The sequence below is a fragment of the Pantoea sp. DY-15 genome (assembly GCF_019795935.1).
Lineage (GTDB): Bacteria > Pseudomonadota > Gammaproteobacteria > Enterobacterales > Enterobacteriaceae > Pantoea > Pantoea leporis.
Map to the genome: position 1 here is coordinate 459,792 of NZ_JAIMIF010000003.1, position 57,671 is coordinate 517,462.

The 57,671-nt window shown below is 51.1% G+C and carries 41 protein-coding genes (2 of these 41 cut by a window edge); 30 read left to right on the forward strand and 11 right to left on the reverse strand.

The window, feature by feature from the left end:
• From baeS to K5Y32_RS14740, 7 genes are all read right to left on the reverse strand, one after another.
• A protein-coding gene (gene baeS, locus K5Y32_RS14710) for a two-component system sensor histidine kinase BaeS (RefSeq protein WP_222184746.1) crosses the window boundary here: on the reverse strand, positions 1–809 show its 5' portion. Its footprint begins 577 nt before the window's first position; the window shows 809 of its 1,386 coding nt (coding positions 1–809); the start codon lies at positions 807–809; the stop codon falls past the left edge of the window.
• Positions 806–2,212, reverse strand: coding sequence for a multidrug transporter subunit MdtD (mdtD, locus tag K5Y32_RS14715; RefSeq protein ID WP_222184748.1), 1,407 nt, complete (start codon positions 2,210–2,212; stop codon positions 806–808). Before mdtD ends, baeS begins: the two co-directional genes overlap by 4 nt.
• 16 nt (positions 2,213–2,228) lie before the next feature.
• Positions 2,229–2,627: a type II toxin-antitoxin system VapC family toxin gene (locus K5Y32_RS14720; protein WP_061717750.1), complete on the reverse strand. Its 399-nt coding sequence runs from the start codon at positions 2,625–2,627 to the stop codon at positions 2,229–2,231.
• Positions 2,627–2,860: a type II toxin-antitoxin system VapB family antitoxin gene (gene vapB, locus K5Y32_RS14725; protein WP_101763423.1), complete on the reverse strand. Its 234-nt coding sequence runs from the start codon at positions 2,858–2,860 to the stop codon at positions 2,627–2,629. Before vapB ends, K5Y32_RS14720 begins: the two co-directional genes overlap by 1 nt.
• A gap of 71 nt (positions 2,861–2,931) precedes the next feature.
• Positions 2,932–6,003 (reverse strand): multidrug efflux RND transporter permease subunit MdtC, encoded by a 3,072-nt coding sequence (gene mdtC, locus K5Y32_RS14730; protein WP_222184750.1) that lies wholly within the window; start codon positions 6,001–6,003, stop codon positions 2,932–2,934.
• Positions 6,000–9,122 (reverse strand): MdtB/MuxB family multidrug efflux RND transporter permease subunit, encoded by a 3,123-nt coding sequence (locus K5Y32_RS14735; protein WP_222184752.1) that lies wholly within the window; start codon positions 9,120–9,122, stop codon positions 6,000–6,002. The genes mdtC and K5Y32_RS14735 overlap by 4 nt, the downstream gene beginning before the upstream one ends.
• Positions 9,122–10,342, reverse strand: a complete 1,221-nt coding sequence (locus tag K5Y32_RS14740; protein ID WP_222184754.1) for an MdtA/MuxA family multidrug efflux RND transporter periplasmic adaptor subunit — start codon at positions 10,340–10,342, stop codon at positions 9,122–9,124. Before K5Y32_RS14740 ends, K5Y32_RS14735 begins: the two co-directional genes overlap by 1 nt.
• 240 nt (positions 10,343–10,582) lie before the next feature.
• Here K5Y32_RS14740 and K5Y32_RS14745 point away from each other — a divergent pair, with 240 nt between their 5' ends.
• Both K5Y32_RS14745 and K5Y32_RS14750 read left to right on the forward strand, forming a co-directional pair.
• On the forward strand, positions 10,583–11,545 hold the full coding sequence (locus tag K5Y32_RS14745) for an aldo/keto reductase (protein WP_110866641.1): 963 nt from the start codon (positions 10,583–10,585) through the stop codon (positions 11,543–11,545).
• Positions 11,546–11,763: 218 nt separating this feature from the next.
• Complete coding sequence (locus K5Y32_RS14750; RefSeq protein ID WP_167391199.1) at positions 11,764–13,098, forward strand: carbohydrate porin; 1,335 nt, start codon at positions 11,764–11,766, stop codon at positions 13,096–13,098.
• Positions 13,099–13,170: 72 nt separating this feature from the next.
• On the opposite strand, the gene yegD is transcribed toward K5Y32_RS14750, so the two are convergent.
• From yegD to K5Y32_RS14765, 3 genes are all read right to left on the reverse strand, one after another.
• Positions 13,171–14,523 (reverse strand): molecular chaperone, encoded by a 1,353-nt coding sequence (gene yegD, locus K5Y32_RS14755; protein WP_222184756.1) that lies wholly within the window; start codon positions 14,521–14,523, stop codon positions 13,171–13,173.
• Positions 14,524–14,600: 77 nt separating this feature from the next.
• Positions 14,601–17,165, reverse strand: coding sequence for a diguanylate cyclase (locus K5Y32_RS14760; protein WP_222184757.1), 2,565 nt, complete (start codon positions 17,163–17,165; stop codon positions 14,601–14,603).
• 161 nt (positions 17,166–17,326) lie between these two features.
• Positions 17,327–17,938, reverse strand: coding sequence for a phosphatase PAP2 family protein (locus K5Y32_RS14765; protein ID WP_101763357.1), 612 nt, complete (start codon positions 17,936–17,938; stop codon positions 17,327–17,329).
• 230 nt (positions 17,939–18,168) lie between these two features.
• Here K5Y32_RS14765 and udk point away from each other — a divergent pair, with 230 nt between their 5' ends.
• The 3 genes from udk (at position 18,169) to asmA (ending at position 21,405) form a co-directional block, all read left to right on the forward strand.
• Positions 18,169–18,807, forward strand: a complete 639-nt coding sequence (udk, locus tag K5Y32_RS14770) for a uridine kinase (RefSeq protein ID WP_008104883.1) — start codon at positions 18,169–18,171, stop codon at positions 18,805–18,807.
• A 72-nt stretch (positions 18,808–18,879) separates the two neighbouring features.
• Positions 18,880–19,461 (forward strand): dCTP deaminase, encoded by a 582-nt coding sequence (dcd, locus tag K5Y32_RS14775; RefSeq protein ID WP_007888946.1) that lies wholly within the window; start codon positions 18,880–18,882, stop codon positions 19,459–19,461.
• 144 nt (positions 19,462–19,605) lie between these two features.
• Positions 19,606–21,405 (forward strand): outer membrane assembly protein AsmA, encoded by a 1,800-nt coding sequence (asmA, locus tag K5Y32_RS14780; RefSeq protein ID WP_222184759.1) that lies wholly within the window; start codon positions 19,606–19,608, stop codon positions 21,403–21,405.
• 56 nt (positions 21,406–21,461) lie between these two features.
• Here asmA and K5Y32_RS14785 read toward each other — a convergent pair whose 3' ends face one another.
• Positions 21,462–23,018 carry a TerC family protein gene (locus tag K5Y32_RS14785; protein WP_222184761.1) on the reverse strand — a complete coding sequence of 519 codons (1,557 nt, stop codon included), beginning with the start codon at positions 23,016–23,018 and terminating at the stop codon, positions 21,462–21,464.
• A 789-nt stretch (positions 23,019–23,807) separates the two neighbouring features.
• On the opposite strand from K5Y32_RS14785, the gene wbaP reads away from it, so the two are divergent.
• From wbaP to K5Y32_RS14910, 25 genes are all read left to right on the forward strand, one after another.
• Entirely contained in the window at positions 23,808–25,241 is a 1,434-nt protein-coding gene (wbaP, locus tag K5Y32_RS14790) for an undecaprenyl-phosphate galactose phosphotransferase WbaP (protein WP_222184763.1), read from the forward strand.
• A gap of 273 nt (positions 25,242–25,514) precedes the next feature.
• A complete protein-coding gene (locus K5Y32_RS14795) occupies positions 25,515–26,645 on the forward strand; it encodes a polysaccharide export protein (RefSeq protein WP_101763361.1) in 1,131 nt (376 codons plus the stop codon).
• Positions 26,646–26,654: 9 nt separating this feature from the next.
• The gene (locus K5Y32_RS14800) at positions 26,655–27,089 is read left to right on the forward strand and encodes a protein tyrosine phosphatase (RefSeq protein ID WP_101763362.1); all 435 of its coding nucleotides are present in this window, start codon (positions 26,655–26,657) and stop codon (positions 27,087–27,089) included.
• 12 nt (positions 27,090–27,101) lie between these two features.
• Positions 27,102–29,279 carry a tyrosine-protein kinase Wzc gene (gene wzc / locus K5Y32_RS14805; RefSeq protein ID WP_192411528.1) on the forward strand — a complete coding sequence of 726 codons (2,178 nt, stop codon included), beginning with the start codon at positions 27,102–27,104 and terminating at the stop codon, positions 29,277–29,279.
• Between the two features lie 181 nt (positions 29,280–29,460).
• Positions 29,461–30,597 (forward strand): EpsG family protein, encoded by a 1,137-nt coding sequence (locus K5Y32_RS14810; RefSeq protein WP_137386120.1) that lies wholly within the window; start codon positions 29,461–29,463, stop codon positions 30,595–30,597.
• A 15-nt stretch (positions 30,598–30,612) separates the two neighbouring features.
• Complete coding sequence (locus K5Y32_RS14815) at positions 30,613–31,335, forward strand: SGNH/GDSL hydrolase family protein (RefSeq protein WP_222184765.1); 723 nt, start codon at positions 30,613–30,615, stop codon at positions 31,333–31,335.
• Positions 31,336–31,359: 24 nt separating this feature from the next.
• Entirely contained in the window at positions 31,360–32,538 is a 1,179-nt protein-coding gene (locus K5Y32_RS14820; protein WP_222184767.1) for an acyltransferase, read from the forward strand.
• 74 nt (positions 32,539–32,612) lie between these two features.
• Entirely contained in the window at positions 32,613–33,530 is a 918-nt protein-coding gene (locus K5Y32_RS14825) for a glycosyltransferase family 2 protein (RefSeq protein ID WP_101763367.1), read from the forward strand.
• A gap of 73 nt (positions 33,531–33,603) precedes the next feature.
• On the forward strand, positions 33,604–34,356 hold the full coding sequence (locus tag K5Y32_RS14830) for a glycosyltransferase family 2 protein (protein WP_008104866.1): 753 nt from the start codon (positions 33,604–33,606) through the stop codon (positions 34,354–34,356).
• 50 nt (positions 34,357–34,406) lie between these two features.
• A complete protein-coding gene (locus K5Y32_RS14835) occupies positions 34,407–35,441 on the forward strand; it encodes a glycosyltransferase family 4 protein (RefSeq protein ID WP_222184769.1) in 1,035 nt (344 codons plus the stop codon).
• A gap of 57 nt (positions 35,442–35,498) precedes the next feature.
• The gene (locus tag K5Y32_RS14840; protein ID WP_222184770.1) at positions 35,499–37,709 is read left to right on the forward strand and encodes a phage tailspike protein; all 2,211 of its coding nucleotides are present in this window, start codon (positions 35,499–35,501) and stop codon (positions 37,707–37,709) included.
• A gap of 285 nt (positions 37,710–37,994) precedes the next feature.
• Positions 37,995–39,257, forward strand: a complete 1,263-nt coding sequence (wcaK, locus tag K5Y32_RS14845) for a colanic acid biosynthesis pyruvyl transferase WcaK (RefSeq protein ID WP_222184772.1) — start codon at positions 37,995–37,997, stop codon at positions 39,255–39,257.
• Positions 39,258–39,261: 4 nt separating this feature from the next.
• A complete protein-coding gene (locus tag K5Y32_RS14850; RefSeq protein ID WP_192411955.1) occupies positions 39,262–40,485 on the forward strand; it encodes a glycosyltransferase in 1,224 nt (407 codons plus the stop codon).
• Positions 40,482–41,822 (forward strand): MOP flippase family protein, encoded by a 1,341-nt coding sequence (locus K5Y32_RS14855; protein WP_222184774.1) that lies wholly within the window; start codon positions 40,482–40,484, stop codon positions 41,820–41,822. Before K5Y32_RS14850 ends, K5Y32_RS14855 begins: the two co-directional genes overlap by 4 nt.
• 326 nt (positions 41,823–42,148) lie before the next feature.
• Positions 42,149–43,042, forward strand: a complete 894-nt coding sequence (galF, locus tag K5Y32_RS14860) for a UTP--glucose-1-phosphate uridylyltransferase GalF (RefSeq protein WP_101763372.1) — start codon at positions 42,149–42,151, stop codon at positions 43,040–43,042.
• 48 nt (positions 43,043–43,090) lie between these two features.
• Complete coding sequence (galE, locus tag K5Y32_RS14865; RefSeq protein WP_222184776.1) at positions 43,091–44,104, forward strand: UDP-glucose 4-epimerase GalE; 1,014 nt, start codon at positions 43,091–43,093, stop codon at positions 44,102–44,104.
• A gap of 526 nt (positions 44,105–44,630) precedes the next feature.
• Positions 44,631–46,055, forward strand: a complete 1,425-nt coding sequence (locus tag K5Y32_RS14870) for a mannose-1-phosphate guanylyltransferase/mannose-6-phosphate isomerase (RefSeq protein WP_222184778.1) — start codon at positions 44,631–44,633, stop codon at positions 46,053–46,055.
• A 5-nt stretch (positions 46,056–46,060) separates the two neighbouring features.
• Positions 46,061–47,440, forward strand: coding sequence for a phosphomannomutase CpsG (gene cpsG / locus K5Y32_RS14875; protein ID WP_222184780.1), 1,380 nt, complete (start codon positions 46,061–46,063; stop codon positions 47,438–47,440).
• On the forward strand, positions 47,440–48,234 hold the full coding sequence (locus K5Y32_RS14880; protein WP_222184782.1) for an ABC transporter permease: 795 nt from the start codon (positions 47,440–47,442) through the stop codon (positions 48,232–48,234). The genes cpsG and K5Y32_RS14880 overlap by 1 nt, the downstream gene beginning before the upstream one ends.
• Positions 48,234–49,520: an ABC transporter ATP-binding protein gene (locus K5Y32_RS14885; protein WP_222184784.1), complete on the forward strand. Its 1,287-nt coding sequence runs from the start codon at positions 48,234–48,236 to the stop codon at positions 49,518–49,520. The genes K5Y32_RS14880 and K5Y32_RS14885 overlap by 1 nt, the downstream gene beginning before the upstream one ends.
• A 48-nt stretch (positions 49,521–49,568) precedes the next feature.
• Positions 49,569–51,293 (forward strand): hypothetical protein, encoded by a 1,725-nt coding sequence (locus tag K5Y32_RS14890; RefSeq protein WP_222184786.1) that lies wholly within the window; start codon positions 49,569–49,571, stop codon positions 51,291–51,293.
• Complete coding sequence (locus K5Y32_RS14895) at positions 51,293–55,021, forward strand: glycosyltransferase (protein WP_222184788.1); 3,729 nt, start codon at positions 51,293–51,295, stop codon at positions 55,019–55,021. Before K5Y32_RS14890 ends, K5Y32_RS14895 begins: the two co-directional genes overlap by 1 nt.
• A 14-nt stretch (positions 55,022–55,035) precedes the next feature.
• Positions 55,036–56,070: a GDP-mannose 4,6-dehydratase gene (gmd, locus tag K5Y32_RS14900; protein WP_222184797.1), complete on the forward strand. Its 1,035-nt coding sequence runs from the start codon at positions 55,036–55,038 to the stop codon at positions 56,068–56,070.
• 1 nt (position 56,071) lies between these two features.
• Positions 56,072–56,965, forward strand: coding sequence for a GDP-mannose 4,6-dehydratase (locus tag K5Y32_RS14905; RefSeq protein ID WP_222184799.1), 894 nt, complete (start codon positions 56,072–56,074; stop codon positions 56,963–56,965).
• Positions 56,947–57,671: the 5' portion of a glycosyltransferase family 1 protein gene (locus K5Y32_RS14910; protein ID WP_222184801.1), read on the forward strand. It continues 442 nt past the right edge of the window; 725 of the gene's 1,167 nt are visible here — the first part of the coding sequence; it begins with the start codon at positions 56,947–56,949; its stop codon lies off the right edge, out of view. Before K5Y32_RS14905 ends, K5Y32_RS14910 begins: the two co-directional genes overlap by 19 nt.

Genomic DNA, 57,671 nt, shown 5'->3' on the forward strand with positions numbered 1-57,671 from the left:
CGCACGCCATCCTGCATCGCTTCCAGCTCACCGCGCAGAATCGCCAGCGGCGTGCGCAGTTCATGGGAGATGTCGGCCATAAAGGCGCGGCGGTTGCTTTCGTTCTTTTCCAGCGAGCTGGCAAGCTGGTTGAAGTCGCGGCCCAGTTGGCCGAGTTCATCGCTGCTGCCGACTTCCACGCGGGTAGCGAAATTGCCCGCCGCCAAATGGTGCGTGCCATCCACCAGCCGTTTCACCGGTGCCAGTAAACCGCGCGCCAGCAGCCAGGTGACCAGCGCGGCGAGTAACCCGGTCAGCGCCACAATCATCCAGCTGGTGCGTCGCTGCTGCTGATCAAAGTTGATGTCGGTGCTGCGCGTCAGACGTTCAGCCGGTGAGGCAATCACCCAGCCAACAATCTTGCCGTTGCTGGTGGTGATATTGCGCCTTGTGCCTTCCGGCGGCACCGGCTGACGCGGCCCTGACAGCACTTTGTATTGCTGATCGATAATCCAGAATTGTGTGCGCCAGCCGTGCGGCGGTAACTGATTAACGCTGCCCGGATTCTGCTCCAGCGAGCGCAAAATAGAAAAAATCAGCTTGTCATTGCTGCGCAGAAAATCCCAGCTACCGTGCTGTTCATACTGATCGGCCAGCGCATCGCTCAGCAGGGTTAAGCGCTGCTCATTGCCCTTTTTGATGTAATCGACAAAGCCGTGCTCAAAGCTGAGCCGCACGCCCCAATGCATGGTAATGATCACCAGCATGCAGGTGGAAAAAATCGCCGCAAACAGCTTGGCGCCAATGCCCCATTTTACCGGCCGCTTCATCCTTTGCTCCTGCCTCTAAGGTCAACGTTTTTACTGACATCCTTCGGTACGCGCCAGAACACCAGCGCCGGCAGCGCAATCACCAGCGCCATGCACAGATAGGTGTAAATGAAGGTTTGATGCGCCGCCGCGCTGTCGGTTACCACGCCGCGGCCAAATGCGCCCAGCAGCAAACCGGCCACGGTGACGCCAATACTCATCGACAGTTGCATGATCATCGACAACAACGAGTTGCCGCTGGAAGCCAGATCGTCCGGCAGCTCTTTGAGCGTCAGCGTGTTCATCGAAGAGAAGCGGATGGCGTTGACCATGCCCTGCAGCAATAACACCACCGGCAGCAGCCAAATCCATCCCAGCAGCGCCACCAGCGGGAACAGCAGCACCACCAGCGCCAGCGCCAGGGTCGCGCCGACCAGCGCATTGCGATAACCAAACAGGTTAACGATGCGCACCACCACGCGTTTGGTTCCCATGTTGCCGAGCACCATCGGAATCATCATCAAACCAGCGTGGAAAGGGCTGTAGCCGAGGCCGACCTGCAGGAAAATGGGCGTCATAAACGGCAGCATGCCGCTACCGATGCGGCCGGTAAAACTGCCGAACAGGCCAATTGAATAGATGCGGCTATCAAACAGTTTCAGGCTAAACAGCGCGTTATCGTTGTTGCGGCCGTGCATCAGGTAGAACAGCAGCGAAAACACCCCAACCAGAATCAGTAAGCCGAGCAACAGCGGCGATCCGCCGGCGCTGCGCTGACCATCCAGCGCCAGCGTTAAGGTCGCCATGCCGACGGCCAGCAGCACAAAACCGAGGAAATCAAAGCGCCGCGTCTGCATGGTGTAATTCGGCATCAGCGTGAGCGTGGCAATCGCACCAATGATGCCAACCGGAATGTTGATCAGGAAAATCCAGTGCCAGCTGGCGTACTGCACCAGAATCCCGCCCAGCGCCGGGCCGAGCAGCGGACCAATTTGTCCCGGCGTGGTGACGAAGGTCATTGCCGACATATATTGCTCGCGCGGCACAATTTTCATCACCGTTAAGCGGCCAACCGGCACCATCATCGCGCCACCAATGCCTTGCACCACGCGCGCCATAATCAGCTCATCGAGCGTGGCGGAGAAGGCGCACAGTAGCGAGCCGATGCTGAATAGCACAATGGCGCAGAAGAAGATATTGCGCACGCCAAAACGGTCCGCCAGCCAGCCGCTGATCGGCAACGTAATCGCCACGGTCAGCACATAAGAGACGATCACCGAGTGCATATTCAGCGGGCTGACGTTGAGATCGCGCGCCATTGACGGGATCGCGGTATTGACGATGGTGGTATCCAGCGCCTGCATAAAGAAGCCAAACGCGACGATCCACAGCTGCCAGCGCACGGTGGCGTTTTGAGGTGACATGCAGGTACCCGTTATGTCAGATCCAGTTTTCGCAGATCAGCCCATTCACGCGTGAAAATTCACGCAAATTGTTCGATACCAACGTCAGGGCGGCACTGCGTGCATGAGCGGCGATGTGAAGATCGTTCAGGCCGATAGGCGTGCCATTTTTCTCAAGCTCTGCGCGGATAGCGCCATAGTGGAAAGCGGCTTTGGCATCGTAATTCAGCACATCAAGGCGTGAGACAAAATCTTCAACGGTACGTAGGTTCCGCTCAGGAAAGGCGCTCTTTTCTGAGCCGTGAAACAGCTCCGCCAGGGTGATCGTCGAGATAACCATCCGGCCGACATTGGCGTTGAAACGTTCGAGCACTTCAATCGGCCGCCGCTTGATGACGTAGATAACAATATTGGTATCCAGCATGTAGCGATGCATTAAAACGCTTCCCGCTCAGATTGTTCCTGCGAAGCACGCTCATCCATAAAATCATCGCTCACCGTCGGACCGTCGAGGAAAAAACTGTCCCAGGCGTTCTCTATGGGCGTGAGGATGCGCTCCTTGCCAATCGCTCTGACGGTGACGTTTTTTACATCATCAGGAAAACGAACGTCTGCTGGAATGCGAACGTTTTGTGTCCTGTTGCTGGTGAACACGGTACCTTGTGACATATAAACCTCCACAGTAATGAACGGGTTAAAGTTTACGCTCTTCATGCTACATAGCAAGCGTATGTAGCAGGTCATTCAGCGGTTAACTGAACCTTTTTCTTACGCCGCCGCAGCTTATCCATCATCAAATAGACCACCGGCGTGGTGTAGAGCGTCAGCAACTGGCTCATCACCAAACCCCCGGCGATGGTGATGCCGAGCGGTTGACGCAGCTCCGCGCCGTCACCGCTGGTCAACACCAGCGGCAGTGCGCCAAACAGCGCGGCGAGCGTGGTCATCAAAATCGGGCGGAAACGCAGCTGGCACGCCTGGAAAATCGCGTCGCGCGGCGACAGATTGCCGTTGCGCTCGGCATCCAGCGCGAAGTCGACCATCATGATGGCGTTTTTCTTCACGATACCGATCAGCAGCAGAATGCCGATCAGTGCAATCAGGCTGAACGGCGTGTTGAACAGCTCCAGCGCCAGCAGCGCGCCGACGCCCGCCGACGGCAGCGTGGAGAGAATGGTCAGCGGATGCACATAGCTCTCATACAGAATGCCCAGCACGATATACACCGCCGCAATCGCCGCCAGCATCAGGTAGAGTTGATTGGATTGCGACTGCTGAAACACCTGCGCGGTGCCGGCAAAGCTGCCGCGCACGCTGGAAGGCACGCCAAGCGCGGTAATGGTGCGGTCAATAGCTTCAGACGCCTGCGACAGCGATACGCCTTCCGGCAGGTTGAAGGAAACGGTGGACGCCGCCGACAAGCCTTCGTGGTTCACCGATAGCGGCGCGTTGGCCGGTTGCCATTTGGCAAACCAGCTCAGCGGAATTGCTTTGCCGTCGCTGTTGATCACAAACATCTGATCGAGTGAACTGATGTCCTGGGTGTAGCGCGGATCAACTTCCATCACCACTTTGTACTGGTTGAGCGGTTGATAAATGGTGGAGATCTGGCGCTGACCAAAGGCGTTATTCAGCAGGGCATTAGCGGCAGAGACATCAATGCCGAGCCGCGCCATGCTTTCACGGTCGTAAGTCAGATTCATTTCGCTGCCGTTGTCCTGCTGATCCGAGTTGACGTCCGCCAGCTCGGGCAGGGCGGCGAACGCCTGACGGATTTTCGGCTCCCATTCGCGCAAATCATTCAGGTTATCCGACAGCAAACTGTACTGATAGCTGGCGTTGGACTCACGTCCGCCAATACGAATGTCCTGCACCGCGTTGAGATAGAGATTGGCACCGGGCTCTTTCGCCAGCTTGATACGCAGCCGGGCAATCACTTCCTGCGCGCTTTCGCTGCGCTCGGAGAGCGGCTTGAGCGAGACGAACATCGAACCGCTGTTGGTACGTGAACCGCCGGTAAAGCCGGTGACGTTATCCACTGCCGGATCGGCTTTGATGATGTTCATGAAATCCTGCAGCTTGCCGCGCATCGCCTGAAACGAAATGCTCTGATCCGCCGAGATAAATCCTTGTAAGCGGCCGGTATCCTGCTCCGGCATAAAGGTTTTCGGAATCGAGATGAACAGCCAAACGGTGAGCGCCACGGTGCCGAGCAGCAACATCAGCACCCAAATAGCGTGATTCAGCACCCAACCCAATGAGCGCGCGTAGCCGTTTTGCACCTTCATCAGCAGCTTGCCAAAACCGCGGATACGCGGCTGGCTGCGTTTGACCTGCGGTTTCAGCAGATAGGCGCACATCATCGGCGTCAGCGTGACCGAGATAAACAGCGAGATCAGAATCGCCACCGACAGCGTAATAGCGAACTCCGAGAAGAAGCGGCCAATAATGCCGCCAATCATCAGCAGTGGCAGGAACACGGCAATCAGCGACAGGCTCATCGACAGCACGGTAAAACCGACCTCGCGCACGCCGGTCAGCGCCGCCTGCAGCGGCTTCATGCCCGCTTCGACGTGGCGCGCAATGTTCTCCAGCACCACAATGGCGTCATCGACGACAAATCCGGTGGCGATGGTCAACGCCATCAGCGAAAGGTTATTCAGGCTGAAGCCACACAGATACATGGCGGCGAAGGTGCCAATCAATGAAACCGGCACCGCAGCAGCGGGGATCAGCGTGGCGCGCCAGTCGCGCAGGAAGGCAAACACCACCAGAATCACCAGCGCGACGGCGATGATCAGCGACTGCTCCACTTCATGCAGCGAGGCGCGAATCGTTGGCGAGCGGTCCTGCGCAATTTGCAGATCGATGGCAGCGGGGATCACGTCGTGCAGTTCCGGCAATTCGCCACGAATGCGATCGACGGTATCGATGATGTTGGCTTCCGGCGATTTACGCACCACCAGCAGCACCGCCGCTTTACCGTTGGTCATCCCGGCGTTGCGTACATCCTGCACCGAATCCTGCACGTTAGCGACATCGCTGAGGCGCACCGCCGCACCGTTGTTGTAGTGCACCACTAGCGGCTGATATTCGCTGGCGGTTTGCAATTCTCCGTTAGTACGTAACTGCCAGCGCTGCTGCACGTCGTCAATCGCGCCCTGCGGACGGCGCTGGTTGGCGTTGCTGATGGCGGTACGCACCGCATCCAGTGATACGCCCTGGTTGAACAGCGCCTGCGGATTGAGTTCAACGCGCACCGCCGGCAGCGAACTGCCGCCGACCGTCACATCGCCTACGCCCTCGATCTGCGACAGCTTCTGCGCCAGTTGCGTTGAGGCGTAATCATACAGCTGACCGGGATTATAAATGTCCGAGGTCAGCGTCAGGATCATGATCGGCGCATCGGAAGGGTTGGCTTTGCGATAGCTGGGACGGCTCGGCATGCCGGTTGGCAGCAGGCTTTGTGCGGCGTTGATCGCCGCCTGCACATCGCGCGCCGCACCGTTGATGTCGCGATCAAAATCGAACACCAGAATGATACGCGTGCTGCCCAGCGAGCTGGTGGAGGTCATTTCGCTGACGCCCGCGATGCGTCCTAGAGAGCGCTCCAGCGGCGTTGCCACCGATGCCGCCATGGTTTCCGGCGACGCACCGGGCAGCGAAGCCGAAATCAAAATCACCGGGAAATCCAGCTGTGGCAGCGGCGCCACCGGCAGCAGACGGAAGCCGAGAATACCGGCCAGCGCAATCGCCAGCGTCAGCAAGGTGGTGGCGACCGGACGATGGATAAACAGCGCGAAAAACTTCACGACTGCGCCTCCGGGCGCTTAAAGCGACGGCGCGTAGCGTGCGACAGGCGATCAAACAGCAGATAGATCACCGGCGTGGTGAAAAGCGTCAGCACCTGGCTCACCACCAAACCGCCCACCATGGCGATCCCCAGCGGACGACGCAACTCCGCGCCAACGCCGGTGCTCAGCATCAGCGGCAGTGCACCGAGCAGCGCCGCCAATGTGGTCATCAGAATCGGGCGGAAACGCAGCAAGCACGCCTGATAAATCGCCTCGCGCGGCGCCATGCCTTGCTCACGTTCCGCTGCCAGCGCGAAGTCGATCATCATGATGGCGTTTTTCTTCACGATACCGATCAGCAAAATAATGCCGATAATGGCGATGATATCCAGCTCATTACCGCTCAGCATCAGCGCCAGCAGCGCGCCGACACCGGCGGTGGGCAGCGTCGAGAGAATAGTGATGGGATGGATAAAGCTCTCATATAGCACGCCGAGCACGATATACATCGCCACCACCGCCGCCACGATCAGCCACACGGTGCTGGACAGCGCCGCTTCAAAGGCCAGCGTGCTGCCCTGGAACTGCGTCATCATTTCGGCGGGCATGCCGACCTGATCTTCCGCTGCGCTCACCGCCTTCACCGCATCGCCCAGCGAATACCCCTCCGCGACATCAAACGAGAAGGTCGCCGACGGGAACTGGTCGAGATGGTTGATGCTGAGCGCGGCGTGGCGCTCCTCAATCTGCGCGATGGCGCTGAGCGGCACGCTGCCGCCGTCGCTGCTGGTCAGGCGAATGCCGTCAAGGCTCGCCAGTCCCGGCGTGGCATCACTGTTCTGTTCCAGCACCACGCGATACTGATTAGCCTGGGTGTAAATGGTCGAGATCAGGCGCTGGCCAAAGGCGTTATACAGCGCGTTATCCACGTCGGCCATGCTGATGCCGAGGCGGCTGGCGCTGTCACGATCGACACGTACAAAAGCTTCCAGACCTTGATCCTGCCAGTCGCTGCTGACGTCGCGCAGTTGCGGCAGCGTGTTAAGTTGCGCCAGCAGTTTCGGCACCCACAAACTCAGCGACTCCAGCGAACCCGATTGCAGCGTGAACTGGTACGGCGTGCGACTCGCCTGGGTATCAATGGTCAAATCCTGCACCGGCTGCAGCCACAGGGAAATGCCGGGCACTTTGGCTAACGCCTGTTGCAGACGCTGCTGCACGGCCGGAATGCGATCGTCACGCTCATCCAGCGGCTTCAGGTTGATTTGCAGGCGCGCGCTGTTGAGCGCGGCGTTGGTGCCATCGACGCCGACAAACGAGGTCATGCTCTGCACCGCCGGATCTTTCATGATGATCGAGGCGACATCGCGCGTGCGCTCTGCCATGTTGGCGTAAGAGACCGACTGCGGCGCCTGCAAGGTGCCCTGAATAATGCTGTTATCCTGCTGCGGGAAGAAGCCTTTGGGGATCATGATCCACAGCAACACGGTGATCAGCAAGGTGCCGAGCGCTACCGATAAGGTGATCCACGGATGCAGCAGCACGCGCGTTAAGCCGCGTCCGTAACGGGCAATAATGCGGTCAAACATCGCTTCGCTGGCCCGCGAGAAGCGGTTCTGCTTGCGCAGCGATTCAGCGCTTAACATGCGGGCGCACATCATCGGCGTCAGCGTCAGCGACACCACGGCGGAGATCAAAATCGCCACCGCCAGCGTCACGGCGAATTCGCGGAACAAGCGGCCAATCACATCGCCCATAAACAGCAGTGGAATGAGCACCGCAATCAGCGAGAAGGTGAGGGAGATAATGGTGAAGCCAATCTCGCCCGCGCCTTTCAGCGCCGCCGTCAGCGGCTTTTCGCCCTTTTCGATATAGCGCGAGATGTTCTCGATCACCACGATGGCGTCATCAACCACAAAACCGGTGGCGATGGTCAGCGCCATGAGCGTCAGGTTGTTGATCGAGAAGCCCAGGAAATACATCGCGGCAAAGGTGCCGACCAGCGACAACGGCACGGCCACGGCGGGAATGAGGGTCGCCGGAACGTTACGCAGGAACAGGTAGATAATCATCACTACCAAACCCATCGCCAGCATCAGTTCGTGCTGGGTATCGCTGACCGAAGCGCGGATGTTGGTGGTGCGGTCGGTAAGCAGTTTCACCTCCACCGATTTCGGCAGCGTGGCGGTTAATCCGGGCAGCATGGCGCGAATATTATCGGCGGTGGCGATGATGTTAGCGCCGGGCTGGCGCTGCACGTTGAGCACAATCGCCTGCTGACGGTTCGCCCATGCGCCCAGCCAGCTGTTTTCGGCACCTTGTTCGATGGTCGCCACATCGCCCAGTCGCACCGGCGCGCCGTTGTTATAGCTGATGATCAGCTTGCGATAGTCTTCCGCCGAGGTCATCTGGTCGTTGGCCGACAGCGTAATTGAGCGCGTTGGGCCGTCGAGGCTGCCTTTCGCCGAATTGACGTTAGCGTTAGTAATGGCGGTGCGCACCGATTCGCTGGTCAGGCCGAGCGCGGCCAGCGCCTGGGTGTTCATCTTCACACGCACCGCAGGACGTTGCCCGCCCGACAGCGTGACTAAACCCACGCCCGACACCTGAGAAATCTTCTGCGCCACGCGCGTTTCCACCATGTCCTGCACCTGCGTGAGCGGCATGCTGGTGGTGGTGACGGCGAGCGTCATGATCGGCGGGTCGGCCGGATTCACTTTGCTGTAGACCGGGGGATTTGGCAGATCGCTCGGCAGCAGATTGGTGGCGGAGTTGATCGCTGCCTGTACTTCCTGCTCGGCAACATCCAGTGGCAGCGTCAGCTGAAACTGCAATGTGACAACCGACGCGCCGCCCGAACTCTGCGACGCCATCTGCTTCAGGCCGGACATCTGGCCAAACTGGCGTTCCAGCGGCGCGGTAATGGAAGAGGTCACCACATCGGGAGAAGCGCCGGGATAGAGCGTAACCACCTGAATGGTCGGATAATCGACTTCAGGTAACGCGGAGACCGGCAGAAAACGGTAGCCGAGCACGCCGGCTAACAGAATGGCGATCATCAGTAGCGTGGTGGCGACCGGGCGCAGAATAAACAGGCGCGAAGGTCCACCGCTGCTGTCAGGAGGCATCACCTGCATTATTGACGCTCTCCGCGTGCGGGCTGCGCAGCGCGCGTGCTGTGGGTCGCGGCGCTTTGTGGCGCCACCACTTCAACGGTGGCGCCTTCCGTCAGGCGATCGAGCCCGTCGGTCACCACGCGATCGCCCGCTTCGAGTCCCGCGCTGATCACCACTTTCTGGCTATCCTGCAAACCGGCGGTAACGCGTTTCTTGCTCACTTTGTTGTCGCTGTTGACCACCCAGACAAAGTGACCATCGTTGCTCATCTGCAACGCGGCGGTGGGGATCACCACCGCATCCTGCAAGGTGTCCACTTTCAGACGCGCGTTGACAAACTGATTAGGGAACAGCGTGTCATCTTCGTTGCTGAAGCGTGCTTTGAGTTTGATGGTGCCGGTGGTGGCATCAATCTGGTTATCGAGGCTCAACAGCGTGCCGCTGGTCAGCAGCGTTTTGTTGCTGCGATCCCAGGCTTCGACGATCAGCGGCTGTCCGCTTTTCTGCGCTTTGAGGATTTGGCTGATGTTGTTCTCGGCGACGCTGAACACCACGTCAATGGGGTGCGTTTCGGTGATCACCACCAATCCGGTGGTATCGCCGGAGGTGATGTAGTTGCCGACATCCACCTGCTTCAAGCCGACCCGTCCACCAATCGGCGCAGTAATGCGGCTGTAGGTGAGATTAAGCTGGGCGCTGGCGACGTTGCCTTCATCAGCTTTTAGGGTGCCGAGCGTTTCGCTCACCAGCGAACGTTGCGTATCGAGTTCCTGCTGCGATACCAGCGAGGTTTTCGCCAGTTTTTCATAGCGACTGAGATCGCGGCGCGCGTTGGCGAGCGTAGCCTGGTCTTTTGCCAGTTGGCCCTGCGCCTGAGTTAATGCCACCTGATAAGGGCGCGGATCGATTTCCGCCAGCAGCGCGCCAGCGGCCACTTGCTCTCCTTCCTGGAAGTGCAGCGCCATCAATTGGCCGTCAACGCGGCTGCGCACCGTAACGGTGTTGGCGGCGGTCACGGTGCCAAGGCCACTGAGGAAATACGGCACGCTTTGGGTGGTGGCAGCGGCGGCTTGCACTGGCGCTAAGGGGCGTTTGCCACCTGCGCCGCGACCACGCTGCTGCTGACCTTCGGCCTGCGGCTGTTTATTCGGTTCCGCTGGATGCTGCCACCAATAATATCCGCCCGCCAGCACGGCAATCACGGCTACGGCCAGTAAGCTTGTTTTAATTCGACGGTTCATCAAGGCGTGTGCTCTCCAGCATTTTTCGTTTTCCCCAATGCGAAATATAAAAATAGCCATTTCGCAAACGAATGATTGTAGTCGCCCGGACCGGGCAAAAATTGAAGGAAATAAGAATATCGCCCCATTGAAGGTAAGTATTCATATTCTGTAAATATTCTGCCAGCAATAGGCATAAGCGCGGCAATTTCCTTTGCTAAGCTCAATACAGACCTGTCTCGTTTGAATAAGGAGAACAAAATGAGTCAACAGAAACTCCGCCAGCTCGGCGACAGCGGTATTGAAGTTCCCCGTCTCACCTTTGGCGGCAATGTGTTTGGCTGGACGGTGGATGAGAAAACCTCATTTTCCCTGCTTGATGCGCTGGTGGAGAAGGGCTTGTTCTTCATCGATACCGCCGACGTTTATTCGCGCTGGGCGCCGGGTAATGAAGGTGGCGAATCGGAAACCATCATCGGTAAATGGCTGAAGAAAAGCGGCAAGCGCGACAGCATCGTGCTGGCCACCAAAGTCGGCATGGAGCTGTCGCCGGAGAAAACCGGCCTCAAGCCGGCTTACATTCGTCAGGCGGTAGAAGATTCGCTGCGCCGCCTGCAAACCGACGTCATCGATCTTTATCAGGCGCACCGCGATGATGACGCGACGCCGCTGCTGGACACGCTGAAAGCCTTCGATTCGCTGATCAAAGAGGGCAAAGTGCGTGCCATTGGCGCGTCTAACTACAACGCTAAACGTCTGCAGGAAGCGCTGGACGTGAGCAAGCAACATGGCCTGGCGCGCTATGAAACCCTGCAGCCGGAATACAATCTCTACGATCGTCAGGAGTATGAAAGCGGTCTGGAGCAGGTTGCGGTGAAAAATGGCCTCGGCGTGATTAACTACTATTCGCTGGCCAGCGGCTTCCTCAGCGGTAAGTACAAAAAGCCAGAGGATGCCAGCAAAAGTCAGCGCGGGCAGGGCATCGTCGACAAGTATCTGAATGAACGCGGCAAGCGCATTGTTGAAGCGCTGGAAGATGTCGCCGCCTCGCACGATGTATCGGCAACGCAGGTCGCGCTGGCGTGGCAGATTGCCCGTCCGAGCATTACCGCCCCGATTGTCAGCGCCACGTCGCTGGAGCAGCTGGATGAACTGGTGAAAGCCACCCAGCTCGAGCTCAGCAAGCAAGAGATCGAAGAGCTGGCGAGCGCCAGCAAACTGTAAGGTTTTCAGGGACGCTGCGGCGTCCCGCTATTTTCCAGCTCTGCCTCACAAAAAATGCCATTTCCCACAAAAGATTTTCAATCATCGACAGACGTCACAATTGCGTTAACGCACTATCATCCTGCGGTAAACTGCGCACATATTTGCAAAAACTGACAAATCCTCAGCACTATCCTCTGTTCGATCCATTCCAGTAACTTCATATAAGAATAACCATCATGAACAGAAAAGAAGCAGTGCAGCATTTACCCCGCCTGGCAGCGGGAACTCTGATGTTTGCGATGCTGAGTGCATCTGCGCTGGCCGCTGATGCTTTCAGTTACGACTCTCCCTATATGTTTGGTGATTGGGGCGGTTACCGAACGCAGCTGGAAAATGACGGCATAAAATTCGACGTTAACTACACCATGGAAAGCGGCTCCAATCTGGCGGGCGGCGCCGATACCAACACCTCAATGCGCTACAGCGATCAGTGGGCGTTTGGCGCTAACTTCGACCTGGAAAAACTGCTCAACTGGCAGGATGCGCAATTCCAGATGACGATTACCGATCGTAATGGTCAGAACATTTCCGACCAGGTCGCCGATCGTCGCACCGGCATGTTGTCCTCAACTCAGGAAGTGTACGGACGCGGCCAAACCTGGCGTTTAACCCAGTTCTGGTTAAGCAAAGGTCTGTTCGATAACACCGTGAACCTGAAAGCCGGTCGCGTTACCGTCGGTGAAGATTTCGATAACTTTGACAGTAAGTTCCAGAACCTGGCGTTCGGTAGCGGCCAGGCCGGTAACTGGCGTGGCGATCGCTGGTTCAACTGGCCGGTGTCCCAATGGGGCGGCCGCGTGAAGGTGAATATCACACCAGAAGTGTTCTTCCAGGTGGGCTTCTATAACCAGAACCGCGCCAACTACGATCGCGGCGACGGATTCCGTCTTGATACCAGCAACTCCGAAGGCAATCTGGTGCCGGTAGAGTTGGGCTGGAAACCGACGTTAGGCGCCGACAAGCTGCCGGGTAATTACCGTATCGGCTATTACTACTCTTCGGCTAACGGCGACAACTACGGCAGCTGGCGCGATGGGGCTTATCAAAGCCAGGATCACGCTTACGGCGGCTACGTGCTGTTGCAACAGCAACTGACCGCGCAGGGCGGCGATGCCAGCCGTGGTTTGGGCGTCACCGTTCAAGCGGTGATGAACGACCACAAAACCTCTAAAACGGATAATTATCAGTCGGTGAGTTTCACCTGGAAAGGGCCGTTTGATGCGCGTCCGCAGGATGAGATTGGTGTGGGTGCGGCACGTATTCACGTTAACAGCGCTTACACGCGTTCGCAGCGTGAGCAGAACAACGCGAACGGCGAGACCGACTTTAATAGCCCAACCTATCTGCCGATTCAGGATGGCTCAGAGTACAACTATGAGATCTACTACAACGCGCAGTTGACCAAATGGCTGCAGCTGCGTCCGAACCTGCAATATGTGGTCGCGCCGGGTGCGGTGAGTGAAGTGAAAGATGCGTTTGTGGGTGGGATCAGTGCGAACGTGAATTTCTAATGTGTGAGACTGGTCGCCATGAATGGCGACCCTACAAAGTAAAGCAGGGCGGCAATGAGGCCGCCCTGACTTTTATCTGAACATCACTTCGGCCCAGCGGGCGAGGCCGGCGGTCACCGAGGCGAAGTCATCGCCACTGGCGATAGGCGTATCGGGCAGCGCTTGTTGTAACGCCGCGCGCAACACCGGAGAACGTGCGCTACCGCCGGTGAGATAAATCACTTCCGGTTTGGTTTCACAGGTGGCGAGCGCCAGATGCACTTGCTCCAAAATGCGTTCCAGCGGTTGATTGATCGCGTCTTCCAGCTGCGCAGCGCTAATTTGCGCCTGCAATTGCGCGGCGATAAATGCCAGCGAGGCATCGGTCTCTTTCACCTCCGACAGCGCAATCTTGCTCTCTTCCGCCGCACGCACCAGACGATAGCTCAGCTTCTGCTGCCACACTTTCAGCAAGTGCGCCACTTTGTCGCTGTGTTCAGCATCGCGGATCAAATCGCGCAGCAGTTTGCCGCTGGCCGCAGAATAGAAGTCGCTCTGTGCCGGAACGTCGTTGATAGCCACCGCATTCCACCACGGCAGTGCGGGCAGCGCGGTGCCTTTCTGCGTATTGCCACCGAGCCCCAGCAGCGGCATCAGGGTTTTAAACGCCAGCATAATGTCGAGATCGTTTCCGCCCACGCGGCATCCGCTGTGGCCAAGTAAACTTTCACGGCGATCGGTTTTATGACGCCATTCCGGCCCCATCAGCAGCATCGAGCAGTCGGTGGTGCCGCCGCCGATATCGACGACTAATACGCGCGTCTCTTTCTGCAGCGTGGCTTCGAAATCGAGGCCCGCCGCCACCGGCTCAAATTGGAACTCGACATCACGAAAACCGGCGCGCTGTGCCGCACGCAGCAGAATGCCTTGTGCCTGCTGGTTAGCCTCTTCGCCACCTAAACCCTGGAAGTTAATTGGGCGACCAATCACCGCTTGCTCAATCGGGCGATCGAGCTGGGTTTCGCCTTGCTGACGAATGTGCAGCATCATCGCGCACACCAGATCTTCAAAGAAGGCGATCTGCTGCGGTTTCAGGCCGTTAGCGCCGAGGAAGGATTTCGGTGACTTCACGAACCACACTTCTTCGGGATCGACCATATATTGCTGCAGCGCGGTCAAACCGAACTGCACGCTGCCCGGCGTGACGTCGATATCTTCTTCGCGGTTATAGCGCAGCGCACGCTGCAATAACGCGGTGCCTTCGCTGTCGGGCGTTGGCACCTGATGATGGCGATGCAGCCATTCGCTGATCGCTTCGCGCGTTGGCGCACAAATCATGGAGGGAAGCAGGCGCTGACCATTCTCCAGTGTCAGCAGGCGCGGCGTGCCATTATCGCTGACCGCAATTGAGCAGTTTGCTGTGCCGTAATCGAATCCGATAAACATATTTATCCCCCATGCCGGAAAAAAGGGGGCGACTTTAGCGCAGCCAGCGCGGGCTGGCAATGGGCAGACGTGGCAGATTACATCTGCACTTCCTGATAAACGTGATACTGACCACGGCCCGCGTGTTTTGCGCTGTAACAGGCGACATCGGCCTGTGACATCACCACATTGCTGATGCAGTTACGTTGATATATTTGCGTGATGCCGGCACTCGCGCCGACGTGATAAGGCTGATCCTGCCACATAAAGCGATATTCGCTCACGGCACTGACGATACGCTGCACCACGTCGCGCACCTGATCCACTTCGCAATTCGGCATTAGCACGCCAAATTCGTCGCCGCCTAAACGCGCCAGCATATCGCTACTGCGCAGATGATGCGGCATCAGCTCTGCCAGTTCGCGCAGCAGCGCATCACCGGCGGCGTGTCCGGCGGTATCGTTCACCGCTTTGAATTTGTCCAGATCGATAAACACCAATACGTGGTGAGTATGGTTGTTCGCCGCATCGTTCACCAACTGCTTCAAACGCTGCTCGAAGCTGTGGCGATTTGGCAGGCGCGTCAGCATATCGTGTGAAGCGCTGTAGCTCAGGCGCTTCATCACCTTGCGCGATTCACTGACGTCCTGAATAACCATCACTGCGCCGATGCTGGCGCCGGTCAGGGTTTTCAGCGGCGTGATGCTGTAGTGAATCTCCACGCGTGTGCCGTCTGGTGTATGCAGCACCAGCTCTTCATCGAGTTCGGGGGAGATTTTTTCGTCCGGCAGCTGGCACAACAGCAAATTATCGACGCGCGGGCCGCTCGCGCCGCGCGTGATGTTAAGCAGTTCGGTAATGGGTACGCCTGCGGCTTTTTCCTGTGGCCAGCCGCTCAGCGTTTCGGCCACCGGATTCATAAAGGTGACGCGCATTTCATCATCGGTACTGATCACCGCTTCGCCGATGGAATCGAGGGTGATCGCCATGCGCTCTTTTTCCTGGAACAGCGCTTCATTCAGCGCGCGCAGCGGCGTGATGTCCTGACAGATGCCGAGCATACGTTCGATCTGCCCATCCTGACTCAGAATGCGGTTGGCCTCAGAGCGCACGTAGCGCGGGCCTTCCGGTAGATTAATCCGGTATTCCAGCTGGAAAGCGCTGCGGCGTTCGATGGCCTGCTGCACCGCAAGCGTGGCGGTTTCCCGCTCGGCCGGATCAAGCAGATGCACCCACAGATCGTAGGTGGGCGTCTGATGCGGATTTAAGCCAAATAGCTCATACATGCGCTTGTCCCACAACATCTCGCCGGTCAGCAGATTCCACTCCCACACGCCAATGCCGCCAGCTTCATTGGCCAGCGTGATGCGCTCCATCAAGCGGCGATTAACCTGCTCACTCTGCTTCAGTTCGGAGATATCGATAATCTGCGCGATGAAGTAGTGCGGCTGTTGCGCGGCGTCGCGCACCATCGATACCGTCAGGCGCGCCCAGACGATTTCGCCATCCTTGCGGAAATAGCGCTTCTCCATGGTGTAGGTCATGATTTCACCCGCCACCAATCGCTCCAACTGCTGTAAATCGTTGTTGAGATCGTCGGGATGGGTGATTTGCTGGAAGGTGAGCTTTTTCAGCTCATCGGCCGGGAAACCAAGCGTCTGGCACAGCGAATGATTGACCTGCTGCCAACCGCCATTCGGCGAAACCAGCGCCATGCCAATCGCGGAGTATTCCATGGCGTTACGGAAGCGGGTTTCACTCTCGCTGATATGATGCTTCTCGCGCTGGAAGGCATCCATCACCAGCGCCATCACGTGGCTCGGCAGCAGCACCAACAGAAACGGCAGCCAGGTGCTGACCTGGCCGAGCAGCATGCCGTTGTGCGCCAGGTTGACCCAGTTAAAGGCCAGCAGAATCGAGATGAAACTGGCGTTGAGGAAGAACAGCAGAAACGCTTCGAACTTGGGTAGCCGCACCGAGCACCAAAAAAGAATCACCACAATAAAAGTGAAGGGCCACGGCAGAAAACGCAGCGACAAATAGCTGGCGAGCAGCGTGACAAGCAGCGTCAGGCCGGTTTCCAACTGACGGCCTGGCGTCAAAATCTGGCGCAGCGGTTTATTTGGCCACAGCAATAACACCGGGCCAAACGCCAGCACGCCGATCACCTCAGAAATCACCCACGTCGAGAAGAAGGGCAGTGACGCATTGCTGCCCACATGCAGCATCCACAATGCCACAACGCCACCTAACAGCGGCGCAATCAGGCCGGCGCACAGGGCAAAGCGCACCCAGTCGAGTAACGAATTGAGCGGGGCGCGGCGATCGAGCAGCGCGCGCAGCATCACGCCGCCCAGAATCGCCTGTACCATATTTAAGATGGCGAACTTAATGTTACTGAGTGCGGGACCAATAATGATCAGATTGGCCAACGCGGTACCCAGTACGCAGGCAAGCAGCAGCAAGGGAACGTGTTTGGAGTGGGCGCGAAACACGATCACCGTCATCAGCGCGGTGGAGTACCAAAGCGGCGAAATACGGCCACTGACAACAATCAGTTCCAGGCAAAATAGCGTCAGTAGAAAAGTGAGCCCGCCAATGAGCAAGGCATTGAGCCAGGTTCGCTGTGGCCTTTCCTGTGAAGTTAGTATCTCGAGGGTCATGCAAGAATCCAGCAGCGCGCACCTGATTCACGATGGAAAATGCGCCAATCATTCACTATTTTGCATGCTAGCACATCTGTTTGAGATGTCTGCGGGGAATTCGACTTTAGTCGTTATTCACTGAATTGATTGGCCCTTTGCGCGCAAAGGGCCAAACGGGATTAGCGAAAAAGATCGGCGCGGGTAAACGGCTTTTCTAAGCCGGCAAGATTGGCAGAGAAGCGTTCGAGGAACTGTTGCGTGGTGGCGACGCGGCCGTGGCTGAGCAGCAACAGCGGCACCAGCAGCGCGACGCCAATCTGCGGCAGGCTAAAGCCCTTCAGCGAAGTACGGCGCTGCGTCAGCAGGAATGCGGTGCTAAGCGTAAAGCCGAGCATCAGGCCCGCCAGCACTTCGCTTTTGGAGTGCGCGTGGATGACCAGGCGCGACAGGCCGACCATCAACGGAATCAGATAACCGATGCCAATGGTAAACAGGCGCCAGCGCGGCGACCAGCGGCCGGAGATCAGCCACATCATCACCGGCCAGAGCGTGGCCGACATCGCGCTGTGGCCGCTGAAGCCGGTAAAGTTGAATCGGGCGCTACCAATGCCAAAGCCGAGAAACAGGATTTTCGAGACGCTCACCACCAGGCCAGCCAGACCAAACGCCAGCACCCAATACCAGACGGTTTGGCGGTTGTCGCTTTTCCATGGCAAGACCAGCGCGATGATCACCGCGGTCGGGATCAGCAACATGCTGTCGCCAAAATAGGTCAGGGTTTTCCAGCTCATACTTTTCCTTGTGGCTATATTCGGAGTGCCAACGCCGGCTGCAGTGTTGGCAGATGAACAGTGTATCGATTAAGCGTCTGGCTGCAAAAGGGGATATTCTGAAAAGCCGTTGGCCCATTTCTCTGGCATCAACCCGGTGAAATACCTATAATTGCCGCCAACTAACCCTCTCATTCGGCCCGTTGCAGCTTCGGCTTAGGCAGGCTCCAGTTATCAGGTCTCAAAAAAGTATGACTGACAAGTCTCATCAGTGCGTGATCGTTGGCATCGCAGGTGCATCCGCATCCGGAAAAAGTCTTATCGCCAGCACGCTCTATCGTGAAATCCGTGACCAGGTCGGTGACGAGCATATCGGTGTGATCCCCGAAGATGCCTACTATAAAGATCAGAGCCACCTCACCATGGAAGAGAGGGTGAAAACCAACTATGACCATCCGAGTGCGATGGATCATGATCTGTTGTTGCAGCACCTGCGCGCGCTTAAAGCCGGTCAGGAAATTGAGTTGCCGGTTTACAGCTATGTTGAGCACACCCGCACCAGCGACTGTATTCATCTCAAATCGAAGAAAGTCATCATCCTTGAAGGCATCTTGCTGTTAACCGATGCGCGCCTGCGTCAGGAGATGAATTTCTCCATCTTCGTCGATACGCCGCTGGATATCTGTTTGATGCGCCGCATGAAGCGCGATGTGAATGAGCGCGGTCGCTCCATGGATTCGGTGATGAGCCAGTATCAGAAGACCGTGCGTCCGATGTTCCTGCAGTTTATTGAACCTTCCAAGCAGTACGCTGACATCATTGTGCCGCGCGGCGGGAAAAACCGTATCGCGATTGATATCCTCAAGGCCAAGATTAATCAGTATCTTTGACGACATGGCGTCCGCCCCGGCGTGACGCGCTGTCGTAGCCATTCGCTACACTTAATTCATGGAGTACCTGCGATGAGATTATGCGATCGCGATATTGAAGCTTGGCTGGACAACGGAAAGTTGGCGATTGAGCCGCGCCCGCCAGTGGAACGCATCAACGGCGCCACGGTGGATGTGCGCCTCGGCAATCAGTTCCGCACTTTTAGCGGTCATACGGCGGCGTTTATTGATTTGAGTGGTCCAAAGCATGAAGTCAGTGCCGCGCTGGACCGTGTGATGAGCGACGAGATTGTGCTGCCGGAAGGCGAAGCCTTTTTCCTGCATCCTGGCGAGCTGGCGCTGGCGGTAACGCTGGAATCGGTCACCATTCCTGACGATCTGGTCGGCTGGCTGGATGGCCGCTCTTCGCTGGCGCGCCTGGGTTTGATGGTGCACGTCACGGCGCACCGTATCGATCCGGGCTGGCAAGGTCGTATCGTGCTGGAGTTCTATAATTCAGGCAAACTGCCGCTGGCGCTGCGTCCAGGCATGTTAATTGGTGCACTGAGCTTTGAGCCGCTGTCGGGCCCGGCTGCGCGACCGTATAACCGTCGCGAAGATGCCAAATATCGTGGTCAGCAGGGCGCGGATGCCAGCCGCATCGACAAAGACTGACTACAAAATGCTTGCCAAAATACATCGAGGTGCAGCAAGGCGGCAAGCGAGTCAATCGCCGGCAGCTTACATCAGTAAGTGACCGCGGGGAGCGAGCGCAGCCAACGCTGCTGCAACGTGAAGTATGAAGGCAATGAGGATGTGATGAGAAGAGTGATAACAACGCTGGCCATCCTGTTAGTGGTGGTGGTAGCGGGCATGACGGCATTGGTGTTGCTGGTCAATCCCAACGACTTTCGCACCTACATGGTAAAGCAGGTAGAACAGCGCAGTGGTTATCAGCTTCAGGTAGGCGGCGATCTGCGCTGGCACGTCTGGCCGCAGCTTAGCATTCTCGCCGGACGCATGAGTCTGACCGCGCCGGGTGCGACGCAGCCGATGGTCACCGCCGATAATATGCGCCTGGATGTCCATCTCTGGCCGCTGTTGTCGCATCAGCTTAGCGTCAGCCAGGTGATGCTGAAAAACGCCATCATCCGCGTCACGCCAGACAGCGCCGCACAAAAGCCGAGCGGCGCGCCAGTGGGGCCGGGTGATGCCGAGCCAGTGAGCAGCAGCGATAACGGCTGGTCATTCACGATTGGCAAACTGCGTCTTGCCGACAGCCTGCTGATTTGGCAGCAGCCCGGCGGCGACGAATATAATTTCCGCGACCTCAATCTCAACCTCGATCAGGATGCCAGCAAGCAGGCCAGCATCAATCTGGCTACCCGGATTTCGCGTAATCAGCGCAATGTTAGCGTCAATCTCAAAGGGCAGATGAATGTGGCGCAATATCCACATCGTCTGGTCGGACAGCTGGATGAGTTGAATTACGCCATCGACGGCGCCAATCTGCCAACGCAGGGGATTAAAGGTACCTTGAGCGGTCAGGGCGAATGGAACGGCGACAATCAGCGTTTCTCCTTACAGAAGATGCAGCTTACCGCCAATGACAGCGCACTGGATGGCAGCGCCGAGGGACGTCTGGCGTTGCCGCAGCAGCTTAATCTGGCGCTGCATGCCACCAGTTTAAACATCGACGCGTTGATGGCGAATGCACCGTTGACGGATAGCAGCGCGCCGCAGCGTGCCAACGTGGTGAGCACGCCAGTGATTGCGGAGCCGCGGATGCGTGATAACAGCGACTCACCGCTGAATCAGCTGGATCTGACGCTCAATCTCACCGCCGATAGCAGCGTGTGGCGCGGCCTGACGCTGACCAACTTGCAGCTCGACGCCAGCAATCAGCAAGGTTTGATGACGCTGAGTAAGCTGCAAGGCAAATTCGGTGAAGGCCATTTCTCCGTTCCTGGTTCGGTAGATATCCGCAAACCGGTGACGCAAGTGGCATTCCAGCCTGAGCTGGATAACGTCGCCATTGCGCCGCTGCTGAAAGCTTTAGAGCTGCCAGAAACGCTTCAAGGCACCGTCTCACTGAAAGGCGATGTGAGCGGCGCTGGATTGAGCATCGAAGAGGCAAAACGTAACTGGCAGGGCAGTGCGGATCTGGAAGCGACAAATTTGCAGCTTTCGCAGCTGAATCTGCAGCAGATGGTGCGTCGTGCGGTGGCGCGCGTCAGTAATCGTGTCACCAACGATCAACCCGACGATCAGGGCATTCAACAGTTAAGTGGGCGCGTCAGTCTCAAGCAAGGCATCTTCAGCTTGCCGGATCTGCAGGGCGGCAACAGTCGTCTGGCGGTGCAGACCAAAGGCAATGTCGATATGGTTAAGCAGCAACTCGACGTCACCATTAATATGATGCTGCGCGGCTGGCAGGGCGATGACAAATTAGCTGCGCTGCTGAACCAGCAAACTATTCCGCTGCGCATGTACGGCGGCTGGAATAATTTGCAGTACTCGTTGCCGGTGGATGACGTGGTGCGTCAGCAGTTGCAAAGTGAAGCGAAGTCGCGTCTGAATCAGTGGTTGGATCGCCAGCAACCGGGGAAACAGCCATAATTCAACGTCGCCTTGCGCTATTGTTGTAGGGTCGCCATTTATGGCGACCTGCTTGGTTAAGATGCGATCGGCACTATCTCAACTTTCTGTACGCGGTGGTTTTCTACCTGCAACGTTCGCAGCAGATAATCGCCGATCTGCAACTCTTCGCCTTCCTGCGGCACATGTTGCAGGCTATCCATCAGTAATCCCGCCAGCGTGTGGTAATTACGCTTTTCATCGAGCGGCAGCTGCACGTAGACGGCTAAATCCTCTAATGGCATATGACCATTCGCCACCCAACCGCCGTCGGGCAGCACTTGAATATCATAGCGCGCATCGATTTTTTCCCCTTCATTCGGCAGATTGCCGGCGATGGTTTCCATCAGATCGCTCAGTGTGACCACCCCTTCCACCGAACCAAACTCATCCACCACAAAGGCGAAGTGGGTGCGCGCGTTGCGGAACTGCTCCAGCGCCTGCAACAAGGTGACGCGTTCAGGAAAGATTAATGGCTGGCGAATCAGCGAACGTAAATCCAGTGATTTGCTGTGCAACGATTGATGCAGCAAATCAATCACGTGCACTACGCCAAGCGGGTCGCGGCCCTGTTCGGTCACCAGAATACGCGTGTGCTGGTTACGATCGAGCTTCGCCATAATCTCCGCAGGATCTTCGCTGAGGTCGATATGTTCGACGTCGTGGCGCGACGTCATGATGCTATTAATCTGGCGCTGACCAAGCCCCAACACGCGCGCAATCATGCGCCGTTCCTGGCGGTTAAATAGTGCGCCTTCTTCGCTGTCGCTCACCAGTGACGCGGTATCGGCGTCCAGTTCCGCACGCTGCGCCTCGCCGCGCAGAATGCGCAGAATGGCTTCCGACGTGCGCTGACGTAATGGGCGCCCAGCGGTGAGAAAGCGGCGGCGGTTAAACATCGCCAGCTGATTGAGTATCTCAATGACGATGGAGAAACCAATCGCCGCGTAGAGATAGCCTTTCGGAATAATGAAGCCTAAACCCTCGGCCACCAGGCTGAAGCCGATCATCAGCAGGAAGCTCAGGCAGAGAATCACGATGGTCGGGTGACCGTTGACGAAACGCGTTAGCGGCTTACTCGCCAGCAGCATCAGCAGAATTGCCACCGTCACTGCCGCCATCATCACCGGCAGCTCGTTGACCATGCCAACGGCGGTAATCACCGAGTCCAGCGAGAAGATGGCATCCAGCACCACTATTTGCGCCACCACCGGCCAGAATTTAGCACCGTTCTTATTTTGACCAGTTTCCTCGTCAGCGCCTTCCAGGCGGCTGTTTAACTCGGTGGTGGCTTTATAAAGAAGAAAGAAGCCGCCGCACAGCAGCAGCAGATCGCGGGCGCTGAAGTCGTGATGCAACAGGGTAAACAGCGGTTTTGTAAGCGTAACCAGCCAGGAAAGTGAGGCGAGCAGCGCTAAACGTGACACCAGCGCGAGTAGTAGACCGATAATGCGCGCACGGTCGCGTTCTTTGGGCGGCAGCTTTTCGACGAGGATGGCAATGAAAACCAGGTTATCAATGCCCAACACCAGCTCCAGAACGATTAGCGTGACTAATCCAGCCCAAAGCGACGGATCAATGATCCACTCCAACATGCGTTAGTTACCTTAATGTCTATCAATTGAGCTTAATCTGATGATAGTTAAATGAAGTAAAGGGTACAAATACCTTCCGGCCCGTCAAATCTGCGGAAACGGCAAATCAAGATGGTTATTCCTGGCTGCTGTCACGGCGGATAAGATGAAAGTATGGATAAAGAAATCCTTTTCGTAATGGCCAGTATTAATTTTTCTCAACAGGTAAACGCGTGCATTTTTAATGCAAAATATTGAGGTGGAGAGTATCGAATTTATCTGAATTTTACGGGGAAATGGCCTGAAAGGGCTGGCATCAATACTTATCGCTGGTAGTCTTTTTCCTAAAATAGTGCAGGGAACACGGGGCCTACTTGTAAACAAGCCAGTAATAACTAGTATAGCAACGTGTTAGTAAATGTCTGCGCCAAAGTTGTTAATAGCGTGCCCCTTAGCCTCTTAATGTTGCGAACTGTGATCGCACGCGGACCACGGCCAGTAATTAGCGCAAAAATGCCGCATAAAACAAGTTGTAATTAGGATGATGAAAGCGGTATTGGCAGCGACAGCCAAGGGCGGTAGCGTGCCTGAAGCGCCTTTCTCTTGGTATGAATGCCTGCCTCTGTGGTAAGGGAAGTCGGACTAATCTGTTGGTATTAATCATAATTCTCTTGCTTACTATTGTGAGAATTGATTTGGCCTCAGAGAATTTACCGCAGATTGCCTCAACAAATGCAGTGAACGTTTCGCTCATTTATTAAACAGTGTTGAGGCATTAGGGATTAAAGAAATAATATAAAAGAGTTAACTATGCGCGATAACGAAATTACATATAAAAGTCTTCTGACCAAAATTTTACTGGCGTGCTCGGATTTAATTTGTTTCAACGCAGCGTTATTTATTGCGATGGCGATGATTAATTCCTTCACCCATTCTCCATTGGCAGATATATCTGAAAAATACCTGCATTTAAAAATTGCTACGCACATTGCGCTTTCGGTTATTTGTGTAGGCTGGTTCTGGGTTCGCCTGCGTCATTATACTTATCGCAAGCCATTCTGGTTCGAGCTCAAAGAGATTTTTCGTACCATTCTTATTTTCTCTGTCATTGATTTGTCAATATCAGCACTTTCACAATGGCAAATGTCGCGCTTTGTCTGGGTTGCGACCTGGCTTCTGGCGCTGATTATGATTCCTTTAGCGCGCGCCATTTCTAAACGTGTGCTGAATCATTACGGCATGTGGAAGAAGCAAACTATCATCATCGGCAGCAGCCGCAATGCTCAGGAAGCCTGGCAGGCGCTGCAGAGCGAAGAAGTAATGGGCTTTGATGTTATCGCCTTCTTCGATGTCGATAAGAGCAGCCCGCAGGCCAGTATCTCTGGCGTACCTGTGCTGCACAACGAACAAGAGCTGTGGCAGCTGACCAACAGCGAAACCCAGTTCATCGTGGCGGTGGAGTTTGAACAGAGCCAGCACCGCGATTACTGGCTGAAAACCCTGGCGATGCACAACTGCCGTTCTGTTTCCGTTATTCCAACGCTGCGCGGTGTACCGCTGTACGGCACTGACATGGCTTACATCTTCAGCCATGAAGTAATGATTCTGCGTGTGAATAACAATCTGGCGAAGCGCACTTCACGTTTCCTCAAGCGTGCATTCGATATCGTCGGCGCGCTAAGCATTATCCTGGCGCTGTCGCCGGCGTTGCTGGTGCTTGGATTTATGGTTGGTCGCGATGGTGGACCACCGATTTACGGTCATGAACGTGTTGGTTTGGGCGGCCGTAAGTTCAAATGCCTGAAATTCCGCTCAATGGTGATCAACTCGAAAGAGGTGCTGGAAGAGGTACTGCGTACCGATCCTGTTGCCCGCGCCGAGTGGGATAAAGATTTCAAACTGAAGAACGACCCGCGCATTACCAAAGTCGGTCATTTCATCCGTAAAACCAGTCTGGATGAGCTGCCGCAGCTGTGGAACGTGGTACGTGGCGATATGAGCCTGGTGGGTCCGCGCCCGGTGATTGAAGATGAACTCTGCCGTTATGCCGGTGATGTCGATTATTACCTGATGGCGAAACCAGGCATGACGGGATTGTGGCAGGTTAGCGGTCGTAACGACGTTGACTATGAAACACGCGTCTATTTCGACTCGTGGTATGTCAAGAACTGGTCGCTGTGGAATGACATCGCGATTCTGTTTAAGACGGTTGGCGTAGTGCTGAAACGCGATGGCGCCTATTGATAGACAGCGAGGCTGGGGAGGGTACGAAGCTCCCCGGTTGAAAACTGCGGGTGCTAGGTGTGTCGTTATTAGACAGCTGCACTGATTGAGTCTGTATAACCATTTTAATTGATGTCGTCTTTAGACTCGGTGACAACATAAAACCAAGGGAGCGCATAATAATGACCCACAGTTTCAGTGTTTAACCTGTCATATTCCATTTTTGTAAGACGCTACACAGCGGGCGATTTCGCCTCTATCAATCAATAACTGATAGCGAAGAATCAGATGATAATGAAAATTAAATTGATACCTTTACTGGTATCCGCGACTTTTCTCTCCGGATGTACCATTGAGCCGGGTTCTCACCTTTCCACCAGTGGAAAAGATGTCATAGAGCAACAGGATAGCAACTATGACATCGACAAATATGTCAACGTCTTCCCGCTGACGCCGCGTCTGGTTGAACAGATGCGTCCGAAGCCGTTAGTCGCGCAGGCTAACCCGATGCTGCAAAATGAAATTCAGAGCTACGAATACCGTATCGGTGTTGGCGACGTGCTGAACGTCACCGTCTGGGATCACCCAGAGTTAACCACACCTGCCGGTCAGTACCGTAGCGCCAGCGACACCGGTAACTGGGTACAGGCAGATGGCACCATTTTCTACCCGTACATCGGTAAAGTGCGCGTAGCAGGCCGAACGGTTACCGAGATCCGCAGCGAAGTGGCGCGTCGTCTGGCGCAATACATCGAAAGTCCGCAGGTTGACGTTAACGTCGCCTCGTTCCGTTCGCAGAAAGCGTACGTCACCGGTTCAGTCACCACCTCCGGACAACAGGCGATCACTAACGTGCCGCTGACCGTGCTGGATGCCGTCAACGCCGCCGGCGGTTTAGCGGCTGACGCTGACTGGCGCAACGTGGTGCTGACGCACAACGGCAAAGAACAACGTCTTTCGTTGCAGGCGCTGATGCAAAACGGCGACCTGAGCCAAAACCATCTGCTCTATCCGGGCGACATCCTTTACGTGCCACGTAACGACGATCTCAAAGTCTTCGTGATGGGTGAAGTGAAGCAGCAGTCAACGCTGAAGATGGACCGCAGCGGCATGACGCTGGCCGAAGCACTGGGCAATTCGCAGGGTATGGATCAGACCACCTCTGATGCCACCGGCGTGTTCGTGATTCGTCCGATTCGCGGCGCCAACCGCACCAAGATCGCCAACATCTATCAGTTGAATACCAAAGATGCGGCATCGATGGTGATGGGCACCGAATTCCAACTGGAGCCGTACGACATCGTCTATGTCACCGCGACACCAATCACCCGTTGGAACCGTGTGATTTCGGGCCTGCTGCCGACCATCGTAGGTATTGACGATGCCAGCTCCTCGGCCCTTCGTTTCCGCAACTGGTCGAACTAAGGGTTCGCCATGATTAAGTCCGTGTTAGTCGTCTGCGTCGGCAATATCTGCCGCTCCCCCACCGGGGAGCGTCTGTTCAAACGCGCGCTACCAAACATCCGGATTGCCTCCGCAGGGCTCAGCGCGCTGCAAGGCTATCCGGCGGACCAAAAAGCCCTGGCTGTGGCCGCCGAACACGGCGTGTCGCTGGAAGGGCATCAGGCTCAGCAGTTAACGGCCAGCATGTGCCGTGACTATGACCTGATTCTGGTAATGGAAAAGCGCCACATTGAACAGGTGAATCGCATCGATCCAGCCGCACGCGGAAAGACCATGCTGCTTGGCCACTGGCTCAATCAGCAGGAAATTGCGGATCCGTACAAAAAAAGTCGCGAGGCCTTTGAAGAGGTCTACGGGTTACTGGAAAACGCTACCCAGAAATGGGTCAACGTATTAAGCCGATAGTTGGGAATATCCATGAATATCAAAAACAAGGTTATGACCGCGCCAAAGGAAGATTCGAATGGATGGGATCTGGCGCATCTTGTGGGACAGCTGATTGATCATCGCTGGATCATTGTTGCCGTTACCGCCTTCTTCATGCTGGTAGCCACGCTCTACACACTGTTTGCTACACCAATCTACAGCGCGGATGCGTTAGTCCAGGTTGAACAGAAGAATGCCAGCTCAGTACTGAATGAGTTAGACAGCATTCTGCCGCCAACGCCGGCGTCCGATACCGAGATTCAGATTCTGGAATCGCGCATGGTTATCGGTAAAACCGTTGACGATCTGGGTCTGGACACCGTTGTCACCCAGAACTATTTCCCGGTAATCGGTAAAGGTCTGTCGCGTTTGATGGGTAACAAGCCATCAACTGTCGCCATCTCCCGCCTGGAAATTCCACGCACCATCGATAAACGTACCGTTGAACTGGAAGTGACCGGTCCTGACTCGTATACCGTGTCAGCGGACGGTGATGAGCTGTTCAAAGGTAAAGTTGGTCAGCTGGAAACGCACGGTGAAGTGACCATGCTGGTAAGCGGCATCAATGCCGATGAAGGCACCAGCTTCAGCGTTACCAAACTGAACGAGCTGCAGGCGATTAACTCCGTACTGGCCAACCTGACCGTTGCGGATAAAGGCAAAGATACGGGCGTGCTGGGTCTGGAGTATCTGGGTGAAGATCCGGAGCAGATCAGCAAAGTGCTGAACCAAATCGTCAATAACTACCTGCTGCAGAACGTTGAACGTAAATCTGAGCAAGCGGAAAAAAGCCTGGAATTCCTGCGCAACCAGCTGCCGCAAGTGCGTGGCAAACTGGATGATGCCGAAGACAAGCTGAATACCTTCCGTCGCCAGAACGAGTCGGTTGACCTGTCGCTGGAAGCCAAATCGGCGCTGGATTCTTCTGTCAGCGTGCAGAGCCAGTTGAACGAACTGACCTTCCGTGAAGCCGAAGTGTCTCAGCTGTTTACTAAAGATCACCCAACCTACCGCGCGTTGCTGGAAAAACGCAAAACGCTGGAAGGTGAGCAGGCGCAGCTGAATAAAAAGATTTCTCAGATGCCACAAACGCAGCAAGAGATCTTGCGTCTGACGCGTGATGTGCAGTCTGGTCAGGAAATCTACATGCAGTTGCTGAACCGTCAGCAAGAGCTGGGTATCAGTAAAGCCAGCACCGTGGGTGATGTACGCATCATCGATGGCGCAGCAACCGGCAACAGCCCGGTGGCACCGAAGAAACTGCTGATCATCGCGGCGAGCGTGATTCTGGGTCTGATGGTTTCTGTTGGTCTGGTGCTGCTGAAAGCGCTGCTGCATCACGGCATCGAAAATCCAGAGCAGCTGGAAGAGCTGGGCATGAACGTCTATGCCAGCGTACCGCTGTCAGAATGGCAACGTAAGAAAGATACCGAAGCACTGGCGCGTCGTGGCAACAAGGTGAAAACCGATCCCCACGAAACGCTGCTGGCGCTGGGCAATCCAACTGATCTGTCAATTGAAGCGATTCGTAGCCTGCGTACCAGCCTGCACTTCGCGATGATGGAAGCGAAAAACAACATCCTTATGATCACCGGCGCCAGCCCAGGTATTGGTAAAACCTTTATCTGTGCCAACCTGGCAACGCTGGTCGCCAAAGCGGGCCAACGTGTGCTGTTCATCGATGGTGATATGCGTCGCGGTTACACCCACGAACTGCTGTCAGCCGATAACAAATCCGGTCTGTCTAACGTGTTGTCAGGCAAAACCGAGTTCAGCCCGGCGCTGATTCAGAAAGGCCCGTACGGTTTTGACTTCCTGCCACGCGGTCAGGTGCCACCAAACCCATCTGAGCTGTTGATGCATCGTCGCATGGGTGAGCTGCTGGATTGGGCGAGCAAGAACTATGACCTGGTGTTGATTGATACGCCTCCGATTCTGGCGGTCACCGATGCGTCTATCATCGGTAAGCTGGCCGGTACGTCGCTGATGGTGGCGCGTTTCGAAACCAACACGCCGAAAGAACTGGATGTCAGCTTCAAGCGCTTTGCCCAGAACGGTATTGAGATTAAAGGTGTGATCCTTAACGCCGTGGTGCGTAAAGCCGCCAACTCTTATGGTTACGGTTATGACTATTACGACTACGAGTATGGCAAACCGACCAAAAGTTAATTTGCCCGTCATTCACAGTTAATGATGAGGGTAATCCGGTGAAGAAAGGGGCGGGTTGACCGCCCCTTTTGATCGCACCGTTTGAATGACGACACGCAACGATTTACACAGGTGATTCTCTCTATAACGCCATTAAAAGCCACCGCTGGCACGAGAACTTGTGGAATTAAGGAATCACACCATGGCTCCATATTGGTATTTATCAGGGTTTTTGCTGTTGCTTGCGCTGGTCGAAATCCTGTTGAAGAAAGACGAACGCACCACCCATATTCTGACTTACCTGCTGTGCATCGCCACGGTCACGCTGATTATTTTTGCCGGTATTCGCGGTCTCGGTACCGGGATGGACGACTATCAATATCGCAGCTTCTTTGCCGACTTCGTCCGCCGTATTGAGGTCAACGGTTTTGCCAACACCGTCGCCTTCTTCCGTTATGAACCGCTGATTTTTGCTATCGCGTGGATCACCAGCCTGTTTTCACACAATGCCAGCGTGTTCCTGTTTGTGTTCAGTATTCTGGCAGTTTCAACCAATGCCATCTTCTTCAAAAAGATGTCACCGTATCCGGTGTTGGCGTTGGCGCTTTACTCGGCGCATATCTTTATCAACAAAGACGTAAACCAGATTCGTTTTGGCCTGAGCTCGGCGCTGTTCCTTGGCGTGATCTGGACTATCTACCTCAAGCAATACTGGTGGGCGTTTGCCTTCTTTATTTTGTCCTTCCTCAGCCACAACACCGCAGTAATGGTGGTGACCATCATTCCGTTCCTGTTTATTCGGGAATCGCGCTGGTGGCCGGTGGCCATCATTATATTCAGTGTGCCACTTTCGGTGGTGGGCGGGACCGGCTTTATTGCCTTGATCGCCGGACATCTGGGATCGATGGGCGAAAGGGCCGCAGGCTACAGTAACGAAGCCTCGAATGCCGGTGACGGCAGCGTGGTGTCAGTCTCCAACCTGAAAAACATCATGCTGGTGTTTATCTTTGTCTACTTCATGCTGAGCAATCAGCTCAAGCGCGAACAGTACGACGTGTGGAAGCTGAACTACCTGTTGATTCTCACTTTTGCCATCGGCGGTGGCATTAGGATCTTCTTCTACAACTACTCATCGGGTGCGCGCCTGTCGAACTATCTGCTGCAGGTCGAACCGATTATTTTGACATCGCTAATCTTCCAGTCAAAACGCGTACTGAAACCCGCGATGTTTGCGATGTTCGCTTTCTTCCTTGTTTATTACCTCTACTACAACACGATCTCACTGAAGCAGGCCGTTGTGGGCTATGAAGTTGCTCGTGAATTCAAATTGTTTCATTAACCGATGAGAGGAAATATGCGGAAGACTTTACTGGCAGTTCTGATCACCTCTGCGCCGCTACTGGCGCAGGCAGAGGATCATCCCGGCACCTTTATCATCGCCGCCTACGGTGACTCCACCACCGCCGGCGTTACCGCGTCGGGCAATCGCAATATCCTCAGTAAAAATAATGAAGTGAGTTTTTTGCAGCAGATGTTGCGTGAGAAATACGGCAACAACATTGAGGTGAAGAACCACGGCATGCCGGGCGCACAGGTTTCGGTGCTGGTTTACGACAAAGACAATACGCCGATGGATTGGTCAGAACGCATGGCGAAATCCGATGCCAATATGATTCTGATTAACTATGCGATCAACGATGCGCGCATCAACTTCTTCAAAGACAAAGGCGAGCGCATTGAAACGCCGCAAGAGTATAAGCGCATCATCACCGAACTGGTCAAAGGCGCAAAGGCGAATAACAAGCTGGTGGTGTTACAGGAACCGAATCCCATTTGTGGCAAAGCCGAGCGCTGGAACGTCTGGCCGTATGTTTATCAGTTAAATGAAGTGGCTAAAGAGCAGCAGGTGCCAATTGTGAAGCAGTACAGCGCCATCAAGCAGAACCGTGACTGGCAATCTGAGATGTCGCCTGATTGCATTCACCCAAACGAGATGCTTTATAAGCAGAAAGCAGAAAGAACCTTTAACGTCTTAAGCAGCACTTTCGATAGCGTTTTGTCGCGGCACAGCAGCTAACCCAACTCAGATTCAGGAGCTGACATGTATGTATTAATCATGGTGCTGTCATTTTGTCTGGCGCTAATCATTCTGCGAGTATTCTCCTTCCACAAAGGCGTGTACAACAGTAGCGGTATTAAAAGTATCTCTGGCATGCGCGCGCTGCTGGCCAGCATCGTGGCGTTCTCACACTTCGCGCACTACATCTATTCGCTGGACGGTCAGTGGGTGTTCGATAAAGACTATTTTGCCTGGTTCTCCGAAGGCAACTTCTTCGTTAACTCCGGTAAATTCGGTGTACTGCTGTTCTTCATGATCTCCGCCTTCCTGTTCTATCGCTGGCTGGATAATGAAACCCTGACGCCAGGGCAGCTGACGCACAAGCTGCTGAAGTCGCGTATCCGCCGTATCGTCCCGATGTTCTGGTTCTCCGGTTTTGTCATCATCGCGGTAGGCGTGGTGCAGGGCGATCTCACTTATAGCCTCACGGCAGTGAAAGATGCCATGCTGTGGTTGCTGTTTATTGGCAGCTATCGTATGGGTGATTTCCTGACGGCGGATGTCAACGCCGGTGTGGAATGGACGCTGCGCCTCGAATGGTTGCTGTACCTGTCGATTCCGCTGATTTATGTGCTCAACCGCGCCACCAAAGGTAAATACAAAACGTTGCTGATTCTCGGCTCGATCGGCGTGATTTTCTGCGTGGCGGTTGGCCTGCGTCTGTGGGGCAAAACCTATACCGATCCGCGACCGGTGCTGGGCTTCGCCATGGGTTATCTGGCGTATAAGTATCGCGACATGTTTGCGCACTACAAAACCTCCAGCCTGGCCGGCTTTGCGGTGATTGTGCTGTCGCTGTTCTCGCTGTCGTTCACCAGCAACACCTTCTGGTATCTGATTTTCCTCTGCTGCCTGACGGTGATCTTCTTTATTGTCAGCAGCGGCAACGCGGTGTTTGGCATTCTGGAAAACAAAACCCTGATGTCGATTGGTGAGGTGAGTTACAGCCTGTATCTGATTCACGGTGTGGTGCTCTATTTCATCAAGCAGATCCCGGAAACGCTCTATCCGCATTCGTTCCTGTTCTACACCTTGCTTTCAACGCTGTTCTTTGTCGCCTCCTTCTATGTGGCGAAATTGACTTACCTGTTTGTCGAGAAACCGTTTATCGGCAGTAGCAACAAGAAGAAAGTGGCGATGAAGACCTCGCCGACAAATTAGGACATCACCCATTATTCTTTTGAGCCCACAAGTTATATCATTGATTTTGTAACTTTTTTAATGAGGTGCTGGCAATGCAGGAGATTCGCTTCTCAATTGTTATTCCCGCGTATAACGCGTCGAAATCGATTGTAACGACGCTAGATTGCGTCAAAGCGCAAACCTATCGCAATTTTGAAGTCATTATTGTTGATGACAAATCGGCCGATGCGGCTGAACTGGCGCAGGTGGTACGCAGCGAACGTTATCAGGATTTGGCTATCAAACTGGAGCTGTCTGAGGTCAAACTCAACGGCGCCGGCGCCCGTAACAAAGGTATTGAGCTGGCAACCGGCGACTTTATCAGCTTCCTCGATGCCGACGATGAGTGGCATCCGGACAAGTTATTGGTGGCGAGTGAAACCATCGCCAAACTGGAAGCGCAGGGCAAATCGCGCTACGTCATCTTTAGTCAGGTGAACATCCATCAGGATGGCAGCTTCCTCAAGGTGATGCCGATGCAACCGCCCGGCAAAAACGAAACCGTGGCCGAGTATCTGTTTGGCTGTTACGGCTTTATTCAAACCAGCACCATTGTGCTGAAGCGCGAAGATGCGGCGCAGATCCAGTTTGATGCGCGCTATATTCGCCATCAGGATTATGACTTCTGCATCCGCGCTGACCGCATGGGTTACGCCTTCGTGATGATCGACAAGCCGCTGGCAACCTACCATCTGGTGACCAAATTTGGTTCCAAGCACAAAGGCGAATCGGTCAAATACTCGTTCTTCTGGCTCGATACCATGAAGCCGCATCTGACCACGCGTGACATCCATACTTACAAGGCGTTCAAGCTGCCGCTGCGCTACAAGATGGATGGTAAATCGCTGCAGGCCAGCCTCAGCTTTGCACGCTACTTCTTCCTCACCAACCGTGACAATCGCGCCTACTTCATGAATCGCCTGCTCGATAAGGTGAAGTCGCGCTTCTCGGGCAGAAGAGCCGTCTCCTGATTCACTTTTAAACACTTTCACTTGCTCCCTACACGGGGGCAATTTTTTGGTTCCTGAAACTCCGGGTAGACAAATGACAAATCATGTTGGCACCGTCGGTATTGTGATGCCGATGTATAACGCGCGAAATACCGTTCTGCGCGCGGTTGAGTCGATCATCAACCAGACCTACAGCGACTGGCATCTTTACCTGATCAACGACAAATCCACCGATGATTCACTGGCCTTTGTACGTGAACATTGCCAGGACGCGCGTATCACCATTCTCGACAACGAGGTCAATCAGGGCGCAGCTGAAACCCGTAACGTGGGACTGCGCGCGGCGAAAGAAGAGATCATTGCGTTTCTCGACAGCGATGACGAGTGGCACCGCGAAAAACTGGCCGAACAAACCGCTGCGATCGCCGCCGGCGATGATTTCGTGATCACGCATTATCACTACAAAACCAAAACCGCTGACCACGATATCAACTACAGCAAACCCTACCTGCAGCAGGAAAACTTCGTGAAGAAGCAATATCGTGTTTGCTTCTCCTCGGTGTGTTTCCGCCGTCCTCCACAGGGCATCTTCTTCCAGCGTAAAGGCCACGAAGACTTCCTGTTCCTCTATGAGTTGTTCCTCCGCTACAAACAAGCCCGCGTGATCCAGAAAACCCTGGTCAACTATTACGAGCTGGGCGATTCACTGTCGCGCAACAAAAATAAAGCGGCGAAGTGGCACCTCGAATTATTAAGAATTATCTATAAAAACAATCCGTTAAAAGTATATTACTATTACACGTGGTACATGGTGAACGGGGTTCTTTTTGCCTTAAAACACCGCTAAGCGCAACGGTGATTTAGCTGCTTATATATTTTTGAGGTGGAAAGGATTGTATGAAAAAGATCGTTTTGGTGATTAAAGATGCCTACTCCTATGCGGGCACGGAAAACATCTGCAACTTTATGTCTGAGTGCCTCGGCGAGCAGCATGAAGTCACCATTTACTCGCTGGAAGGCCATGGCAAAACCTTTTATCCGTTCGATCGGGTGAAGAAAATTGTCAGCTTTGAAGGCCACAGCAACCCGATTAAAAGCGCCGTTGCCAGCATTCATCAGGAAGGCTTCGACAGCGTATTCCTGATCAGCATGGGCCGCCTGAGCGTGATGTTCGCCTTCTGGAACCTGATGGCGCTGAAGAAGAAGCGCTTCAAGGCGTATGCCTGCGAACACATCGCGATTAACTCGTTCAGCAAGCCGATTAAGCTGCTGAAGTGGCTGATGCTGCGCTATTACGACCAAGTGATCGTCCTGACCGACAAAGATCACCAGGTGTTTAACCGCTGGAATATTGCCAGCCAGCAAATCCCCAATCCGGTGGTGTACAAAGCGTTTCAACGTCAAACGCGCAGCCGTCAGGCGCTGGCGGTGGGACGTCTTGATAACCAGAAAGGCTTCGACCTGCTGCTGGATATCTGGGCCGACTTCAGCAAGAAACATCCCGAGTGGAAACTGGTGATTGCCGGTGACGGCGAACTGCGCCAGCAGCTGCACGATCAGGCTGCGGCGTTAGGTATCACTAATAGCGTTAACTTTGTCGGCAAAGTCAGCAACATCAACGATTACTACCGCGAAAGCGACATGGCGCTGATGACTTCGCGCTATGAAGGCTTGCCGCTGGTGCTGCTGGAAGCCAAATCCTGGTCGCTGCCGGTGGTGGCGTACGATTGCCCAACCGGGCCGCAGGAGATCATCAACCACGGTGAAGATGGCTTCCTGGTGCCGATGAACGACAAAACTACCTTTATAAAGCGGATGGAGCAGCTTGCCAGTGATGATGGCCTGTTCTATGCCATGAGTGAAAAAACCAAAGAAACCGCGCTCAAGTTTGACGGTAATCAGATCAAGCAGAGCTGGCTCGCCCTTGTTTAGCGACAATTATCGTGCCTCGGGAATCCTTTTTGGCCGCACAACCACGGGAATTGAAGCATGAAAAGAAGAGAAGTCTTGCAGGCCGCAGCCTCCTCGATTGTTACTGCGCTCTCAGTGAGTGCGTTTTCCAGCTACGCCGCAAAAAGTGGTCAGCCAACGTTAAAATCCGTCGATCCCGCCAGCGTACCGGCGGGCGATGTGCCGATTCTGACGCCAGAAAACGTCTATACCATGCCGCCGCAGTTCTGGCAGAACTTCGAGGGCAAATTGTGGATCGGTAAGGCGGGCAGCGATGCCAGCCAAGCCGGCAATCAGATTCCGGTGTTTCTGCGCGATGCCAATGGCAAAGTGTCACAAATCAGCCAGCCGATTGCGCTGAACAAAGGCAACTTTGCCCAGTTCATTCACGACAATGCGGCGTTGATCGCCAATCCCGCGCACTCAATGGTGGTGGAGGACGATCAGGGTCACACGCTGTTCTCCATCAGCGATGTCTCGCGCCCCAATCAAAGCAACTTCAGCCAGCGTCTGGCGCAGCCGAACGGCTACCAGCTGATTGGTGAAATCCCATCGGTTGAAGAGCTGCGTAAAACTCGTCCGCTGTTTGCCGGTGCCAAAATCAAGCTGAAAAGCTGGCACGAAGGGCTGGAAGTGGGAGGCGGCGAGTTCGTCGGCACCTTTGGCGATGGCAAAGATGATGGCGGCGTGAATTTCAGCGGCAACGGTTTTACCTGGCGTCGCGTGGTGGAGGATTTTAATCGCCTGACGCTGTTTGATTTCGGCGCGATCGCCGACGGCAAAACCGATACTGCGCCGGCGATCAAAGCCATGTATCAATGGTCGATTGATGCCAGCCAGCAGATCTGCGTGCAGTTCCCGGCCGGCACCTTCTTTGTGTCCGAATGTGATTTCGGGGACGAAGGACGTCGCTTCTTCCGCATTTCCGGCGCGATGGTCAACTTCGGTTATTTCCCAGCGACCACGCTGGTTTCCGACGGTCGCTCCGAATTCCTGTTCCAGGTGAATGCGCGCTGGACGGAAATCTCCAACCTGAATTTCAACGGCAACACCGACAAGCGTCCGAACAAACAGGGTTTGTTCCGCAATACCTGTCCGGGCGGCCAGTTCTTCCGTGGCGCCTGCTTGCGATTCAATCAGGTGGGCGGCGTTTCGCTCAGCCTGCTGGATACGCTGGATTGCAAAATCGACCAGTGGTACGCCAACGCCTGTACCGGCGATGTGATTAAAGCCAGCTGGTCGGGTCAAAAGGCCGGCGCATGGGATCACAGCACCGCGATTGAGCTCTCCAACTTTAACGCCCAGCACTGTAAAGGCGGCATGGTGTTGAATCTGCCGCGCTGCAGCCAATCCATCATCCATAACGGCTGGATTGAGCACAGCGATTTCCCTGGCGACATCTCGAACGGCCAATGGATTGTCGATGCGCTGAGTATTGAGGATTGTAAGAACCCGCTCAATGCGCGCAACTCGCGCCTGAATATGCGCCAGACCAATCTGCAGTCGGGCAGTTGGATTGATAACTCGCTGGAAGGCGAACGCTGGCTGAACATCTGGGAAATGGGCTCGACGCGCGTCGAATCTTACGGCGTCGCCATCGATGGCAGTCTGAAATACAACTACATCACCTCGCGTTTCCGCCTGACCAATAACAGCGATCAGCAAACCTGGTTTGAACTCGGCAACTTCTACTCGCCAACGGTGGGCGATAGCTGGGAGATCGAGGTGTTTGGCCAGTCGCAGTTCAATAACGGTACCGCCAACCAGCCGCTGATGGATGTTATCAACGGCAAAGGCACCGGCGGCCGCGCGGTGATTCATCTGCAGCGCAAGAAAAACAAAGCCGAAGCCAGCTGGTCAGCGGAAGGTAGCTCGCCAGTGGTTGATGTGCGTTTCGAAGCGCGTAGCGATACCGATACCAAAGTCTACGTCAAGCTGGCGGGTTGGACGCCGACCACCGCCGTGCTGATCAAAAGCACCGCCAAGGATCGCTTCCTGACCGGCCAATGTGCACGTGTGGATGCGGTGATGGACAAAGGCGCACCGGGCAGTAGCGCACAGCAGGCACCGCAGCGTTTCAGCCTGCATAACGGTAAAGCCGGTGTTGGCGGTAACGAGCAGGGCGATCTGCTGCTGGCCTCGCGCGCGCTTAAGCCGGAACAGGTGGATACGCGCGAACCCAAAGGTTTCATTTCGGTAGTGATTAATGGCGAGCAGGTGGCTATGCCGTATTTCGCCGTGAAGTCGTAATGAGTGGTTTGTAAATAGGTCGCCATTAATGGCGACCCTACGTTCGGCAATTGGTTGAGGGTTTTGTAGGGTGCGCATTCATGCGCACTGGAAATCAGCACCGACGTTCAGCATTGAATGATGGTTTTGTAGGGTGCGCATTCATGCGCACCGAGAAGCAGCACCGACGTTAAGTACCACTTTTTGGGGTTTACTCCCATTGCAGTCCTTTGAATCAGAGTTCACTTTGCCAGTGCAGCTATTGGCGGCTTGTAAAAATTACAAAAATTTTTCCGGAGTTTTTTTATGAAGATTTTATTGGTAGGAAACCATACCTGTGGAAATCGTGGGGATGGCGCGATTTTACGTGGGCTGATTGATTCACTGAAATCCGCGCGTGCGGATTTGGATATCGATGTGATCAGCCGTTATCCAACAAGCTCTGGCTATTTACTGCAGCAGGATATCCAGCAGGATTCCCTGTTCCTGCACAACAGCAAGTCGGGCAAAGGGTTAGTTGGCAGCCTGAAACGCAAAGTGGCAAACCGCTTGATGCCGGACATCATGATGGCGCACCTTGGCAATGGCGGCGTGTACAAATCCTTCTCGGTGCCACCGCATCTGGCGGCGTTCACCCAAAGCCTTGCGCAGTACGACGCGATTATTCAGGTTGGCGGCTCGTTCTTCGTCGATCTCTACGGCGTGACCCAATTCGACCACGCGCTTTGTGCGCTGATGGCGAAAAAGCCGCTGCATATGGTCGGTCACTCGGTCGGTCCGTTCGAGAACCCGCGCGTTAATGCGCTGGCGAACTTTGTCTTTGATCGCGTTGACAGCTTGGTGCTGCGCGAAGAGGTGAGCTACGACCGCCTGAAGCAGGATGGCGTGACTACCAGCAAAGTGAAGAAGGGCGTTGATACCGCGTTCCTGGTTGAAGCGTGTGAAGTGGCTAATCCTAGCCATAACCTGCTGCACTGGCAGGCGATTATCAGCGCACGCAAAACCATTGCGATTACCGTGCGTGAACTGGCGCCGTTCGACAAACGTCTCGGCGTCACGCAGAAAGAGTATGAAGCTGCCTTTGGCCGCGTGATTAACGCGATGATTGCCGAAGGTTATCAGGTGGTTGCCTTCTCTACCTGTACCGGTATTGATAGCTACGCCAAAGATGACCGCATGGTGGCGCTGACGTTGCGCGATCATGTCGAGCATCCCGAGCATTACCATGTCATCATGGACGAGTTCAACGACCTCGAACTCGGCATCCTCCTCAGCCATTGTCATCTGACCATTGGTACCCGCCTGCACTCCGCCATCATCTCCATGAATTTTGGTACGCCAGCCGTGGCCATCAACTACGAGCACAAGTCGCTCGGCGTGATGAAACAGCTTGGCCTGCCGCAGATGGCCACCGATGTGCAGAGCCTGATGGACGGTTCGCTCATCGATAAAGTGCAGACGGTGCTGGCCGACTACGACAATGTGAAACACAAAGTTGATACCGCGGTGGCGCAGGAGCGTGAGATTGGTAACCGCATTACAGCAGAAATTCTCAACGTCCTGGGGTGAAGTGATGAAGCTGACCTTTTTCACCATGCGTTTTCCTGTTGCCTCTGAGACCTTTGTGCTCAATCAGGTGACGCATTTCATCGATGCAGGCTACGACGTGGAGATTATCTCCGTGTTTCCGGGCGATATGATTAATCGCCACGCCGCGTTCGATGACTACAATTTGGCAGCGAAAACCCACTATTTACTGCCGGAAGAGAAAGTATCCAACCTTGATAAGCTGACGCAGCGTATCGGGTTGATACTGCCGAAAATCACCAAAGGCGCGCTGCTCAAGTCGCTGAATGTGCGTCGCTACGGCGCACAGGCCAGCAAACTGCTGCTGCCGGCGATTGTCGCCAACACTAAACAGCCTTACACCGCCGATGTGTTTCTTGTGCACTTTGGCTATGCCGGCGCACTGGCTAACAAGCTGCGCGAACTCGGCGTGCTGAAAGGCAAGCAGGCGACGGTGTTCCACGGCGCGGATATTTCGCGTCGTCACATCCTCGAAGAGCATAAGCTCGACTACGTCAACCTGTTCAAACAGAGCGAACTGATGCTGCCTATCAGCCACTTGTGGGAGAACAAGCTGATTGAGATGGGTTGTCCGCGTGCCAAGGTGCATGTCACGCGTATGGGCATCGAGCCGGAGAAGTTTAACTTCCGTCCGCGCGAGGCGTTCCATCAACCGCTGCGCATCGTCTCAGTGGCGCGTCTGACCGAGAAGAAAGGGTTGGATGTGGCGGTGAAAGCCAGCGAAATCCTGCGCAATAATGGCGGCCAGTTCCAGTTCACCATCATCGGTAACGGCGAGCAGGATGGCATGATGCGCGAGCACATCGCGCGCGCTGGATTGCAGGATTACGTCACCATGCCGGGCTTCAAGCCGCAGGATGAAATTCGTCAGGCGCTGAACGAGGCGGACATCTTCCTGCTGCCGTCTAAAACCGCCGCAGATGGCGATATGGAAGGCATTCCGGTGGCGCTGATGGAAGCGATGGCAGTTGGCTTGCCGGTGGTGTCGACCTATCACAGCGGCATTCCTGAGCTGATTGAGAATGACGTCAGCGGATGGCTGGTGGCCGAAAACGATCCTGACGAGCTGGCAGCGACGTTGCTGCGCCTGTCGCGTGGCGACGTGGATGTGGCACCGGTGGTCGCCGCTGCGCGGCAGAAAGTCGAAACTGAGTTCAATCAGCACATCGCTTACGGTGAGCTGGCGAAAATTCTGGAGCGCATGGTGTGAGCGGATTAAAAAAACAGGCCGTTTGGCTGTTTGGTAGTACCTGTTTTGCCGCATTGCTTCAGGTGTTACAGCTCGCCGTGCTGGCGCGCAAACTGGAAACGCACGAGCTGGGTTTACTGGCGATCATCAATGCGATTCTGGCGGTGGCGACCGTGCTGCAGGATATGGGCATGAGCAGCTATATCGTGCATCGCCAGGATATTAATCGCCGCGAGCAGAGCACCATTTACTGGGTGAACGTGTCGCTCAGTTTCTGCACCGGCTTAATTATGCTGGCGATTGCCTATCCGGTGGCGTGGTTCTATCACTTGCCGGAGCTGGTGGGCCTGATCATGCTCACCAGCCTCAACTTCCTGGTGCTGGGACATCTGTCGCAGTATCAGGCGCACTATGTGAAAACCAAACGCATGGTAACGCTGGCGAAGATTGAGATGGCCACCAAGCTGTTTGCGTTCCTGTGTACCGTGGCGATGCTGTATTACACCTCGCTTACCGTGGCGGCGGCGATTCTTGGTCTGTTCATCAACGCCTTCATGCGCATTCTTTGCATGATCTACTTCGGCGAGAGATCGTGGCGTCCGACCTGGGAGTTCGACGGCAAAACCTTCGTCAGCGCCGTACGTTATGGCGTGTATCAGCTCGGTTCGCAGACCATCAACCAGCTGCGTACCCAGGCCGATGCGCTGATCGTCGGTAAAGTGATGGGTGCGGAGATGCTGGGGATTTACTCGCTGGCAAAAGAGCTGATTCTGCAACCGCTGAAGCTGGTTTCGCCGGTGATTAACCGCCTGGCATTGCCGCGCTTCGCTGAGAAGCAGCATGATCCAGAGCAGCTGAAAAAGCTGTTCCTGAAAGGCACTTTCGTCATCATGCTGTTCAGTAGCGCGATGTATCTGGCGATTGGCATTCTTTCCCCGGTCATTGTGCGCGTGCTGTACGGCGCTTCGCATGAGCAGGTTTACCATCTGATCCCGCTGATGCTGCTGTTTGGCATGCTGCGTCCGATGGGCGGCTTAACCGGCGCGATTTCGCAGGCCAACGGCCGCACCAATGTTGAGTTCTACTGGAACATTGTGGCGAGCCTGGTGGTGGTTGCGGTGCTGGCGACGACCTACATCTGGCCGAACGTGCTGTATGTGGCGCTGACGCTGTCGATCTCGCAGGTGCTGATCTCAGCCTTTGCCCATCCGTTCTTCATCAAGCCGGTGATTGGCATCCGCTTTATGCCGTATGCACGTCAGTGGGTTTCGGTGTCGGTGGTGTTTGTTGCGCTGATGATGCTGGTAAACCACTTCAACCTGTTCGTGATGCCGGAATGGTTTGAGGGCTGGCTGTAGACATCAACATCCAACCCGCGTGATGAATCGCGCCGCTACAGATGACTCAATGTTTACACGGTCCGTAGCGGCGCCATTTATGGCGCATTATCAACTCAGCTTTCAGTCAATCTCTGGTCTCGTCATCTCAAATCCTTTCACGATTTTTCAGCGGTTTAGCGCATCGGTTCCTGATCGGCATTTCGGCGTTTTTACCGGCCAAATTGGCGATTTTTGATGGTGTGACAGAGAGTTAGTGCCGGTTTTTCAGATAAAGATTATACTTGCTCGACCGGCCGATCCTGCATAATCGACCCCACGTATTCACTTCATGAAATGGAATAAATATGACCAAGCTTAAAGCAGTAATCCCCGTTGCGGGTCTCGGTATGCATATGCTTCCTGCGACGAAAGCCATTCCGAAAGAGATGCTGCCAATTGTCGACAAACCAATGATTCAATACATTGTTGACGAATGCGTCGCGGCTGGCATCAAGGAGATTGTGCTGGTCACCCATGCTTCCAAAAATGCAGTGGAAAACCACTTCGATACCACTTACGAGCTGGAAGCGCTGCTAGAAGCGCGCGTTAAACGTCAGCTGCTGAGCGAAGTGCAGTCAATCTGTCCGCCGGGCGTGACCATCATGAACGTGCGTCAGGCCAACCCGTTAGGCCTGGGCCACTCTGTGCTGTGCGCGCGTCCAATGATTGGCGACAACCCATTTGTGGTGGTGCTGCCAGACGTGCTGTTGGATGACTCCACCGCTGACCACCTGCGTTATAACCTTGCCTCAATGGTTGCTCGCTTCGAAGATACCGGCCACAGCCAGGTGCTGGCGAAACACATGCCGGGCGAAGATCTCACTGAATACGGCGTGCTGACTACCGAAGAGCCGATTGATAACCCAGGCGATATCAGCACCATCACCAGCTTTGTTGAGAAGCCAGAAGCGGGTTCTACCGATTCTGACCTGACAGCAGTTGGCCGTTATGTGCTCTCTGCCGATATCTGGGAAGAGCTGGAGCGCACTGAGCCGGGCGCATGGGGCCGTATTCAGCTGACCGATGCTATCGCCTCTCTGAGCAAGAAGAAGCCGGTTGATGTGCAGCTGCTAACCGGTACCAGTTACGACTGCGGCCGTAAACTCGGTTATATGCAGGCATTCGTTTCTTACGGCTTGCGTAACAACGATCAGGGCCGCGATTTCCGCGAATCTATTCAGAAAATCCTGGCGAAATAAGCTTTCTCATTATCTACCGCGCCTTTAGCGCGGTTTAAAGGAGTACACATGGCTATTTTGGTAACGGGCGGAGCGGGTTACATCGGCTCCCATACGGTGCTGGCGCTGTTAGAGCGCGGCGACGACGTTGTGGTCCTGGATAACCTTTGCAATGCTTCCCGCGAAGCCATCAACCGCGTGGAAAAGCTCTCAGGCAAAAAAGCGGTGTTCGTCGAAGGCGATATCCGCGATCGCGCCTGCCTGCGTGACCTGTTTGCCACTAACGATATCAGCGCTGTGATTCACTTCGCCGCACTGAAAGCCGTTGGTGAATCCACGCGCATGCCGCTGGAATACTACGAAAACAACGTGGCTGGCACCGTGGTGCTGCTGGAAGAGATGCGCGCTGCTGGCGTGTGGAACTTCATCTTCAGCTCATCTGCGACCGTTTATGGCGCCGATGCGCCGGTTCCTTACGTGGAAACCACGCCAATTGGCGGTACTACTAGCCCGTACGGTACTTCAAAGCTGATGATCGAATTCGTGATGCGCGACTTCGCGAAAGCCGATCCGAATTTCAAAGCCATCGCACTGCGCTACTTCAACCCGGTTGGGGCGCATGAGTCTGGTGAAATCGGTGAAGATCCAACCGGCATTCCTAATAACCTGCTGCCGTACATCGCGCAGGTGGCGATTGGCCGTCTTGAGAAGCTGGGCGTGTTTGGCGATGATTACGACACGCCGGATGGCACCGCACAGCGCGACTACATTCACGTTGTCGACCTGGCAGAAGGGCACCTAAAAGCGCTGGACCACTTAGCCAAAGTCGAAGGCTACAAAGCTTACAACCTCGGTGGCGGCGTGGGCTTCTCCGTGCTGGAGATGATCAAGGCGTTTGAGAAAGCGTCCGGTAAGCCGATTCCGTTCGAGTTTAAACCACGCCGTGACGGCGATTTGCCAGCGTTCTGGGCGGATGCGACTCTGGCGAACAATGAGCTGGACTGGCGCGTAACGCGCGGAATTGATGCCATGATGCGTGATACGTGGAACTGGCAGTCGAAGAATCCGAATGGATTTGAATAACAGATAATTAAAAAACTTAAAACCCGGTAAATGCCGGGTTTTTTTACGCCTGAATATTTTAAGCTCTGATTGCTTAGGTTGTTTTTTATTCAGGGTGTGCATATTAATGGCAGGAATACTCCTAAACGCAAATCTACTCCATCACACCCCATCTTACTGTTTTAGCGTTAAAAAAGTGGTGACTTTAATTGTTTGGAAAATCGACTATATTCTTGTGAGTCAACAGGTTGTACATATGTCGACCATTAAGAGGTTGTTAAGATTTCTAGCCAGGTCATCAGACAATAACCATGTTAATTCTGCAGCACAAAATGTATTATTTGCGGTGGTCTCGGAATAGGTCGATTCTTGCTGCAATTTTGACCATTTAACTTTCTGAGCTCGAAAACAGAGGAATGACTTGTTACACAGCATAGTGGTTGCTGCAAGCCAAGGGCGGTAGCGTGGCTATTTTATATTTTTGATGAAAAAATAACCCGCTGATAAATGATATAGCAGTCTAAAAAGACACATTAGAGGTTGTGGAATGTTACTTCCCGTAATCATGGCCGGAGGAACCGGCAGTCGTTTGTGGCCCCTTTCACGCGAACTCTATCCTAAGCAGTTCATTAGCCTGCATGGACAGCATTCAATGCTGCAGGAAACAGTAAATCGCCTGACTGGCGTAGAAGCCCGTGCTCCGCTGGTCATCTGCAACGAAGAGCATCGTTTTTTAGTTGCGGAGCAGCTTCGTCAAATTAACAAACTCTCCCACAATATTATTCTCGAACCGGTTGGTCGTAATACCGCACCGGCGATTGCTCTCGCTGCCATTAACGCGATTGAGCAGGGTGACGATCCCGTCCTATTGGTTCTGGCTGCCGATCATGTGATTGAAAACCGTGCTGCGTTTCATCAGGCAATTGCGACAGCGACTCAATATGCCAAGCAGGGGCATTTGGTCACTTTTGGTATTGTGCCGACAGGCCCAGAAACGGGCTATGGCTACATCCACCGTGGCGCGCAGATTGCAGATGCTAAAGACGCCCCATTTGGCGTACAGCGCTTTGTAGAGAAGCCGAATCTTAAAACAGCGGAAGATTATTTAGCGTCTGGTAAATATTACTGGAACAGCGGTATGTTCATGTTCCGCGCTAAACGTTACCTGCAAGAGCTGGAAAAATTCCGTCCCGATATTCTTGACGCTTGTCGACGTGCCATGGCTGGCGTGCAGGAAGGGCAAGATTTTATCAATATTGATAAAGAAGATTTTATTGCCTGCCCGGATGAATCTGTCGATTACGCCGTAATGGAGCAAACCGATGCTGCAGTGGTTGTGCCACTTGATGCCGGTTGGAGCGATGTCGGTTCCTGGTCAGCGCTTTGGGAAGTGAATGAAAAAGATGCCGCGGGTAACTCACTCAAAGGCGATACTTTCCTGCATAACACCAAAAACTGCTATATCAACAGTGAAGACCAGTTAGTTGCAGCTATTGGCGTGGAAAATCTTGTCATCGTTAACACTAAAGATGCAGTACTCGTCGCGCGTAAAGATCAGGTGCAAGACGTTAAGCGCGTGGTTGAATTTTTGAAAAGCGAATGCCGTAGCGAATACCGTCGCCATCGTGAAACCTATTGGCCTTGGGGTCGCTGCGATCTGGTGGTCAATACGGGGCGCTTTAATGTGAACCGAATTACCGTAAAACCGGGTGAAGCGTTCGAGTTGCAGATGCATTACCACCGCACCGAGCACTGGGTCATTCTCTCCGGCACTGCGAAAGTGACCATTCAGGATAAGACTTTGTTGTTGACTGAAAACCAATCGACCTTTATTCCAATTGGTCACCAGCACACGCTGGAGAACCCAGGGAAAATTCCTCTGGAACTGCTTGAGATTCAGTCTGGCTCATATTTGGGTGATGACGACCTGATTTTGATTAAAGAACAATTTGCCCCTAAAGAAGGACAATAATAAAAATGGATGCACTGACGTGTTTTAAAGCTTATGACATTCGTGGTGAGCTGGGCAAAGAGCTAAACGAAGATATTGCTTATCGTATTGGTCGCGCTTATGGCGAATTCCTTAAACCAAAAACCATTGTTGTTGGTGGCGATGTCCGCCTGACTAGCGAAGCACTTAAAATGGCGCTGGCCAATGGTTTAATGGATGCCGGTACGGATGTACTTGATATTGGCATGAGTGGCACTGAAGAGATTTATTTCGCTACTTTCCATTTAGGTATCGATGGTGGTATTGAAGTGACGGCCAGCCATAATCCAATGAACTATAATGGAATGAAATTGGTGCGCGAAGGCGCGCGCCCAATCAGCGGCGACACTGGTTTGCGTGATGTGCAACGTCTGGCAGAAGCCAATGAGTTTGCTAATGTCGATAGCACCAAGCGTGGCAGCTATAAGCAAATCTCAATTTTAGATGCTTATGTCGACCATTTGATGGGCTATATCAATCTGGCTAATTTTAAACAGCCAATGAAGCTGGTGATTAACTCAGGTAACGGTGCCGCAGGCCACGTGATTGATGAGATCGAAAAGCGCTTTAAGCAGACAAACGTACCAGTCAGCTTTATTAAAGTTCATCATCAGGCCAATGGTAACTTTCCGAATGGAATCCCTAATCCTCTGTTGCCAGAGTGCCGCAAAGATACCTCAGATGCAGTGCGTGAGCATAATGCAGATATGGGTATCGCTTTCGACGGAGATTTTGACCGCTGTTTCTTGTTTGATGAAAATGCAGAGTTTATTGAAGGCTACTACATCGTAGGATTGTTGGCAGAGGCTTTCCTTAAGAAAGAGCAGGGTGCCAAAATTATCCATGATCCGCGGCTGACCTGGAACACGATTGATGTCGTGACGAAAGCAGGTGGGATTCCAGTGATGTCTAAAACTGGACATGCATTTATTAAAGAACGTATGCGTGAAGAAGATGCAATTTATGGCGGCGAAATGAGCGCGCATCACTATTTCCGTGATTTTGCTTATTGTGATAGCGGAATGATTCCTTGGCTTTTGGTGGCTGAACTGTTGGCGGTGAAAGGTCAAACGCTATCGCAGCAAGTAGAAGAAAGGATGAAGGCATTTCCTTGTAGTGGTGAGATTAATTCAAAAGTCGAAGACGTGTCTTCTAAAATCAACTTCATTAAAAAACGCTATTCAAAAGCTGAGTGTATTGTTGACTCAACGGATGGTATTAGCATTGATTATGATGATTGGCGTTTTAATATACGTTCTTCTAACACAGAGCCATTAATGCGCCTTAACGTAGAGGCAAAAAATGATGCTTCACTTATGAAAGAAAAAACTGATGAACTTTTAAGTGTGATTAATGGAGTTGAGTAGTGAGAAATAACCTAATTGCACTTTATAACTACCGTGGGTTTATCTGGAGTAGTGTTAAGCGAGATTTCCAATCACGCTATCAGATGAGTATTCTAGGCGCAACTTGGCTTGTTCTACAACCATTAGCGATGATCACTGTTTATACGGTGATTTTTTCACAGTTAATGCAAGCAAGGTTGCCCCAGGCTACAGGTCCTTTCGCATATAGTATATATTTATGTTCAGGGATATTAACATGGGGATTGTTTGCTGAAATTTTATCTCGCATGCAAGTGGTCTTCATTGAAAATGCTAATTTGATAAAAAAAGTCACTTTTCCCAGAATTTGTTTGCCCGTTATTGTAATAGTATCCTGCATACTAAATTTTTTAATTATTTTTTCTTTGTTCCTTGTCTTTTTGATTTTTTCAGGGAATTTTCCAATAGGTAACATTTTCTACGTAATACCTATTCTGTTAATGCAGATATTATTTGCAAGTGGATTGGGAGTTACTCTAGGCGTATTAAATGTATTTTTTAGGGATGTTGGTCAATTCGTAACTGTGCTTTTGCAGTTTTGGTTTTGGTTCACGCCGGTGGTTTACGTCTATAATACACTTCCAGTTTGGGCACAAGGCTGGCTAGGATTTAATCCCATGACATCCATTATTAATGGATATCATGACATTTTTGTTCACAATACTGTGCCAAGTTTTTACGCTATGAAATGGACGGCATTAATTGCCGTTGTTTTCTGCGTATTAGGATTCTATTTATTTAGAAAGCATGCAGCAGATATGGTGGACGAACTGTAATGTATAGCATAAAAGTTGAAAACGTCAGTAAAAGCTATAAACAATATCCACGTAAAATTGACCGATTAATTGAATGGATAACACCAGGTAAACGTCAACGTTTCCACGAAAAAAATGTACTTAAAAATATTTCATTTGAAATAGAGAAAGGTGAGGCTGTCGGTATCATTGGTGTGAATGGTGCTGGAAAAAGTACATTACTGAAAATTATAACGGGTACAACTTCGGCGACATCAGGCCAGGTTAAATCTGATGGGCGAATTGCAGCATTACTTGAACTAGGTATGGGTTTTCATCCCGATTTTAGTGGGCGACAAAATGCAATAATTGCAGGCCAGCTATTGGGAATCACCGAAGAAGATATGGATGAAGTGATTCGTGATGTAGAAAACTTTGCAGGTATCGGTGATTATTTCGATTCCCCAGTGCGTACATATTCGAGTGGCATGCAAGCTCGTGTTGCCTTTTCAGTCGCGACAGCAGTTAAAGCAGACATTTTGATCGTTGACGAAGCGCTTAGTGTCGGTGATCTGGCGTTTCAAGCAAAGTGTATGCAGCGCATGAATAAAATGCTTGAAGATAATGTGACGATACTTTTCGTAAGTCATGCGCTCTTTCAGGTTCGTCAGTTTTGCTCAAGAGCTGTTTATATTGCTGATGGTGAGGTAAAAGCTTTTGGCCCAGCAGGAAAAGTCTGCGATCTTTACCAAAACTCATTAGTTGAAAATAAAGTATCAATCAAAGAGCAAGAAAGCACTGGGTTAATATTTAATCAAAAGCTTGACCCCGATATCTCGATTAATCCTACATTGAGACAAAATTCCTTACAGGAAAGCGCTGGAAGTCTTGAACTGGAATTTCTTGATTTTAAACTTTTGGATGATGCTGGAGAAGAAGTAGCAACTCTGTATGCTAAAGACAAAGTAACCGTCCAGGCAGTAATTAGATGCAATAGAGATGTGCCGTCGGGGGCTTGTGTTGGAATGCTTATCGGCGATAAAAATGGCTTCCCGATATTGAGTATGAATTCTAACTATTATGGTGTCCGACTAGACAGTCTTCGGTCTGGTGAACATGTCATTATTAGTTGGAACTTTGACATGCCATTTTATATGGGTGAGTACCGCATCGATATTGGCATTAAGCCTGAAGCTTATGCATCTGTTTTTTATGACAGAATATTCTGTGTAAAAGTATTTACGGTCAATACTCCCGTAGAGCTTTTAAAAGAAAATTTCGGTGGAATGCTACATATTCCTGCAGAAATAAAAATAATAAAGAAATAACACATTCATATATGGAAAAATATTAATAACTCGAGGCTAACGTCAGTAATGGTAAGTAAGAAATCAAAGTATCTATTCTTTTGGCTTCCGTATGATGTCAAATATTCCTATGAAACATTTCTGACCGCATTTTACTTGAGTGTTAAACGCTTCCCAAGTGATGATGCCTTGCATATTGGGCATGAAAAAATCTTCCAATCTGTACCATCTCACATACCTAATAATTGGTTGCAGGACTTCAATTCATCATTACCTACTGATGATGAGTTGAAAAATCTTGATAAAATTCTTTGGACTAATGAAGTATTTTCAACACTTGAACAGGAAGTGAAATCTAAAAATATTGTATGGGAACATATTCTAACTAGAGAATATGAACCACTCATGAAGCTTTTTGAAGAACAATTGCAAGAAATACGTAATGATTGTGATGTCAAAGCGATAGTTTTATGGTCGAACTGCCCCTCAATTAAAGCGATTGCAAAAAAATACAATATTCCTGTCATCCACAATGAGATGGGGCCTTTAAGGGGGCCGACTTATCTACCAACCTGTTATTTTGACTTTAGTGGTGTAAATGGAAATACTGAGTCGGCGAGCCGATATGAAAATTACAAATCTGCTGAAGATAACTATTCAAAGTTAGGACGAACCGCACTCTTAAGTCTTTTTTTAAAAGATGTTAAACCTATTCGAAATTTTGATGAGTATGAAATCGGTGTACCTCTTCAGGTTGAAGATGACTCAAATATAATTGCATTTAGCAATGGTTTTGATAATACAGAACTCATCAATTATTCGAAAAGTAAGTATAACGATGTATTAATTAGACAACATCCTTTTGGGCGCGTTGAATACAAAGATATAGTTACTGGAAGTGAAAATTACACACCTCAGGAATTTATTGCTTTATGTCGAAAGATTATAACAATTAATTCAAGCATGGGTCTCGAAGCGATGCTTTGGGGAAAACCAAGTGAAATTATCGGTGATTCACCGTTTGCCTTCATAAATAAATATGACGATTTATTTATTGAAAAACTACGATTTGCATTGCTGAATTATTTAGTTCCGTTCGATTTTTTATTCAATAAAGAATACTATGACTGGCGTATTACTTTCCCAGGTGAAGATAACATTGCTGAGAAACATTTGTTTTTCTATGCTGAATCTAAACATGGCTGGAAAAAAAGTAACATTAAGATTTCTGAAATGGCTACTGATTTAGAAAGTATCTATTTTAGAAATTTAAGTTTGCAATTTAAAGATATTGAAAAAAAGCTCAATGCAAATATTGAAAAGAAAAATGAAGAATTGAAAGCATTTAACAGCAATGCTGAATTGTTAATAATCAAAAATGAAATTTTAGAGATAAAAAGCAAAAACAAAGAATTAGCAGATCAGTTGTGGTACCACCAACATGTGCTGAGTAAAGTTTACGATAGTAAGTCATGGCGACTTACCAAACCGTTACGATCAATAAATAGTTTAAAGATAAAATGGTGTAAGCCTATCCAAGTCAGACAAAAAATAATGAGGTTAATAATAGCAGTAGCAAAAAAATCACTCTCGAATTATCAAGTTAGAAAGCTTGTAGTATTTGTTGCAAAGAAATCCGGTCTGTATGGTAAGTTAAAATCACTCTATTTACACGGGGTGAATAACAACAAATCGTCAGTGGTCAGTGTCAGGGATGAAAATGATAACTCCAGAGACACTTTGATCAATATGAAAAAGATCAAAATGCTCAAAAAGCAAAGAGGGAACGAGTGATGCGCATAGCTATTGATATGCAAGGATTACAATCAGAGAGTCGATTTCGAGGAATAGGTCGTTATACACGTGCAATTATCAAGTCTCTGATTAAGTTAGCAATAAGTAAAGACCATGAAATCATTTTGATAGCTAATGGTGCGTTTCCCGCTAGGGACCTAGTGAATGAATTCACGCCTTTAGTGGGACGATCTTCATTAAAATTCTGGCATCCTGCAGGTCCTTGTGCTTATGAACAAATTTCAAACCACCATAATAATAATAATGCAAAAATAATCAGAGAGGCGTTTTTCAAAAGCCATAAGCCTGACGTCATTTATATTCCCGCTATGTTTGAAGGTTATCAGGACGACAGTGTATTAAGTGTTGGTAAATTTGATAAGACCACTCCTATTGTGACAACGTTATATGATCTAATACCATTACATAATCCTGAGCAATATTTAGACCCTAATCCGAACTATAAAAAATTTTATCTTGAAAAGATTGCATATTTGAAAGTATGTAAAAAATTATTATCCATTTCTGCTTTTTCGAAGCAAGAGGGTGAAGAATATTTCAAAGATAAAGCTGATGACATCGTTAACATTTCAACAGCATGTGATGATATTTTCAGAGTTATTGATTTGAGTGCCTCTGAAATTGATTCATTAAAGATGAAGTTTAATATTAGTAAGCCCTATATTATGTATTCGGGTGGGGCTGATGAGCGCAAAAATCTTCCAGCACTGCTAAAGGCGTTAAGTGAGTTACCTGCAGAAATTCGAAATAAATATGATTTCTTGTTAGCAGGAAAGCTATCACAATTTGACATCGATAATTTATTTTATCATGCTAAAAAATACAAATTAGAACATATGTCAATGATTATAACTGGCTACGTATCAGATGAGGAACTAGTCAAGTTATATAACCTTTGTAAGATATTTGTGTTCCCTAGCAAACATGAAGGTTTTGGCTTGCCAGCGCTTGAAGCATTAGCTTGTGGTGCCGTGGTAATTGGTGCAGGCAATACCAGCTTGCCAGAAGTGATTGGTAATGATGAAGCTTTATTTGATCCATTTAATATCTCAGATATTAAAGAGAAAATTCTCAATGTTCTGACAGATGAAATTCTGTACCAAGATCTTAAAGATAAAGGGTTGTCTCGCGCTCAAGCATTTTCTTGGGATACCTCTGCAGAGGTCGCGCTTAGCACTCTTGAAAAAGTAGCAAAAGAAAATCCGATTTTTACAAAGAATACAACAAGCAATGCTAAAAAAAGATTAGCATTTTTTACACCGTTAAGCCCAGCTCGCTCTGGAATTGCCCTTTATAGCGAAGAGTTGTTACCAGCATTATCTAAGTATTATAAAATTGATGTGGTAATTGATGAGACACAATCTGATTTCCGTAACAATGATAATTACTCAATTATTACTAAAAAAGAGTTTTTAGATAATGCCCATGGCTACGAGCGCATTCTTTACCAAATGGGGAATTCAGTATTTCATGATTATATGCATGAGATCCTTGAGATTTATCCCGGTGTTGTTTGTATGCATGATTTCTACCTTAGTAACTATTATCGCTACAAAGAAACCCATGCTGGCTTAGAACGTAAGTGGTGTGAGCAATTGATATCATCTCATGGTTATAAAGCCTTAATTGAAAGGGCTGAAATAAATGATGATGAACAAATAATGATTCACTACCCATCAAACTTTAACGTTTTGAGCAATGCCATTGCTGTAATAGTCCACTCGGATCATGCAAAGCATCTAGCGAGAAAATGGTATAAAAACAGTATGTTCCTTGATTGGGAACGTATTCCATTATTACGCGCAGCACCTTTATCCCGTGATAAAAAAAATGCGCGTAAAGTATTAAATATTGATGATGATACAATTTTAATTTGTTCTTTTGGTCTTCTCGATCAATCAAAACTAAACCACACTTTAATTGAAGCCCTAGCAATATCATTAAAAAATGGAAATAAAAAAATAAAGATGGTGTTTGTTGGCGAATTAGGTGGTGATTATAAAATAACTATTGAATCATTAATTGATAAATTAAAACTTGGATCGGTTGTTGAGGTTACTGGTTGGGCGTCAGATTTACTGTATTGTCAATATTTGGCGGCAGCTGACATAAGTGTGCAACTTCGTTCCTTATCGCGAGGTGAAACCTCGGCTGCGGTCCTTGATTGTATGAACTATGGTTTAGCTACAATTGTTAATGCTAATGGTTCAATGGCTGAATTACCTGACGATAAGCTTATAAAGCTTAATGATCAGTTTGATATTAAAGATCTTGTGTTGGCTTTAGAAAATTTAATTTTCGATGATACATTGAGAAAGAAATTAGGCCAGCTTTCAATGCAATTTATCGAAGATATACATAGTCCTTCAAATAGTGCAGAATCATGCTTTAATCACATTGAAGCTGGTTATAACGCTGTCAATGTTACTATAAACAATGTGATTGAAAAACTAGACTTGAATGAAAAGGAGTATGCGCATTACGCGGGCTTACTTACCAATAACTTCCCACGCCTCAAATCTAAAAAAAGAATTTATTTTGATGTTTCATTAATCAAAAATTCTGATTTGTGGACCGGAATTGAACGCGTGACTCGCTGCTTGTTAATTGAGCTAATCCAATTAGCAGATAGTAATTTTGATATTACACCTGTTTATTTGCAAAAAGAAAATGATTATTTTGCAATGCGGGAAGCTAATAGTTTCATGGCTAAGCTTTATCCGGGAATAACTCCTTATTTAGGACCGGACAGATGCGTTGATATTAATGATGGCGATATTTATCTTTCATCTGAATTAGCTTGTGATTTAGTCATCGAAGCTGAGATGTGTGGTTTTTATGAGTCATTAATAAAGCAAAATGTAAAAATAGCATTTATAATTCATGATATCCTGCCAGTAACTAAAACTCATTTCTTCCCTCCAGGGAGTAATGATGGCTTTTCGAAATGGCTTGACATAGTTATTGGATATTCAGATCAAATTGTGTGCGACACAAATGCAGTCGTACACGAAGTAAAAAAATATATTCTCGATAAAAAATTGCAAAATCCAAGATTGAAATTTGATTATTCTCACCTCGGTGCGGATATATCATCAACTTTGCCTTCCGGAGGAATTGAATCCCTTGATCTTGACAAGGTTGATCAAATTAATGAGAATCTTTCTTTTTTAATGGTTGGAACCCTTGAACCTCGTAAAGGGCACCTGCAAGCTATAGCGGCATTCGATAGACTTTGGAAAGAAGGTTCGGAATCTAATTTGGTTATTGTCGGCAAAGAAGGTTGGAAAGGATTACCTGATAATGCACGCAGAACCATACCTGAAATGGTTGATGTGATTAAAAATCATCCGCTTTTAAATCAGAAATTATTCTGGTTTGATAATGCTAGCGATGAATTATTAAGCAAACTATATCAAAATGCCGACTGCCTATTATACCCATCCGAAGATGAAGGTTTTGGACTGCCTCTGATTGAGGCATCACAGCATAACAAACCACTTATATCACGCGACATCCCTGTGCTGCGTGAGGTTGCAGGGGATGGTGCGTATTACTTCAGGTCTAACCACCCAGAAGCATTAGCTGATGCTGTTAAGGCGTGGTCAATACTTTATGAGAAAAATTCTCATCCTAGCTCATCTTCGATAAATTGGTTGAGCTGGTCACAAAGTGCTAAAAATCTAATTTCAAAACTCATTGATTAAAAGGTTATTTTTAAATGAAAAGCGCAGTTATCACAGGTATTACAGGACAAGATGGTGCCTACCTTGCAGAGCTTTTACTGAATAAAGGCTACCATGTTTATGGTACTTACCGCCGCACAAGCTCTGTAAATTTCTGGCGTATTGAAGAATTAGGTATTAAAAATCACCCTCAATTACATTTAGTCGAGTATGATTTGACCGATCTCTCATCCAGCATTCGTTTGCTGCAGGAAAGTAAAGCGACAGAAGTTTATAACCTCGCAGCACAGAGTTTTGTTGGTGTTTCTTTTGATCAACCCCTAACTACTGCCGAAATTACTGGTATTGGGCCAGTGAACCTCCTTGAAGCTATCCGTATTGTAAATCCGCAGATCCGTTTCTATCAGGCATCTACCTCTGAAATGTTCGGTAAAGTTCAAGCAATACCGCAAAAAGAAGATACGCCATTCTACCCACGCAGCCCTTATGGCGTTGCTAAGTTATATGCTCACTGGATGACGATCAACTATCGTGAAAGCTATAACATTTTTGCTTCAAGTGGAATCTTGTTCAATCATGAATCTCCACTGCGTGGGCAAGAATTCGTCACGCGTAAAATTACTGATTCAGTTGCTAAAATTAAGCTTGGAAAACTTGACGTTCTTGAATTGGGCAATATGGATGCTAAGCGCGATTGGGGTTTTGCAAAAGAATATGTTGAAGGTATGTGGCTGATGCTGCAAGCCGAACACCCTGACACCTTTGTACTGGCAACAAACCGCACCGAGACTGTACGTGATTTCGTATCGATGGCGTTTAAAGCTGCAAACATCGAGTTACGTTTCGAGGGTAAAGACGAAGAAGAAGTTGCTGTAGACGTGGCAACGGGCAAGATTGTTGTAAAAGTGAATCCTAAGTTCTATCGTCCTGCTGAAGTGGAGTTGCTGATTGGGGATCCAGAACGAGCTAAAAATGTTCTAGGCTGGGAACCAAAAACCACGTTAGAAGAACTTTGCGCTATGATGGTGGCAGAAGATATGCGTCGTAACGAACAAGGATTCTCATTCTAATATGACAAATGGCAAAAAAGCATTGATCACTGGCATCAAGGGCTTTACGGGCCATTATATGGCAGCGGAATTATCCGCTGCCGGATATGATGTATATGGTCTAGGCTCAGCTTCAGATAATGCAGATAAATATTTTCAGGTTGATCTTACCGACAATTTGCAGGTTAAAGCAGTTGTAGATGCAATTTCACCTGACATAGTGGTTCATCTTGCAGCTATTGCATTCGTTGGCCACGCTAATCCAAATGCTTTTTATGATGTTAATGTATCGGGAACGCGTAATTTGCTGGTTGCTTTGGCTGATACTTCAAAAAAACCCGAAGCGATATTATTAGCTAGCAGTGCAAATGTATATGGAAATAATACACCCGGAAAACTGAGCGAAGATGTTTCTGCCAACCCAGCAAATGATTATGCGGTTAGTAAATTGGCTATGGAGTATATGGCTTGGTTGTTCAAAGATAAGCTCCCGCTGATTATTGTTAGACCATTTAATTACACTGGAATTGGACAGGCAGAAAATTTTCTTATTCCCAAGATTGTCAAACATTTTCGTGAACGTAAGGAATTTATTGAGTTAGGTAATATAGATGTATGGCGTGATTTCACAGATGTTCGCGATTTAGTAAAAAAATACTCATTGTTATTACAGAGTAATGTTTTTGGTAAAACGATTAATGTTGCTTCAGGTGTTATGTATTCATTGCGTGAAGTTGTTGAGATATGCGAAGAACTTACCGGTCATGAAATTAAAATTGTAGTAAATCCCACTTTCGTAAGACCCAATGAAATAAAAGAATTATGTGGTGATATTAGTTTATTGAGCAGTATAATAAATTACCAGCAGGAAAACATTCCACTAAGAGAAACATTAAAATGGATGCTGGAAATATAAAGTTAAATATAATTTTTTCTACAGACTGCATTAGATATCCATTAACAGGCATAGGTCGATACGCTTTTGAGCTTGCTAAAGAGCTTGAATTTCGTAAAGATCAATTGAAACTAACTTATTTGCATGGCGTTAGTATACGTAAAAAGTTAATTATTGCTGAAGAGTCATCTAAAGCTGCACAATCCATAAAGCAACAAATTAAAAAGAGCAAATTAGCTAGTGAAGTCTACCGGTTGACCGTACCTTATGCTAAATCATTAGTGTTAAGCAAACTCAAAGACCAAATTTTTCATAGCCCTAACTATTATTTACCGCCTAAGGTTAAATGTTCTGTAGCGACTATACATGACCTATCCGTATTTCATTGGCCACAATTTCATCCAGCCGGTCGTGTTAAGTTATTACAGAAAGAGCTAATCAGTAGTGTCAAACATGCCAATGCGCTTATTACAGATTCGCACTTTACGAAAAATGAAGTGGTAAATTACTTTGGGCTTGATAAAGATAAAGTTGTGGTTGCACCATTGGCATGCAACGCTGATTTTCACCAAAGAAATGAAAGCGAAGTGCAATCGATATTAAACAAATATAATTTAAGATGGAAATCTTATTTTCTATATACCGGGACTATCGAACCTCGGAAGAACATATTAACACTGCTGAAAGCATATGACAGTTTGTCAGCTATTGAAAAGAAAAACTTCCC

Bases quoted from the DNA above. Each gene is read 5' to 3' on its own strand.
- K5Y32_RS14820 (WP_222184767.1), top strand. From the start codon at position 31,360: ATGTATGTATTAATCATGGTGCTGTCATTTTGTCTGGCGCTAATCATT.
- K5Y32_RS14750 (WP_167391199.1), top strand. From the start codon at position 11,764: ATGAACAGAAAAGAAGCAGTGCAGCATTTACCCCGCCTGGCAGCGGGA.
- K5Y32_RS14825 (WP_101763367.1), top strand. From the start codon at position 32,613: ATGCAGGAGATTCGCTTCTCAATTGTTATTCCCGCGTATAACGCGTCG.
- K5Y32_RS14835 (WP_222184769.1), top strand. From the start codon at position 34,407: ATGAAAAAGATCGTTTTGGTGATTAAAGATGCCTACTCCTATGCGGGC.
- K5Y32_RS14765 (WP_101763357.1), bottom strand. From the start codon at position 17,938: ATGAGCTGGAAAACCCTGACCTATTTTGGCGACAGCATGTTGCTGATC.
- K5Y32_RS14720 (WP_061717750.1), bottom strand. From the start codon at position 2,627: ATGCATCGCTACATGCTGGATACCAATATTGTTATCTACGTCATCAAG.
- K5Y32_RS14890 (WP_222184786.1), top strand. From the start codon at position 49,569: ATGGTAAGTAAGAAATCAAAGTATCTATTCTTTTGGCTTCCGTATGAT.
- asmA (WP_222184759.1), top strand. From the start codon at position 19,606: ATGAGAAGAGTGATAACAACGCTGGCCATCCTGTTAGTGGTGGTGGTA.
- wzc (WP_192411528.1), top strand. From the start codon at position 27,102: ATGAATATCAAAAACAAGGTTATGACCGCGCCAAAGGAAGATTCGAAT.
- K5Y32_RS14785 (WP_222184761.1), bottom strand. From the start codon at position 23,018: ATGTTGGAGTGGATCATTGATCCGTCGCTTTGGGCTGGATTAGTCACG.
- yegD (WP_222184756.1), bottom strand. From the start codon at position 14,523: ATGTTTATCGGATTCGATTACGGCACAGCAAACTGCTCAATTGCGGTC.
- K5Y32_RS14870 (WP_222184778.1), top strand. From the start codon at position 44,631: ATGTTACTTCCCGTAATCATGGCCGGAGGAACCGGCAGTCGTTTGTGG.
- K5Y32_RS14905 (WP_222184799.1), top strand. From the start codon at position 56,072: ATGACAAATGGCAAAAAAGCATTGATCACTGGCATCAAGGGCTTTACG.
- gmd (WP_222184797.1), top strand. From the start codon at position 55,036: ATGAAAAGCGCAGTTATCACAGGTATTACAGGACAAGATGGTGCCTAC.
- K5Y32_RS14795 (WP_101763361.1), top strand. From the start codon at position 25,515: ATGAAAATTAAATTGATACCTTTACTGGTATCCGCGACTTTTCTCTCC.
- K5Y32_RS14740 (WP_222184754.1), bottom strand. From the start codon at position 10,342: ATGAACCGTCGAATTAAAACAAGCTTACTGGCCGTAGCCGTGATTGCC.
- K5Y32_RS14850 (WP_192411955.1), top strand. From the start codon at position 39,262: ATGAAGCTGACCTTTTTCACCATGCGTTTTCCTGTTGCCTCTGAGACC.
- K5Y32_RS14760 (WP_222184757.1), bottom strand. From the start codon at position 17,165: ATGACCCTCGAGATACTAACTTCACAGGAAAGGCCACAGCGAACCTGG.
- K5Y32_RS14745 (WP_110866641.1), top strand. From the start codon at position 10,583: ATGAGTCAACAGAAACTCCGCCAGCTCGGCGACAGCGGTATTGAAGTT.
- K5Y32_RS14840 (WP_222184770.1), top strand. From the start codon at position 35,499: ATGAAAAGAAGAGAAGTCTTGCAGGCCGCAGCCTCCTCGATTGTTACT.
- udk (WP_008104883.1), top strand. From the start codon at position 18,169: ATGACTGACAAGTCTCATCAGTGCGTGATCGTTGGCATCGCAGGTGCA.
- dcd (WP_007888946.1), top strand. From the start codon at position 18,880: ATGAGATTATGCGATCGCGATATTGAAGCTTGGCTGGACAACGGAAAG.
- K5Y32_RS14830 (WP_008104866.1), top strand. From the start codon at position 33,604: ATGACAAATCATGTTGGCACCGTCGGTATTGTGATGCCGATGTATAAC.
- cpsG (WP_222184780.1), top strand. From the start codon at position 46,061: ATGGATGCACTGACGTGTTTTAAAGCTTATGACATTCGTGGTGAGCTG.
- K5Y32_RS14810 (WP_137386120.1), top strand. From the start codon at position 29,461: ATGGCTCCATATTGGTATTTATCAGGGTTTTTGCTGTTGCTTGCGCTG.
- galE (WP_222184776.1), top strand. From the start codon at position 43,091: ATGGCTATTTTGGTAACGGGCGGAGCGGGTTACATCGGCTCCCATACG.
- galF (WP_101763372.1), top strand. From the start codon at position 42,149: ATGACCAAGCTTAAAGCAGTAATCCCCGTTGCGGGTCTCGGTATGCAT.
- wcaK (WP_222184772.1), top strand. From the start codon at position 37,995: ATGAAGATTTTATTGGTAGGAAACCATACCTGTGGAAATCGTGGGGAT.
- K5Y32_RS14815 (WP_222184765.1), top strand. From the start codon at position 30,613: ATGCGGAAGACTTTACTGGCAGTTCTGATCACCTCTGCGCCGCTACTG.
- vapB (WP_101763423.1), bottom strand. From the start codon at position 2,860: ATGTCACAAGGTACCGTGTTCACCAGCAACAGGACACAAAACGTTCGC.
- K5Y32_RS14895 (WP_222184788.1), top strand. From the start codon at position 51,293: ATGCGCATAGCTATTGATATGCAAGGATTACAATCAGAGAGTCGATTT.
- wbaP (WP_222184763.1), top strand. From the start codon at position 23,808: ATGCGCGATAACGAAATTACATATAAAAGTCTTCTGACCAAAATTTTA.
- K5Y32_RS14885 (WP_222184784.1), top strand. From the start codon at position 48,234: ATGTATAGCATAAAAGTTGAAAACGTCAGTAAAAGCTATAAACAATAT.
- mdtD (WP_222184748.1), bottom strand. From the start codon at position 2,212: ATGTCACCTCAAAACGCCACCGTGCGCTGGCAGCTGTGGATCGTCGCG.
- K5Y32_RS14735 (WP_222184752.1), bottom strand. From the start codon at position 9,122: ATGCAGGTGATGCCTCCTGACAGCAGCGGTGGACCTTCGCGCCTGTTT.
- K5Y32_RS14800 (WP_101763362.1), top strand. From the start codon at position 26,655: ATGATTAAGTCCGTGTTAGTCGTCTGCGTCGGCAATATCTGCCGCTCC.